At 69.5% G+C, this 53704-nt stretch carries 57 protein-coding genes (2 of these 57 cut by a window edge); 22 read left to right on the top strand and 35 right to left on the bottom strand.

Going from position 1 to position 53704, the window contains the following annotated elements; genetic code table 11:
• The 4 genes from ACZ6WN_RS26850 to gcvT all read right to left on the bottom strand — a co-directional run.
• Positions 1–606, bottom strand: partial view of a PhzF family phenazine biosynthesis protein gene (locus tag ACZ6WN_RS26850; RefSeq protein ID WP_465869125.1) — the 5' portion only. 225 nt of this gene lie to the left of the window's left edge; the window shows 606 of its 831 coding nt (coding positions 1–606); its start codon is at positions 604–606; its stop codon lies off the left edge, out of view.
• Between the two features lie 27 nt (positions 607–633).
• Positions 634–1404, bottom strand: coding sequence for a DUF559 domain-containing protein (locus ACZ6WN_RS26845; RefSeq protein WP_465869124.1), 771 nt, complete (start codon positions 1402–1404; stop codon positions 634–636).
• 165 nt (positions 1405–1569) lie between these two features.
• Complete coding sequence (locus tag ACZ6WN_RS26840; RefSeq protein WP_465869123.1) at positions 1570–1827, bottom strand: hypothetical protein; 258 nt, start codon at positions 1825–1827, stop codon at positions 1570–1572.
• A complete protein-coding gene (gene gcvT / locus ACZ6WN_RS26835; protein WP_465869122.1) occupies positions 1827–2969 on the bottom strand; it encodes a glycine cleavage system aminomethyltransferase GcvT in 1143 nt (380 codons plus the stop codon). The genes ACZ6WN_RS26840 and gcvT overlap by 1 nt, the downstream gene beginning before the upstream one ends.
• Before the next feature lie 77 nt (positions 2970–3046).
• On the opposite strand from gcvT, the gene ACZ6WN_RS26830 reads away from it, so the two are divergent.
• Positions 3047–4573: a leucyl aminopeptidase gene (locus ACZ6WN_RS26830; protein WP_465869121.1), complete on the top strand. Its 1527-nt coding sequence runs from the start codon at positions 3047–3049 to the stop codon at positions 4571–4573.
• A gap of 216 nt (positions 4574–4789) precedes the next feature.
• Complete coding sequence (gene sucB / locus ACZ6WN_RS26825; protein WP_465869120.1) at positions 4790–6598, top strand: 2-oxoglutarate dehydrogenase, E2 component, dihydrolipoamide succinyltransferase; 1809 nt, start codon at positions 4790–4792, stop codon at positions 6596–6598.
• A gap of 65 nt (positions 6599–6663) precedes the next feature.
• Here sucB and ACZ6WN_RS26820 read toward each other — a convergent pair whose 3' ends face one another.
• On the bottom strand, positions 6664–7551 hold the full coding sequence (locus tag ACZ6WN_RS26820; RefSeq protein ID WP_465869119.1) for a LolA-like protein: 888 nt from the start codon (positions 7549–7551) through the stop codon (positions 6664–6666).
• Between the two features lie 48 nt (positions 7552–7599).
• Between ACZ6WN_RS26820 and lipB the strand changes: the two genes are divergently transcribed.
• The 3 genes from lipB to ACZ6WN_RS26805 are packed head-to-tail and all read left to right on the top strand — an operon-like array spanning position 7600 to position 10085.
• Positions 7600–8334 (top strand): lipoyl(octanoyl) transferase LipB, encoded by a 735-nt coding sequence (gene lipB / locus ACZ6WN_RS26815; protein ID WP_465869118.1) that lies wholly within the window; start codon positions 7600–7602, stop codon positions 8332–8334.
• A 57-nt stretch (positions 8335–8391) separates the two neighbouring features.
• Entirely contained in the window at positions 8392–9339 is a 948-nt protein-coding gene (gene lipA, locus ACZ6WN_RS26810) for a lipoyl synthase (RefSeq protein WP_141805173.1), read from the top strand.
• Between the two features lie 35 nt (positions 9340–9374).
• Entirely contained in the window at positions 9375–10085 is a 711-nt protein-coding gene (locus ACZ6WN_RS26805) for a DUF4191 domain-containing protein (protein WP_465869116.1), read from the top strand.
• A 3-nt stretch (positions 10086–10088) separates the two neighbouring features.
• Here ACZ6WN_RS26805 and ACZ6WN_RS26800 read toward each other — a convergent pair whose 3' ends face one another.
• From ACZ6WN_RS26800 to ACZ6WN_RS26790, 3 genes are all read right to left on the bottom strand, one after another.
• A complete protein-coding gene (locus ACZ6WN_RS26800) occupies positions 10089–10928 on the bottom strand; it encodes a class I SAM-dependent methyltransferase (RefSeq protein ID WP_465869114.1) in 840 nt (279 codons plus the stop codon).
• A gap of 74 nt (positions 10929–11002) precedes the next feature.
• Complete coding sequence (locus ACZ6WN_RS26795) at positions 11003–11782, bottom strand: SCO4651 family lipoprotein (RefSeq protein ID WP_465869113.1); 780 nt, start codon at positions 11780–11782, stop codon at positions 11003–11005.
• A 64-nt stretch (positions 11783–11846) separates the two neighbouring features.
• Complete coding sequence (locus tag ACZ6WN_RS26790) at positions 11847–12320, bottom strand: RDD family protein (protein ID WP_465869112.1); 474 nt, start codon at positions 12318–12320, stop codon at positions 11847–11849.
• A 212-nt stretch (positions 12321–12532) separates the two neighbouring features.
• On the opposite strand from ACZ6WN_RS26790, the gene glnA reads away from it, so the two are divergent.
• Positions 12533–13954: a type I glutamate--ammonia ligase gene (gene glnA, locus ACZ6WN_RS26785; protein ID WP_465869111.1), complete on the top strand. Its 1422-nt coding sequence runs from the start codon at positions 12533–12535 to the stop codon at positions 13952–13954.
• A gap of 226 nt (positions 13955–14180) precedes the next feature.
• Here the strand turns inward: glnA and ACZ6WN_RS26780 are convergent, their stop codons facing one another.
• Positions 14181–14885 carry a TetR/AcrR family transcriptional regulator gene (locus ACZ6WN_RS26780; protein ID WP_465869110.1) on the bottom strand — a complete coding sequence of 235 codons (705 nt, stop codon included), beginning with the start codon at positions 14883–14885 and terminating at the stop codon, positions 14181–14183.
• 251 nt (positions 14886–15136) lie between these two features.
• Between ACZ6WN_RS26780 and ACZ6WN_RS26775 the strand changes: the two genes are divergently transcribed.
• Both ACZ6WN_RS26775 and ACZ6WN_RS26770 read left to right on the top strand, forming a co-directional pair.
• Positions 15137–16450, top strand: coding sequence for a helix-turn-helix domain-containing protein (locus ACZ6WN_RS26775; RefSeq protein ID WP_465869109.1), 1314 nt, complete (start codon positions 15137–15139; stop codon positions 16448–16450).
• Between the two features lie 107 nt (positions 16451–16557).
• On the top strand, positions 16558–16830 hold the full coding sequence (locus ACZ6WN_RS26770) for a hypothetical protein (RefSeq protein ID WP_465869107.1): 273 nt from the start codon (positions 16558–16560) through the stop codon (positions 16828–16830).
• A 62-nt stretch (positions 16831–16892) separates the two neighbouring features.
• Here the strand turns inward: ACZ6WN_RS26770 and ACZ6WN_RS26765 are convergent, their stop codons facing one another.
• Positions 16893–17474, bottom strand: a complete 582-nt coding sequence (locus ACZ6WN_RS26765; RefSeq protein ID WP_465869105.1) for a hypothetical protein — start codon at positions 17472–17474, stop codon at positions 16893–16895.
• A gap of 115 nt (positions 17475–17589) precedes the next feature.
• Here ACZ6WN_RS26765 and ACZ6WN_RS26760 point away from each other — a divergent pair, with 115 nt between their 5' ends.
• Positions 17590–18195 (top strand): hypothetical protein, encoded by a 606-nt coding sequence (locus ACZ6WN_RS26760; RefSeq protein ID WP_465869103.1) that lies wholly within the window; start codon positions 17590–17592, stop codon positions 18193–18195.
• Here ACZ6WN_RS26760 and ACZ6WN_RS26755 read toward each other — a convergent pair.
• Positions 18126–18371 carry a hypothetical protein gene (locus tag ACZ6WN_RS26755; protein ID WP_465869101.1) on the bottom strand — a complete coding sequence of 82 codons (246 nt, stop codon included), beginning with the start codon at positions 18369–18371 and terminating at the stop codon, positions 18126–18128. The two genes, ACZ6WN_RS26760 and ACZ6WN_RS26755, sit on opposite strands and share 70 nt — an antisense overlap.
• A gap of 220 nt (positions 18372–18591) precedes the next feature.
• Entirely contained in the window at positions 18592–19041 is a 450-nt protein-coding gene (locus ACZ6WN_RS26750) for a hypothetical protein (RefSeq protein WP_465869100.1), read from the bottom strand.
• Positions 19042–19062: 21 nt separating this feature from the next.
• Between ACZ6WN_RS26750 and ACZ6WN_RS26745 the strand changes: the two genes are divergently transcribed.
• Positions 19063–19395, top strand: coding sequence for a tyrosine-type recombinase/integrase (locus ACZ6WN_RS26745; RefSeq protein ID WP_465869099.1), 333 nt, complete (start codon positions 19063–19065; stop codon positions 19393–19395).
• 165 nt (positions 19396–19560) lie between these two features.
• On the opposite strand, the gene ACZ6WN_RS26740 is transcribed toward ACZ6WN_RS26745, so the two are convergent.
• Entirely contained in the window at positions 19561–19785 is a 225-nt protein-coding gene (locus tag ACZ6WN_RS26740; RefSeq protein ID WP_465869097.1) for a DUF2630 family protein, read from the bottom strand.
• Between the two features lie 115 nt (positions 19786–19900).
• Between ACZ6WN_RS26740 and ACZ6WN_RS26735 the strand changes: the two genes are divergently transcribed.
• On the top strand, positions 19901–20500 hold the full coding sequence (locus ACZ6WN_RS26735; protein WP_465869096.1) for a hypothetical protein: 600 nt from the start codon (positions 19901–19903) through the stop codon (positions 20498–20500).
• A gap of 20 nt (positions 20501–20520) precedes the next feature.
• On the opposite strand, the gene ACZ6WN_RS26730 is transcribed toward ACZ6WN_RS26735, so the two are convergent.
• Entirely contained in the window at positions 20521–23676 is a 3156-nt protein-coding gene (locus ACZ6WN_RS26730) for an ATP-binding protein (protein WP_465869095.1), read from the bottom strand.
• Between the two features lie 237 nt (positions 23677–23913).
• Here ACZ6WN_RS26730 and ACZ6WN_RS26725 point away from each other — a divergent pair, with 237 nt between their 5' ends.
• The 5 genes from ACZ6WN_RS26725 (at position 23914) to ACZ6WN_RS26705 (ending at position 28292) form a co-directional block, all read left to right on the top strand.
• On the top strand, positions 23914–25167 hold the full coding sequence (locus ACZ6WN_RS26725) for an MFS transporter (protein WP_465869093.1): 1254 nt from the start codon (positions 23914–23916) through the stop codon (positions 25165–25167).
• A gap of 12 nt (positions 25168–25179) precedes the next feature.
• On the top strand, positions 25180–25500 hold the full coding sequence (locus tag ACZ6WN_RS26720) for a hypothetical protein (RefSeq protein WP_465869092.1): 321 nt from the start codon (positions 25180–25182) through the stop codon (positions 25498–25500).
• Complete coding sequence (locus ACZ6WN_RS26715) at positions 25497–26192, top strand: alpha/beta fold hydrolase (protein ID WP_465869090.1); 696 nt, start codon at positions 25497–25499, stop codon at positions 26190–26192. The genes ACZ6WN_RS26720 and ACZ6WN_RS26715 overlap by 4 nt, the downstream gene beginning before the upstream one ends.
• A 45-nt stretch (positions 26193–26237) precedes the next feature.
• Positions 26238–27101, top strand: a complete 864-nt coding sequence (locus ACZ6WN_RS26710; RefSeq protein ID WP_465869089.1) for an alpha/beta fold hydrolase — start codon at positions 26238–26240, stop codon at positions 27099–27101.
• Between the two features lie 117 nt (positions 27102–27218).
• The gene (locus tag ACZ6WN_RS26705) at positions 27219–28292 is read left to right on the top strand and encodes a hypothetical protein (RefSeq protein ID WP_465869087.1); all 1074 of its coding nucleotides are present in this window, start codon (positions 27219–27221) and stop codon (positions 28290–28292) included.
• Positions 28293–28302: 10 nt separating this feature from the next.
• Here the strand turns inward: ACZ6WN_RS26705 and ACZ6WN_RS26700 are convergent, their stop codons facing one another.
• From ACZ6WN_RS26700 to ACZ6WN_RS26645, 12 genes are all read right to left on the bottom strand, one after another.
• Positions 28303–28878: an NADPH-dependent FMN reductase gene (locus ACZ6WN_RS26700; RefSeq protein WP_378866207.1), complete on the bottom strand. Its 576-nt coding sequence runs from the start codon at positions 28876–28878 to the stop codon at positions 28303–28305.
• A gap of 42 nt (positions 28879–28920) precedes the next feature.
• Complete coding sequence (locus ACZ6WN_RS26695) at positions 28921–30594, bottom strand: FAD-dependent oxidoreductase (protein ID WP_465869086.1); 1674 nt, start codon at positions 30592–30594, stop codon at positions 28921–28923.
• The gene (locus ACZ6WN_RS26690; RefSeq protein WP_465869085.1) at positions 30572–30829 is read right to left on the bottom strand and encodes a UBP-type zinc finger domain-containing protein; all 258 of its coding nucleotides are present in this window, start codon (positions 30827–30829) and stop codon (positions 30572–30574) included. Before ACZ6WN_RS26690 ends, ACZ6WN_RS26695 begins: the two co-directional genes overlap by 23 nt.
• Positions 30829–31278 (bottom strand): thioredoxin TrxC, encoded by a 450-nt coding sequence (gene trxC, locus ACZ6WN_RS26685; protein ID WP_465869084.1) that lies wholly within the window; start codon positions 31276–31278, stop codon positions 30829–30831. Before trxC ends, ACZ6WN_RS26690 begins: the two co-directional genes overlap by 1 nt.
• A complete protein-coding gene (gene clpB, locus ACZ6WN_RS26680) occupies positions 31275–33911 on the bottom strand; it encodes an ATP-dependent chaperone ClpB (protein WP_465869082.1) in 2637 nt (878 codons plus the stop codon). Before clpB ends, trxC begins: the two co-directional genes overlap by 4 nt.
• On the bottom strand, positions 33902–34222 hold the full coding sequence (locus tag ACZ6WN_RS26675) for a chaperone modulator CbpM (protein WP_378866193.1): 321 nt from the start codon (positions 34220–34222) through the stop codon (positions 33902–33904). The genes clpB and ACZ6WN_RS26675 overlap by 10 nt, the downstream gene beginning before the upstream one ends.
• A complete protein-coding gene (locus tag ACZ6WN_RS26670; protein WP_465869081.1) occupies positions 34219–35196 on the bottom strand; it encodes a DnaJ C-terminal domain-containing protein in 978 nt (325 codons plus the stop codon). The genes ACZ6WN_RS26675 and ACZ6WN_RS26670 overlap by 4 nt, the downstream gene beginning before the upstream one ends.
• A complete protein-coding gene (locus ACZ6WN_RS26665) occupies positions 35196–35708 on the bottom strand; it encodes a nucleotide exchange factor GrpE (RefSeq protein WP_465869080.1) in 513 nt (170 codons plus the stop codon). Before ACZ6WN_RS26665 ends, ACZ6WN_RS26670 begins: the two co-directional genes overlap by 1 nt.
• 5 nt (positions 35709–35713) lie before the next feature.
• Positions 35714–37606 carry a molecular chaperone DnaK gene (gene dnaK / locus ACZ6WN_RS26660; RefSeq protein WP_465869079.1) on the bottom strand — a complete coding sequence of 631 codons (1893 nt, stop codon included), beginning with the start codon at positions 37604–37606 and terminating at the stop codon, positions 35714–35716.
• Between the two features lie 106 nt (positions 37607–37712).
• Positions 37713–38588, bottom strand: a complete 876-nt coding sequence (locus ACZ6WN_RS26655; protein ID WP_465869078.1) for an MEDS domain-containing protein — start codon at positions 38586–38588, stop codon at positions 37713–37715.
• 219 nt (positions 38589–38807) lie between these two features.
• On the bottom strand, positions 38808–39107 hold the full coding sequence (locus tag ACZ6WN_RS26650) for a putative quinol monooxygenase (RefSeq protein ID WP_465869076.1): 300 nt from the start codon (positions 39105–39107) through the stop codon (positions 38808–38810).
• A 194-nt stretch (positions 39108–39301) separates the two neighbouring features.
• Positions 39302–39718, bottom strand: a complete 417-nt coding sequence (locus tag ACZ6WN_RS26645; protein WP_465869075.1) for a winged helix-turn-helix transcriptional regulator — start codon at positions 39716–39718, stop codon at positions 39302–39304.
• Positions 39719–39878: 160 nt separating this feature from the next.
• On the opposite strand from ACZ6WN_RS26645, the gene ACZ6WN_RS26640 reads away from it, so the two are divergent.
• From ACZ6WN_RS26640 to ACZ6WN_RS26625, 4 genes are all read left to right on the top strand, one after another.
• Entirely contained in the window at positions 39879–40778 is a 900-nt protein-coding gene (locus ACZ6WN_RS26640) for an NADP-dependent oxidoreductase (RefSeq protein WP_465869074.1), read from the top strand.
• A 50-nt stretch (positions 40779–40828) separates the two neighbouring features.
• The gene (locus tag ACZ6WN_RS26635) at positions 40829–41884 is read left to right on the top strand and encodes an AraC family transcriptional regulator (protein WP_465869073.1); all 1056 of its coding nucleotides are present in this window, start codon (positions 40829–40831) and stop codon (positions 41882–41884) included.
• 83 nt (positions 41885–41967) lie between these two features.
• Positions 41968–42123, top strand: coding sequence for a hypothetical protein (locus ACZ6WN_RS26630; protein ID WP_465869072.1), 156 nt, complete (start codon positions 41968–41970; stop codon positions 42121–42123).
• The gene (locus tag ACZ6WN_RS26625) at positions 42120–42965 is read left to right on the top strand and encodes an SDR family oxidoreductase (RefSeq protein ID WP_465869071.1); all 846 of its coding nucleotides are present in this window, start codon (positions 42120–42122) and stop codon (positions 42963–42965) included. Before ACZ6WN_RS26630 ends, ACZ6WN_RS26625 begins: the two co-directional genes overlap by 4 nt.
• 3 nt (positions 42966–42968) lie before the next feature.
• On the opposite strand, the gene ACZ6WN_RS26620 is transcribed toward ACZ6WN_RS26625, so the two are convergent.
• Genes ACZ6WN_RS26620 through ACZ6WN_RS26610 form a run of 3 tightly spaced genes read right to left on the bottom strand, consistent with a single transcriptional unit; the run spans position 42969 to position 45110 of the window.
• A complete protein-coding gene (locus ACZ6WN_RS26620) occupies positions 42969–43577 on the bottom strand; it encodes a flavodoxin family protein (protein WP_465869070.1) in 609 nt (202 codons plus the stop codon).
• Positions 43578–43605: 28 nt separating this feature from the next.
• Positions 43606–44088, bottom strand: a complete 483-nt coding sequence (locus ACZ6WN_RS26615; RefSeq protein WP_465869068.1) for a hypothetical protein — start codon at positions 44086–44088, stop codon at positions 43606–43608.
• A gap of 20 nt (positions 44089–44108) precedes the next feature.
• Positions 44109–45110 carry an NAD-dependent epimerase/dehydratase family protein gene (locus ACZ6WN_RS26610; protein WP_465869274.1) on the bottom strand — a complete coding sequence of 334 codons (1002 nt, stop codon included), beginning with the start codon at positions 45108–45110 and terminating at the stop codon, positions 44109–44111.
• Between the two features lie 149 nt (positions 45111–45259).
• Between ACZ6WN_RS26610 and ACZ6WN_RS26605 the strand changes: the two genes are divergently transcribed.
• Positions 45260–46438 (top strand): alcohol dehydrogenase catalytic domain-containing protein, encoded by a 1179-nt coding sequence (locus ACZ6WN_RS26605; protein WP_465869067.1) that lies wholly within the window; start codon positions 45260–45262, stop codon positions 46436–46438.
• Here ACZ6WN_RS26605 and ACZ6WN_RS26600 read toward each other — a convergent pair.
• From ACZ6WN_RS26600 to ACZ6WN_RS26590, 3 genes are read right to left on the bottom strand one after another with little or no spacing between them, the layout of a single operon-like run.
• Positions 46428–47768: an NAD(P)/FAD-dependent oxidoreductase gene (locus ACZ6WN_RS26600; RefSeq protein ID WP_465869065.1), complete on the bottom strand. Its 1341-nt coding sequence runs from the start codon at positions 47766–47768 to the stop codon at positions 46428–46430. The two genes, ACZ6WN_RS26605 and ACZ6WN_RS26600, sit on opposite strands and share 11 nt — an antisense overlap.
• A complete protein-coding gene (locus ACZ6WN_RS26595) occupies positions 47752–48501 on the bottom strand; it encodes a hypothetical protein (protein WP_465869063.1) in 750 nt (249 codons plus the stop codon). Before ACZ6WN_RS26595 ends, ACZ6WN_RS26600 begins: the two co-directional genes overlap by 17 nt.
• Positions 48502–48560: 59 nt before the next feature.
• Positions 48561–50030, bottom strand: coding sequence for an MFS transporter (locus tag ACZ6WN_RS26590; protein ID WP_465869061.1), 1470 nt, complete (start codon positions 50028–50030; stop codon positions 48561–48563).
• 185 nt (positions 50031–50215) lie between these two features.
• Between ACZ6WN_RS26590 and ACZ6WN_RS26585 the strand changes: the two genes are divergently transcribed.
• Positions 50216–50824 carry a TetR/AcrR family transcriptional regulator gene (locus ACZ6WN_RS26585; RefSeq protein ID WP_465869059.1) on the top strand — a complete coding sequence of 203 codons (609 nt, stop codon included), beginning with the start codon at positions 50216–50218 and terminating at the stop codon, positions 50822–50824.
• Positions 50825–50842: 18 nt separating this feature from the next.
• Here ACZ6WN_RS26585 and ACZ6WN_RS26580 read toward each other — a convergent pair whose 3' ends face one another.
• The 3 genes in view from ACZ6WN_RS26580 to ACZ6WN_RS26570 are tightly spaced (at most 25 nt apart) and all read right to left on the bottom strand, a layout consistent with a single transcriptional unit that may run on beyond the window.
• Positions 50843–52306, bottom strand: a complete 1464-nt coding sequence (locus ACZ6WN_RS26580) for an aldehyde dehydrogenase family protein (RefSeq protein ID WP_465869057.1) — start codon at positions 52304–52306, stop codon at positions 50843–50845.
• 25 nt (positions 52307–52331) lie between these two features.
• The gene (locus ACZ6WN_RS26575) at positions 52332–53429 is read right to left on the bottom strand and encodes a Zn-dependent alcohol dehydrogenase (RefSeq protein WP_465869055.1); all 1098 of its coding nucleotides are present in this window, start codon (positions 53427–53429) and stop codon (positions 52332–52334) included.
• A protein-coding gene (locus tag ACZ6WN_RS26570) for an enoyl-CoA hydratase/isomerase family protein (protein ID WP_465869054.1) crosses the window boundary here: on the bottom strand, positions 53426–53704 show its final stretch. Its footprint extends 507 nt past the window's final position; 279 of the gene's 786 nt are visible here — the last part of the coding sequence; the start codon falls outside the window, past its right edge — the gene reads right to left on this strand; it ends in the stop codon at positions 53426–53428. Before ACZ6WN_RS26570 ends, ACZ6WN_RS26575 begins: the two co-directional genes overlap by 4 nt.

The following is a 53704-nucleotide window of genomic DNA, read 5'->3' as shown; positions in this document are numbered from 1 at the left end:
CCGGACCTCGACCGCGCACTCGCTGCCCGCGCGGTGGCGGCCGACCAGACCGACCTTGTGGTCCCCCAGCACGGCGTGGTCGGGCGTGACGGCCAGGACGGCCTCCGCGTCGGCGAGCAGCACCCCGACCCAGCCCGGACCGTTGTCGCACCACCGTGCGTCCAGGATGTCGTCGCGCCCGAGCCGCAGCCCCTTCGCGATGCCTGCCAGGGTCTCCTCGTCGACCTCGCCATCCCGGATCAGCTCGGGCGCGGCGAAGGCGATCCGCTCGTCCCGACGCAGCTCGACCAGCCCCACACCGCACTCCTGCACGAGGCTCTCGCCCTGGGGCGTACCGCCCGCCTCCAGCCAGGCGTGCGCCGACCCGAGCGTCGGGTGACCGGCGAACGGCAGCTCGCCGCTGACCGTGAAGATCCGCAGCCGGTAGTCGGCGGCCGGGTCGGTCGGAGTCAGCAGGAACGTCGTCTCGGACAGGTTGGTCCACCGCGCGAAGGCGGCCATCTGCTCGTCGGTGAGACCGTCGGCACCGTGGACGACCGCGACCGGGTTGCCCAGCAGCGGCTCGTGGGTGAAGACGTCGACCTGGCGGAACTCGTAGGCAGTCACGGCCCGAGGCTACTCGGCCGGATGGAGTCAGCGGCGGCCCGGGAAGTGGAGCTGCCAGTGAGGGGACAGGTGCGTCGGTACGCCGGGGAGTCGCCTCGCCACCAGCTGCCGGTGGATTCGGTCCAGGGTGTTGCCCGGGGTGGTGTAGATGTCTTTGGCGATGAAGACGAGGATGCGCCAGCCATCGTCGTCGATATTCTCGCGGCGGTCGATGTCCGACTCCCACTGGTCCTCGCGTTCGACGTGCTGACGGCCGTCGTACTCGACGATCATCTTGATCGATGGCCAGCACAGGTCGTACCTGCGGAAGTCGACCTCGCTCTCCTCCCCCACCAGCTGATTGACCAGTGGCTCGGGGAGACCCGCGAGGACGATCAGCATGCGCAGGCGGGAGACCCGCACACCGGCAACGGCCCTGACCTCCGCATTCGGCGCGCAGTGACAGATGACGCCGGCGATCCGGTGACGGTCCTTCTGGGCCATCACGGTGACGTGCTCTCCTGGTAGAGGCGGCAGCGGTAGTCCCGAGATCCGAGCCGCGGTCGCGTGGCTGGCGAAGGCCGTGTCGGCGTAGGTGGTCAGCGCTGCCGCGGCGCGAATCAGCGGGGTCAGCTCGACAGCTGCCGCCACGAAGACACCGGTGTGCAGACGTACGAAGCCCGGTCCGCGGAGCCGGTTCGGAGTGATTCCCGCCGCCAGCGCCTGCTTTCGGGTGAACGGACGAGACGGGTCGAACGGCACCTCGTCTGACTCGATGTCGACGTCAGAGACCGGCCCGGAACCAGCTGATGCAGTCACACCGACAGCATCAGACAATCCGGCAAAACCTGCAGAAGTTATCCACAGGCCCCACCGCGACCGTCCGGACGCCAACGACAATGCCCCTCAAGGGTCATGATGGTGGTCACGTCATACGCAAAGACCACCATCTCGACCCTTGAGGGGCGAAGGCGTTGATGTGGGTCAGGCGGTCAGCTTCATCGGGCCGTAGACCTGGCGGTCGTGCTCGAAGAGCACCACCGCGGCCACGCCGGCGTCGAGGAGCTCCTGCCAGACCTCGCCGACCCACGACTCGGCGTCGCTCTGGTTGGCGAAGCGCTGGCCGGCGAGCTCGCCGTCGACCGACACCTCGGCACCCGAGGCGTCGACGAGCTGCCACCACCACGGCCGGTCGGCCGCCGACGGCTGCTTGAACACCGAAGGGACATCAGGGATGCTCATCAGCCCTCCCGCACGTGCGAAGGGACGAACGGCGGCTTGGTGAGCTGGAAGATCTCGCGGCGGCCGCGTACGTCGATGCCGATCTCGGCCTCGGGGTTGACCGTGGTCGAGATGAGCACGAGGCCGACGCCCTTCTTCAGGGTGGGCGAGAAGGTGCCGGAGGTGACCTCGCCGACCGGCACGTCGGCGGTCAGGGTGGCGGTCATGTGTGGGCGTGGGATGCCGCGGCCGACGGCGACGATGCCGCGCAGGGCGCGCTTCGCGCCGGCCTCCTTCTCGGCGACCAGCTTCTCGCGGCCCCAGAAGGCATCCTTCTTCCAGCCCACGGCCCAGCCGAGCCCGGCCTCGTTGGGAGTGACGTCGAGGGCGATGTCCTGGCCGTGGAGCGGGTAGCCCATCTCGGTGCGCAGGGTGTCGCGGGCGCCGAGGCCGCACGGCACCGCGCCGAGCGCCTCGCCTCGGGACAGCAGCGCGTCCCAGAGCGCGCCGGCGGCCTCGTTGGCGACGATCAGCTCGTAGCCGCGCTCACCGGAGTAGCCGGAGCGGCACACGACGACACCGATCTCCTCACCGAGCACGTCGGGAGCGGCGGCCTCCACGAACGACATGTACTCATGACCGGCCGGCAGCCCGACCGCCTCGAGCAGCTCGTCAGACCTGGGCCCCTGGACGGCGAGCACTGCGTAGTCGCGGTGGTGGTCAGCGAGGGTGATCCCCTCGGGCGCGGCCTCCCGGAGCCGGCTCACGACCTCCGGGGTGTTGGCGGCGTTGGGGACGATCAGGACGTGCTCGTCGTCGCGGTAGTAGGCGATCAGGTCGTCGACGATGCCACCGGTCTCCTCGTCGCAGCACAAGGTGTACTGGGCCTTGCCGGGCTTGATCCGGTGGAGGTCGTTGGTGAAGGAGGCGTTGACGAAGTCGGCCGCACCCGGCCCGCTGATCATGACCTTGCCCAGGTGGCTGACGTCGAAGACGCCGACGGCCTCGCGGACCGCGGTGTGCTCCTTGACGACACCGGAATACTCCAGCGGCATCGACCAGCCGCCGAACTCGGCGAACTTCGCGCCGAGCCCGACGTGGTTTTCGTGCAGAGGGGACTGGAGCAGCTCCGACCCGCCCCCCGTGGAGGTCTCTTCAGCCATACTGCGAACTTATCGCACCAGGCCGACACTCCCCGGTCCGCGCCCCCTCCGGGCGCGCCACACCTAGACTGCACGGCGTGACCCTGCCTGACATCACCTACACGCTGCGTACCGCCTCCCCTGCCAAGACCCGTGCCGAGGCGGTCGTCGTCGGCATCGGCCAGGGCGCGAAGGCCGTCGAGGTGACCGCAGGAGCGGAGGAGGTCCAGGCCGCCTACGGGCGCCGGTGGCGCGGGATGCTCGCCACCCTCGGCGTCAGCGGCAAGGCGGGCGAGGTCACCCGGCTGCCCGCCGGGAGCGAGATCGGCGCCCAGCTCCTGGTGCTGGTCGGTCTCGGCAAGCCTGACGCCGACGGCACCTACACCCCCGATGCCGTACGCCGCGCCGCCGGCGCCGCCGCCCGCGCGGTGCCCAACGCGACCTCCGTCGCCGTCGCCCTTCCCGCCGACACCCCCGAGCTGGTGCGGGCGGTCACCGAGGGCTATCTCCTCGGCGGCTACACCTACACCACCTACAAGTCGAGCGCGGCCAAGTCGGGCGGGGAGAGCAACGGGCCGAGCGACGTCGCGATCCTCAGCTCGATCGCGCGGCGTACGGACGCGGTCACCGCCTTCGAGGAGGCGCAGATCCTCGCGCAGGCGGTCGCCGGCACCCGCGAATGGGTCAACATCCCGCCCGCCGACCTGACTCCTCCGGCGTTCGCCGACGCCATCGCGCACGTCGCCGGGCTGGTCGAGGGCGTCGAGACCACCGTCTTCGACGAGGAGCAGCTGGCCGAGCTCGGCTGCGGCGGCATCCTCGCCGTGGGCATGGGCTCGGCGGCCAAGCCGCGCCTGGTCGAGCTCACCTACTCCCCCGACGACGCGCGCGGCCACATCGCGCTGGTCGGCAAGGGCATCACCTTCGACTCCGGCGGGCTCACCATCAAGCCGGGCAGCTCGATGTCCACGATGAAGTCGGACATGGCCGGTGCCGCCGCGGTGGCCCAGGCGACCTTCGCGATCGCCCGCCTCGGGCTGCCGGTGAAGGTCTCCGCATTCGTGCCGATGGCGGAGAACATGGTCTCGGGCTCGTCCTACCGGCCCGGCGACGTGGTCACCCACTACGGCGGCACGACCGTCGAGGTCTCCAACATGGACGCCGAGGGTCGGATGGTGCTGGCCGACGCGCTGGTGCGGGCCACCGAGGCGTCGCCCGACCTGATCATCGACGTCGCCACGCTCACCGGGCACATGGTGATGGCGCTGGGTGACAGGGTCAGCGGCGTACTCGGCTCCGAGGACGTCGTCGACCGCGTCCTCGCCGCCGCCGACGTCGCCGGCGAGCAGATGTGGCCGATGCCCATCCCGGAATGGATGGACGAGCGGATCCGTTCCTCCAAGGTGGCCGACCTCAACCAGCACGACTGGATCCGCTGGGGCGGTGGGCTGTACGCCGCCGCGTTCCTGCGCGAGTTCACCGGCGGTCTCCCCTGGGCCCATCTCGACATCGCCGGGCCCTCCTTCAACAGCGGGGGCGCCTCGGGCCATCTCACTCCCGGAGGCACGGGTGTGGCGGTGGCAACACTGGTGGACTACGTACGCGAGATGGCTACCGATCAGTAGTGGTCCGGTTGACACAGCGCTGCGTGGGTAGTGACAAGATGGGCCACGTGATCGACGCCCTTGGCCGCCCTTCTGGCGGCATCCTGAGTGCGTCGGGCAGGTGTCGGCCCAGACAGACGCGTCTTTCTGCTCCCCGAGCCATCCGGCTCGGGCGTGCTGGCGCGCGTGTCCGGACATACAAGTAGAGCAACGAACAGACGTAGAACGAAGGAACCCATGGCCACCGAAGTAACTCTCCCGGCACTCGGCGAGTCCGTCACCGAGGGCACCGTCACCCGCTGGCTCAAGCAGGTCGGCGACACGGTTGCGGTCGACGAGGCCCTGCTGGAGGTCTCCACCGACAAGGTCGACACCGAGATCCCCTCGCCGGTCGCGGGCACCGTGCTCGAGATCAAGGCTGCCGAGGACGACACCGTCGAGGTCGGTGGCCTGCTCGCCATCATCGGCGCCGACGACGAGGCCAGCGCCGCTCCGGCTGCGCCCGCCGCGCCCGCGGACGAGCCCGCCGAGGCTGCCGCTCCGGCCGCCGAGCCGGAGGCGCCGGCTGCCCCGGCCGAGCCGGAGGCTCCCGCCGAGCCTGCCGCTCCTGCCGCTCCTGCCGCTCCGGCTCCCGCCGCCGGCGGCAACGCCACCGAGGTTGCTCTGCCCGCGCTGGGTGAGTCGGTCACCGAGGGCACCGTCACCCGCTGGCTCAAGCAGGTCGGCGACACGGTCGCCGTCGACGACGCGCTGCTCGAGGTCTCCACCGACAAGGTCGACACCGAGATCCCCTCGCCGGTCGCCGGCACCCTGCTCGAGATCAAGGTCGCCGAGGACGAGACCGTCGAGGTCGGCGCCGTGCTCGCGCTCGTCGGTGACGCCGGCGCCGCTCCGGCCGCCGAGTCCGCGCCCGCCGCCCCGGCCCCGGAGTCCGCGCCCGAGCCCGAGCCGACTCCCGCCGAGCCCACCCCGGAGCCCGCTCCCGAGCCTGCACCGGCCGCTGCCGCACCCGCGCCGGCGCCTGCCGCTCCGGCCGCACCCGCCCCCGCTGCTCCGGCTCCCGCGGCCCCGGCTCACGCCGCGCCGTCCACCGAGAGCTCCCCGGCGATCCAGCCGGGCGGCTACGTCACCCCGCTCGTGCGCAAGCTCGCGGCGCAGCACAACGTCGACCTCGAGACCGTCCAGGGTTCGGGCGTCGGTGGCCGCATCCGCAAGGAGGACATCCTCCAGGCGGCCGCCGCCAAGTCGGCTCCGGCCGCTGCCCCGGCAGCCGCCGCTCCGGCCGCCTCCGCAGCTCCGGCCGCCTCGGCCGCCACCCCCGCGGCCCCCTCGCCGCTGCGTGGCACGACCGAGAAGATCTCGCGTCTGCGCAAGGTGATCGCCGAGCGGATGACCGAGTCGCTGCACACCGCGGCGCAGCTGACCCAGGTCATGGAGGTCGATGTCACCAACATCGCCCGTCTCCGTGAGGCCAACAAGGCCGGGTTCCTGCAGCGCGAGGGCGTCAAGCTGACCTACCTGCCGTTCTTCGCCAAGGCCGCGATCGACGCGCTCAAGGTGCACCCGAAGCTCAACGCCGGGATCGACGTCGAGGCCGGCACGGTGACCTACTACGACCGCGAGAACATCGCCTTCGCCGTCGACACCGAGCGCGGTCTGCTGACCCCGGTCGTCAAGGACGCCGGCGACCTCTCGATCGCGGGCATCGCGAAGAAGATCGCCGACGTGGCCGACCGCACGCGCAACAACAAGATCACCCCGGACGAGCTCTCCGGCGGCACCTTCACGATCACCAACCTGGGTTCGTTCGGTGCGCTCTTCGACACCCCGATCATCAACCAGCCGCAGGTCGCCATCCTCGGCCCGGGTGCGGTCGTAAAGCGCCCGGTCGTCATCGACGACCCCGACCTCGGCGAGACGATCGCGGTGCGCTACATGGTCAACGTCGCGCTGACCTACGACCACCGCCTGGTCGACGGCGCCGACGCCGGCCGCTTCCTCCAGGACGTCAAGAAGCGCCTCGAGGCTGCTCAGTTCGAGCTCTGAGCCTCACCTGAGACGCCCCGGAGCCAACGGCTCCGGGGCGTCTCTCATTTCGACAGGTCGACGCCTCAGGCGTGGTCCATCAGCTCCTCAGCCGCAGGCTCGGTGACGGTGAGCTCCTCACCATGGTTGCTGAAGTCCATCTTGATCTCGTTGTCCTTCCCCATGGCCATGCTCAGGCGGATCGGCTGGCCCTCCGCGTCGAACCAGCCCTCGAGAGTGCCATCACCCTCTCCGGTGACGTCCTCATCGACGGCGAACGAGTAGTGAGCGAGATCTGCGCCGTCGATATCCTCCTGACCGACATAGGTGGTCGAATCGTCAGCTGCTTCTTCGCGCAGGTCCTCGAACAGGCTGTACGGGCTCGGCATCAGCGCGGAGACCAGTCCGCTGAACATGCCGTCGTCCTTCATCCACTCCTTGTCGTTGTCCATCCGCACGTAGGTCGTCTCGCCGATGGCGATGATCTCCATGACGGTCTGGCCGTCGGACTCGTCCACCGTCAGCTTCGTCTGGGAGACCACGGGCTCGCGCTGGTAGTCACCCACGCTGGAGGCGCTGACGCTGGCTCCGTCCTCGACGGCTTCGACGCCCATGTCGACATGAATCGTCGACATCGCGTCGGCCGCAGTGTCGATGAGCTTCTCCGCCTCGGACTTCGAGAGTTTGGCGCCGGCCTCGAACCCCGGCCCCTCGGCGGCAGCCTCGGTGGCCTCCGCAGCCTTGTCGGAGCCCTCGCCGCATGCGACCAGGGCGAAAGTCGCGCTCAGCGCGATCGCGGCCGCGGCAAGTCGGCGACCGTACTTCATGGTGTGCACTGTGTGCCTTTCAAAACTGATCCGATGACTGATCGCTCCCGAGCGCGGACAGTCGAAACACGCGCATTCTGACCACAATCTCTTTACCCCCGAGGGCTTTATCGCCAAACCGTTATCCAACTCCCGGGGGCTGGTCATCGATCGGGCGTTGCCGAGTGGCCTCGGCCCGGGGCGTACGATCTCGGTGTGACTGAGCTGCGCTTCGTTGAGGTCGGGACGATCGACTATCTGGACGCCTGGGAGCTGCAGAAGCAGATCCACCAGCGCGTCGTGGACCGCGAAGAGCCCGACACCGTGCTGCTGCTCGAGCACCCGCCGACCTACACCGCCGGGAAGCGTACGAAGCCGGAGGACCGCCCCGCGGACCCCGGCGGCGCGCCGGTGATCGACGTCGACCGCGGCGGCGAGGTGACCTTCCACGGCCCCGGCCAGATCGTCGCCTACCCGATCGTGCGGCTGCCGGAGAAGGTCAAGGTCGTCGACTTCGTACGCCGCCTGGAGCAGGCCATGATCCGCACCTGCGCCGCGTTCGGCGTCACCGCCTACCGCGTCCCGGGCCGCAGCGGGGTGTGGCTGCCCGCGGGCGAGACCCCGGACGGCGTACGCCGCCTGGAGCGCAAGGTCGGGGCGATCGGGCTGCGGGTCAGCCAGCACGTGACCATGCACGGCATCGCCCTCAACTGCGACGTCGACCTGGGCTGGTACGAGCGCTTCGTGCCGTGCGGGATCTCCGACGCCGGGGTCACCACCCTCTCGATCGAGGCCGGGCGGCAGATCGGCAACGCCGAGGCGATGCCGGTGCTCCACGAGCAGGTCGCCGAGATGCTCTCCTGGCGCGACTACGAGCAGGGCCCGAGCCTGGAGCCGAAGCCCGACCCGGCCAAGACTCCGCGCGTCCCGCTGCTCACCCCGAGTGTGTGACCGACCAGTAACAACCTGGCTTCGGGGTTCCGCCACCACGCGGCGTACCCTGGTGGGGTGACTCAAGCTCCTGCCCCCGAAGGTCGCAAGCTCCTCCGTCTCGAGGTCCGCAACGCGCAGACTCCGATCGAACGCAAACCGGAGTGGATCAAGACCAAAGCGAAGATGGGGCCGGAATACAAGGAGCTCACCGCGCTGGTGAAGTCCGAGGGCCTGCACACGGTGTGCCAGGAGGCCGGCTGCCCCAACATCTTCGAGTGCTGGGAGGACCGCGAGGCCACCTTCCTCATCGGCGGCGACCAGTGCACCCGGCGCTGCGACTTCTGCCAGATCGACACCGGCAAGCCGACCGACCTCGACCGCGACGAGCCGCGCCGCGTTGCCGAGTCGGTGCAGACCATGGGCCTGAAGTACGCCACCATCACCGGTGTCGCCCGCGACGACCTCGCCGACGGCGGTGCCTGGCTCTACGCCGAGACGGTCAAGCAGATCCACGAGCTCAACCCCGAGACCGGCGTCGAGAACCTCATCCCCGACTTCAACGGCATCCCCGAGCTGCTCACCGAGGTCTTCGAGTCCCGTCCCGAGGTGCTCGCGCACAACGTCGAGACCGTCCCGCGGATCTTCAAGCGGATCCGTCCGGCGTTCCGCTACGAGCGCAGCCTCGACGTGATCACCCAGGCCCGGGACTTCGGCCTGGTCACCAAGTCCAACCTGATCCTCGGCATGGGCGAGACCCGTGAAGAGGTCTCCGAGGCGCTGCGCGACCTGCACGCGGCCGGCTGCGAGCTGATCACGATCACGCAGTACCTGCGCCCGAGCGTGCGTCACCACCCGGTCGAGCGCTGGGTCAAGCCCGAGGAGTTCATCGAGCTCCAGGCCGAGGCCGAGGAGATCGGCTTCTCCGGCGTCATGTCCGGACCGCTCGTTCGTTCGTCCTACCGCGCCGGTCGGCTGTACCGTCAGGCGATCGAGGCGCGAGACACCGCTGCCGCCACCGCCTGACGCAGCGTACGAAATCTGAAGACTGAAAGAGGAAGATGTCCCAGACCGACCCGAGCACCATGAGTCGCCGCCAGCAGATGGTGGAGACCTACAAGCTCACCAAGCAGTCAGACCCCAAGATCGGCCTCATCCTCGGCTCGATCTTCGTGGTCGTCGCCGCGGTCGCCGGCGTGATCTTCTGGCTCCTGCCCGGCGAGGGCGTCTTCTCCTGGATCTTCACGATCGTCGGCGCCCTGCTGGCCGGCCTCCTCGCCGCCATGGTGGTCTTCTCGCGGCGCGCGCAGAAGGTGATGTACTCCCGGCTCGAGGGCCAGGTCGGTGGCGGGTACGCCGCCCTGACCATGCTCCGCCGAGGCTGGACCGTCACCCAGGCCGTGGGTGTCGAGCCGCGCAGCCAGACCCTGGTCCACCGTGTGGTCGGCCCTCCGGGAGTCGTCCTCGTCGGCGAGGGCAACAGCCCGAGCAAGGTCCGCTCGCTGCTCGCCAGCACCAAGCGCAGCCACGCCCGCGTCCTGTCCGACGTGCCGATCACGACCGTCGTCGCCGGCAACGGTGAGGACGAGGTGCCGCTGCCGCAGCTGACCAAGCACGTCACCAAGCTGGGCCGCAACGTCGCCGGCCCCGAGATCACCGACATCCTCAACCGCCTCAAGGCCGTCGACGCCACCCGCGGGACGATGCCGATCCCGAAGGGCCCCGTGCCCACCTCGATGAAGGGAATGCGCGGCAACCTCCGCGGCCGCTGACCCCTACAGCCGGCGTGCCCGGATCGCGTAGAGCAACGGGATCCGGGGCGCCTGCTCGGGCAGCCTGAACCAGCCGTCCTCCTCCGCCACCATGGACGGGAAGCGGGGCCACGGCAGCCGTTCGTCCTCGCGGACGACCTCGATCCGCAGGCCCGCGCCCGCGAGCGCGGTGACGACCTCGCCGACCCCGTGCCGCCATTCGTACGCCGTCGTGGCCGTGCTCAGCGCCGGACCGTCGGTGTAGGTGTGGGTCGAGTCCTTCGCGATCGCGCCCCTGCCGGAGAGGTAGTCGTGGCGCAGTTCGAGGGAGTCCTCCCGCCCCGGCTCCGGCACCTCGCCGAGCGCGTCGAGGAGCGGGTGGAACTCGGCGAGGTAGACGAACCCGCCGGGCTTGAGCAGATCGTGCACGACCTGCGCCCACAGGTCGATGTCGGGCAGGTAGCAGACCGCGCCCTTGCCGGTGTAGACGACGTCGAAGCGGCCCGCGCCCAGCACCTCGACGGCGTCGTGGACGTCGGCCTCGCGATAGTCGACGTCCAGTCCGCGCTCGGCCGCGATCCGGCGCGCGGCGGCCACCGCCGCGGCCGAGATGTCCAGTCCGTACGTCATCGCGCCCCGCTGCGCGAAGGCGACCGTCTCGGTGCCGAGATGACACTGCAGATGCACGACCTCGAGGCCGGCGAGGTCGCCGAGGTCGGTCCACTCGTAGTCGGCGAACCACGACTCGGCCGGCCGCGACCCGTCGACGCCGTAGAACGCGCTGGCGACGTGGATCGGTGTCCGGGCGTCCCAGTTGGCCCGATTGGCCTCGATCTGGCGAGTGCTGTCGGCGTCGAGCGTCATGCGACCACGGTGCCACGAAACGACACCGGGCCGGTCCCCTTTCGGAGACCGGCCCGGTGCGTACGAACTGGTGGTCAGCCGGCCATGCTCGGCATGTCGGTGACCTGGTCGGCGGGAGGCGCCTCGATGGACACGTCCTCACCGTGCTTGGAGAGCACCATCTCGACGGTGCCCGTGTCGCCCATGCCGACCTCGGCCTTGCGGAGCAGGCCGTCGCCATCGACCCAGATCTCCTGGTCGATCGTCTTGGGCAGGCCGCTGGTGCTGTCGGAGCCGAGGCTCTTGGCGAGCCCCGCGGAGTCGACGGTGAAGCTGTAGTGCTTGGTGTCGACGCCGTCGACCTTCTCCTCACCCACGAACTTGGAGGACTTGATCGACTCCTCCATCCCTTCGAAGAAGGCGAGCGGGTTGCTCATCGACTCCAGGCTGGTGCCGCCCATCTTGGCGAGATCCTCGGCGCTCGCGGTCATCCACGAGTCGCCCATCATGCCCTTGATGTAGATCTTCTCGTCGACAAGGATCGTCTCCAGATCCATGTCCATCGAGCCACCGCTCATCTTCATGGTGGAGTGCTGCGCCGGCGGCTCCTTCTGGATGTCGCCCTCGCCGGTCATCGAGACCGTCTGCCCCGAGGCCTTCGCGTCGATCTTCGTGGTGAAGTGGGCGGTGTCGATGTCGGTCGCCTTCTTCATCACCTCGGTCATGTCCTCGGCCGAGACCGAGTCACCCTCGCTGGCGCTGCCGGCCCCACCACCGCCGCAGGCCACCAGGCCCGAGAGCGATACGGCCAGCACGCCCGCCACAGCGGCGCGGCGCCAGAGGCCACGTGGCCCGAGAGTACGGTTGAGCGTCATTGAGCTTCCCTTCGTGTTTGCCGCTGCTTGCGGCTGACCGGTCCAACCTACCCTCGGAAGCCTCTCAACTCACCCGGCGAAACACGTGTCGATAGGTCTCGAGCGTGACGGTTGCGGTGCCGGCCGCCAGATCGTGCAGCCCACGCCGGTCAGGACGGAAGACCAGCGGCGGTACGACGAGGACGACCAGGATCTGACGAGCGATGCTCCGCAGCGGATCGAGCGGGCGCACGTCCGGCTCGCCCGCCGTCACCCGCACCGTACGCAGCCGGGTGACGAGCTTGCCGAAGGAGCCGCCGCCGAGGGTGGTGAAGACCGCCGTCTGCACGACGAAGACGACCAGGATCCACAGGTTGTCGGTCGGCCGCGGGTCGACACCGGCGAGCAGCGAGCCGAACGGCAGCGCCCGGACGCCGAGGAAGACCGAGGCGACCAGGGACGACGCGAGCCAGTCGACGAAGAGTGCCAGGACGCGCCTGCCCCAGCTCGCGGTGTCATAAGGCAGAGTGGGCGTCGCAGGAGTGGCGGAACTGGTCACGTCGTAAGGGTAGGCGGCAACGTCTTGAGGGGTGAGATCCGGGATGGTTGCCGATCAAATCACACAACCTGTTACACGCCTGAAACATTTGCGACACTCCTGTGCAACCGTCCCTTCGTAATTTGCGTGGCACGGTCGGATCCATGAGGGTCCGGCCTCGATCGCGAGAGACCTATCTGGCTCTTCCCGCCCGGGTGAGCCAAGGAGGATTGATGTTCAGCACTGACGACGAGCTCTTGAAGTTCATCTCTGACGAGGGGGTCGAGTTCGTCGACATCCGTTTCGTCGACCTGCCTGGCGTCCAGCAGCACTTCACGGTGCCGGTGTCGTCGTTCAACCTGGAGCCGATGGCCTTCGACGGTTCGTCGATCCGTGGTTTCCAGACGATCAACGAGTCCGACATGGCGCTCTACCCGGACGTCACGACTGCGTACATCGACCCGTTCCGCGCCGCGAAGACCCTCGCGCTGATGTACTTCGTGCACGACCCGATCACCGGGGAGGCCTACTCTCGCGACCCGCGCAACATCGCGCGCAAGGCCCTGGCGTACCTCGCCTCGACCGGCATCGGTGACACCGCCTTCTTCGCCCCCGAGGCGGAGTTCTTCATCTTCGACAAGGTCGCCTACAACACCTCCGAGGGCGAGTCGTTCTACAAGATCGACTCCGTCGAGGCCTGGTGGAACTCGGGTGCCGACAAGAACCCCGACGGCTCGGACAACCTGGGCTACAAGACGCGCTACAAGGGCGGCTACTTCCCGGTCTCCCCCACCGACCACTTCGCCGACCTGCGCGACACGATGGTCAAGAACCTCGAGGCCTCCGGCCTGCTCGTCGAGCGCGCCCACCACGAGGTCGGCACCGCCGGCCAGGCCGAGATCAACTACAAGTTCGACACGCTGCTCAAGGCTGCCGACGATGTCATGAAGTTCAAGTACATCGTCAAGAACACCGCCTGGGAGGCCGGCAAGACGGTCACCTTCATGCCGAAGCCGGTCTTCGGTGACAACGGCTCGGGCATGCACGTCCACCAGTCGATCTGGAACGCCGGCGAGCCGCTGTTCTACGACGAGACCGGCTACGGCGGCCTCTCCGACATGGCCCGCTGGTACATCGGCGGCATCCTGAAGCACGCCCCGTCGGTGCTGGCGTTCACCAACCCGACCGTGAACTCCTTCCACCGCCTGGTGCCGGGCTTCGAGGCTCCGATCTCGCTGGTCTACTCCTCGCGCAACCGCTCCGCCGCGGTCCGCATCCCGATCACGGGCACGAACCCGAAGGCCAAGCGCGTCGAGACCCGGTTCCCGGACCCGTCCTCGAACCCGTACCTCGCCTTCTCGGCCCTGCTCCTGGCCGGCATCGACGGTATCCAGAACAAGATCGAGCCGCCCGCTCCGATCGACAAGGACATCTACGAGCTGCCGCCGGACGAGATGGCCGAGATCAACCAGGTGCCGACCTCCCTCGGTGCCGTCCTGTCGGCCCTGGAGAACGACCACGACTTCCTCACCGTGGGCGACGTCTTCACCCCCGACCTGATCGAGACCTGGATCGACTACAAGACCAACGACGAGATCCTCCCGATCCAGCTCCGCCCGCACCCGCACGAGTTCGAGCTCTACTACGACATCTAGGCCGTAGAGCGTTGACTCGCGTTGGCAATCGTTGAAAGCGCGACTTGACCTGCTTCTTCAACCGTTGAGTTGAGTTGGTTGGCAATGGTCGCAGACGGTTGCAATGTGTACTCAATGTGTACTGAGCCCCTCCCGGTCTGATTCCGGAGAGGGGCTCAGTCTTTGCTCCAACCGGACATGCCTGCTCCCTCCCCGCTGCCCCTGGAGTGCCTCTGAGAGGCAAACGTCAGCCTTCGTACTCCGGAGTGTCCACCCGGTCCAGGAGGGTCTCGGCGGTCTTCTTGGCCAGCTCGATGCGAGCCTGCTCCGCGCCGCACAGACGCAGGCATGACGAGGCGATCCAGACGGCCTCGTCTAGGCCGATCCGGCGGCCGGCGTTGCGAAGGACGATGGCCTCCTCGACCGTGTGGACCAGCTGCTCGCCGAGCCGTGCGGCGCCCAGCCTGCCCAGGGCGTCAGGTGAGGTGATCGGCTCCGCCAGCCGAGCGTAGGTGGCAGCCAGATCGTCGCGGGCGGCGGTGAAGTCCTCGAAGCCCTCGACCTGGGTGACGTCGGGGGCGAGGTAGCCGATGTTGTGCGGAGCCCGGGCCAAGGTGCGTACGTCGGTCAGCGCGAGGAGGTAGAGAGCCGTGTCGGGGTCGTCGGTGAGGGACTCGATCCTGGCGACGCCGTCCACGGTGGGCCGGATGGTCTGGCTGAGCAGCTCGGAGAGGATCTCGTCCTTGCCTGCGAAGTGGTAGTAGAGCGAGGCCTGACGTATCCCGACCGCCTCGGCGATCTCGCGCGTCGAGGTGGCGGCGAATCCCTTGGTGGTGAACAGGCGGGCTGCCGCGTCGAGGATCTGCTCACGCGGGGTGCCTGAGTGGTGTTGGGGCAGGAGGCGAGGCCGTCCGGGCCCTCCTCGTCGTCTTCCGCTGGCTGATGAACTCACGCCGGTGCTCCGTGCTGTCAGGGTGGGGACGGCTGTTGAATTGCTGACCCCCGGCACCGGTGACTCGTCAGGACCCGTTGGGGAGGATCTCGCGGGAGACTCGATCGCCTGCCTCGGGGTTCGTCGTTCGGTCGGTGCCGGGTGTCATTCTCAACCCTGCTCAGATCGCGGGGGCGTCGGAACGTTCGAATGCTGCCCTTCCGCTGCCCTTGCCCTGCCCTTCGCTGCTCAAACCTGATTCAATGCCGGAGGTGGAGACGTGGACGGGGGCAGAGGCGCGGCTGCTGCGCAAGGTGGCGCTGCGGCTGAGCCTGCGTGACTTCGCCGACCTCCTAGGCATCCCGGCGCGCACGATCTCGAAGTGGGAGGCGGCCGGTTCGGCCCGGGTGCCGCGGCCACACATGCAGGCCATGCTCGACACCGTTCTAGACCGCGCCGACTCCGCCGCCCGCCTCCGGTTCGAGGCAGCCCTAACTGAGCGTCAGGTCGCGCTCGTGCCACCTGCAGCGGCGGTGGAGAAAATCGTCTCGGATCAGGGGCACGCTCCGGAGTTCGACGATCTGAGCCGCCGTGAGCTGCTGCGGCTGATGACGATGGCCGGAACCCTGATCGCGATGGCCGGGCTCGAGGACGGCATCGACTGGGAACGTATCGAGCACGTCGGCCGGGTCGATCCGGAGACCCTCGACGAGTACGCCGCCCTCAACGGCCACCTGTGGCGCGTCTTCGCTCTGGCGAAGACCAAGCGGCATACCTACCCGCTCGTACGCGAGCATCTCGGCGTGCTGGTCTCGGCCCTGCAGCGCACGCATAGCGAGGCGGTTCACCGGGCGCTCTGCTCCCTGATCGCCGACCTCTTCCAGCTCGCCGGGGAGATCTTCTTCGACAGCAACCGCTACACCGACGCGGCGCACTGCTACACCCTGGCCGCCTCGGCCGGAAAGGAAGCCGGCGCGCACGACCTGTGGGCGACCGCGTTGACCAGGCATGCCTTCATCGGGGTCTACGAGCACCAGCACGCCGACGCCCGGCCCATGCTCGACCTGGCCGCAGGAGTCGCGTCCAAAGGTGACACGGGTCTGTCGACTCGGTTCTGGGTGAGCACCGTCCAGGCTCAAGTTCATGCCGGGCTCGGCGATCTCGCCGCCTGCCAGCGCGCCCTCGATCACGCCGACGACGTCCACCACCTGACCGGCCAGATTCACACGAACGGCTGGCTTCGCTTCGACGGCTCACGCCTCCCCGAGGAGCGCGGCGCCTGCTACGTCACGCTGCAGCGGGCCGACCTCGCCGAGCAGGCGCTCGACACCGCGCTGAGCATGGACATCTCCGCCCGTCGACGCGGCGGCGTCTTGACCGACCTCGCGTCTCTCGGGCTGCAGCAGGGCGACCTCGACAAGCTCGTCGTCCATGCCGACGCCGCGGTCGAGGTCGCCCAGACCACCGGCTCGGGTTGGGTGGAACGCAAGCTCACCGGCCTGAACAAGCAGCTCACGCCGCTGATGGGCGAGCCGCGGGTGAACCATCTCAGCCAGAAGTTGGCGTCGTTCTCGACGACGTCATGACAACGATGAAGGAGAAGATTTTGTCGGTCGACCAGGGACGTGTCTTTCGTGAGGCATGGATTGCCGGAGTCCGGAAGCACTACCCAGGAGAGCCCAAAGCGGGCTACGTGGCCCCGTGGGAGGAAACGCCGGACTGGGAGCGCGCGAGCGCGGCGGCGGTCCATGAGCAGGTCCGGGCCTTCGTCGAGACCTCAGGCGGCGCGACGGCCAAGCTCACCCGTGAGCAGAAGAGCCGGTTCGTAGCGATCTGCTGGACCGGGCAGATCTTCAAGCACTTCCCCGACCCGAAGCCCTCCTATGTCGCCGACTGGGCGGACATGCCGGAGTGGCAGCGCGAGACCGACGCCGACATCTTCGAGACGATCGAGCAGGCGAGGTAGCCGGGACCTCCGCCTCGCTAGTGCCGCGAGAATCGATCTCTGATGTCGTCGTCGCGATTCATCTAGTCGAGGCGGTCGCATTCTTCCGGGGCGTATGCGAGATCTACACACATCTGCTGATGGAAGCCGACGATCGCGGTCTGAAAGCTGTCTTCGTCCACCTCGCCGACCACCGCACTGTCCGCTGACCCTTCGGTGAGGGTCGGTGGCAAGGTGGACGCGACGACGATCGCGGAGACCACGCCTTCGGCGCTGCCGTATATATGCATGTCATTTATGGCTCCCTGAAGGCGGTATCGAGAATCATCGAGATCGGACTGGTCATATCGACATGCCTTTAGGTTGGCGCACTTCGCCACTGTTGCCTGCCGTGACGCCCACTCGTTGGCGGCATCACTAAACTCGACGTAGACCGGTCGGCGTTGATCCCGCACCTTGGCATCGAGCTCGCGATCGGCTTCAATCGCCTGCGTCTCGCGCTGTGCATCTAGGTTCTGATCGTTCACCCAGGCCGTTCCCCCGGCCCCGATGAGAGCTCCAATCAGGGCCGACGCTGCAGCGAGCCGCGCCGACTGCCAAGCGATCTTGCTCTCCTCTTTCACAACGTGCCTCCAGCTATCAAGCCCGGTTCCATAGCGGGTCACGCTCGCAAAGCGAGTCGGCGACGCGGAAGGACGTCGGGCAGGACGTACCAGATTCTGAGGAAGCGGGCGTCCGGCTCGCTCCGGCCGGCATGCGGCGCGCGGCATCGTTCGCCACATGCCGACCGCCGCCTTCGTTCTGAGTCTGCTGAGCCTGGTCGTTGCCTGCTTGGCCCTGGGCTGGAACATCTCTTCTTGGCTGCTGTCCAAGGGGCGGGCGAAGTGCATATTGACGGTCGCCCTCAGCATCGACGAGGAGGGGGCAGAGCGGATGATCCGTGTTCCTACGCAGGGGCATAAGGCGTTCATCGGGATCGACGTCTGGAACATCGGCCGTGCTCCGCTAGTGGTGAGGTACTACGACGTCGTCCCCGACCTTCCGCCAAGCCGGGGGCTGTTGTCGCGGTTCAGTTTCAAGATGGGCTGGGGAGGCTGGCACTTCGGGCCCGACCTTCCACACACAATCAGCCCCGGCGACTTCGCAACCTGGTGGGTGCCGATCTCTCAGATTCGTGATGAGGCGTCAAATTTCCCGGGAGTGACTAGCGTCCGAATGAGGGTCATTACCGCCCACGAACGGTCGGTCCTTACGAAGAACTCCTACGAGCTGTTCGACGAGCCCGGCTCGGCCCCAGAGACGGACGACGGGAATCCTCAGGCCCTCCCGTCCCAGGGCTCATCCGCCGAGGCCGAGACGACCGATCCGGGACCGTCTGCCGCATAAGCCTCGATCTGCTCGCCGACCTCTAGTAGGCGCTTGGCCAGCGGCGGCAACGCATGTGCCGCGGTCTTCGGGTCGTCCAGGGCACGCGCGAGGCGCTCCTGCAGCGCTCGCAGGACCTCGCCGCGGTCACCGCTGGCTGAGGCCTGCAGGACGCTCGCCGATCGGCTCGTGGTCATAGATATTTCCTTCCGCTGGATTCATCGGGGAGAGAAGCCCGCCTATGCCGAGAGAGGCGGGCGGGGGCACGGGGAGGGGGACCCGCCCAGGGGCGCGGGGCAGGTGGGTCACTGCGGTCTGAGTCCGCTGTCCACCTTCGATCCGGGGTGCGCGTCGAGGCCATGCCCATGCCTCGCCCGGTGACGTTGACCCCGCGCCCGTGGTCGAGCCTGGCTCCTCCTAGGAGGGCAGCGCCATCACGCCGCCCTGGCGGACCTCCTGACGGAACCGCTCCCGTGCCGCGTCGCGCTGACGCTCGGCCTCCTCGGCTACCCGGTCGAGACGCTCACGGAAGCCGGTGAAGTCGGCCAGGTCGACGGCGTGCCCCGCCTCGACCACAGTTCGCGCGTCGAAGTTCTCACGGCTCGCGCCGACGCCCCCTCGGGTGCGGGCGAGGCGGACGCGCTGGGCGATCTCGGCGAGGCTGTCGAGGTCGAGGTCAGCGATGATGAGCAGCTCCTCGGCGTGGCCGCCGCGCCAGTTCGCGCGGCCGAGCTGGCGGGCCAGGGTCACCCAGCAGCGCCGGGCGAGGTCGACCCGTGCGAAGGCCTCCTGTGCGCGGGCGTGCTGCCAGTGGCCGTCCGGGTTGAGGCCGGAGGCGCTGGCCTCGGTGATCCGGTTGCCGATCACCGCGCGGGCCTCCGCGATGTCGTGCTGTGCCTGCTTGACGACGTCCTGCAGGGTCTCGACGATGCCGTCGGCGGCTGCGGCGAGGGCGTCGGCCTTGGCCGTCTCGGCGATCTTCTCGAGTCCAGCGGATCAGAGGAGCGCCGCAACGGAATGCACGCGCTACGCCACTGGTACGCGTCCGTGCTTCTCGACGCGGGCGAGAACCTCAAGGCACTGTCCACTTACCTCGGGCACTCCGACCCAGGCTTCACCTTGCGGACGTACACACATCTCATGCCGTCGTCCTTTGACCGCACCAAGAAGGCCGTTGACGCTGCCTTCGGGTACACCGCCAAGGAAGCGAAGTCAGCGTGATGTGTACTGAATGTGTACCGAGAAGCCCTCAAGTCGCTCTGACCTGCGGAGACATCAGAACTACGACATCTGAGCACGAACCGCCTGCTGACTGCCGGTTACTTCCGCAGTCGGCACGCGGCCCGCACGAGCCGTCATCGCCCAGTCGATGGCGGCTCGTGTGCGTCAGGAGAGGTACTTCTCCACAGTCTCCGGAGGACGTACGTGCGCCTCGGACTCGGGCTCGCCGAACTCCCGCTTGGCGCGCCTCTGGCGGAGCAGGTCCCAGCACTGGTCGAGCTGGGTCTCGAGCTCGCCGAGCCGCTGAGTGTCGGCGCCCGACCCGGTCCGGAGCTGGTGCTCCTCATCCACGAGCGCGCTGATCCTGTTGATGATGTCTTCGTCGGCCATGGGTCCACCATGGCACTTCCACGAAGGTTCGTCACCAGCATGGGCGAGCCAGTGCAACACATGTTCTCGTTGGCGCGTCATGAAGACACACATCGCCCGGACTCGGAGGGTTCACATGAAGCAGCTCGTCGTCTTCCTTCTCATCGGCGCGCTCGCCCCCATGTTGGGGCCGGTCCTCAGCGCCCAGGCGCTGCCGCCCGACCTCGTCTGCGACGGCAGCTACCACCACCGGACGTTCCGCCACGTCGTCATCCCTGACGGCGCCCGCTGCGTGATCACCAGCTCCAGGATCACCGGCAACGTCCGCACCACCGGTGCACCGAGGGCGGTCAGCATCACCGACACGAACGTCGGCCGGAACATCCACGTCCGCAACGTCGTCGAGCGCGTCACCATCGGGGCCGCCGGATGCCGCGTGGACCCGGTCGCCGGACGAAATCTCATGGTCCGCAACTCCCGCAACGTGGCGATCTGCGAGATGTCGATCGCCAACAATCTCGTCGTACGCGACAACCGCGGGACCTTGATGGTCAGGGACAACAAGACGTGCAACAACCTCCGCGTCGTCGGCAATCACGTGCGGTCCCTGCGCGTGCTCAGAAACTCCTACGCCGGCAACTTCTCGGTGGCCCGCAACAGCTGGGTCGACCGCGGGATCGTGAGGGACAACGTGGAGCTGCGCCGGACCCCCGCGGCATGCCGTCGGGCTGGATGAGCACCCGGCCGCAAGATGGCTCACGAGCTGCGAGCGAGCCCGAGGAAGTCGTCCGAGCGATGCACGAACAGGTACGCCTGCTGGGTGATCGCCGTCGCTCGGGCCCGTCCCACGGCCTCGTGCACGGCTTCCAGCGGGTCCCCGAGCGCGCGCCTCAGCTTCGCGTGCATCAGTTGGACGAAGGCGGCCGCGTAGCGTTGTCCGTGAGCCTCGATGGACGCGTCAGCGCGTCGGAGGGCGTCCGCAGCCTCCTGAACCCGCCCGCTTGCCAGATACATCTCGCTGAGCAGTGCCAACCACGTGGTCAGGCCGGATCGTGGTGGGTCGGCCAGGTTCGACTCGATCAGCGCCTCTGCCTCGGCCAGGGACCGATCGGCGTCCCGCCCGGTGACGACGTACGCCCAGCACCGCCCCAGCCGCTGGTAGGCGCCGAGAAAGCGGAACGCATACTCCGGATCCGCTGCGATCCCTCGTTCGGCTGCGCGAAGGGCCCAGGACGGATCCGCCATCAGCGCGGCGGCCGTGACCGCGAACGCGGACCACACGGTGACATCGTAGGAGTGGTTGCCGGCGTCGCTCTCGATTCGGTCGAACATGCCGCGGGCCTCACCGACCTTGCCGTGCAGCGCGGTGTTGAGCGCTAGCATCGCCGGCGACAGCAGCTGCAGATCGTGCCGCAACTGGTCCTGCTCGATCGACTTCGCCCGCTCGGCGACGACGGCGTTCGACTCGCTGAGGTGCCGATACGCCTCGCCGATGTTTCCGACGTCCCACTGATGAATCCCCCACGCGTGCCGGCCGTACGCCTGCACGACCGTGTCCTCGGACCGCTCGCTCTCAGCGAGGAGCCGGTGAGCCAGCTGACCGCTGCGGTCGAGCTGGATGGCTTGCGAGTGGGCGGCCCAGTGGGAGAAGAGGAAGTCCGCCGCCTCTCGCTCTCGACCGAGGCCTCGAGCGGCCCGTTCGGCTCGCTCGAGCAGGTCGAAGGTCGCATCTGCGCTGCCCATGTAGCCCGTCTGCATCCCGATCACCGCGACGAGCTGTGAGAGCGCGGACAGCTCCAGCTCGAGCAGACCGGCAGAGTGGGCGATGCCGGCGGCGGCCTCGAGATGCGGAACCGCCGCGTCGAAGGCGGACTGCGCAACGGCTCGTCGCCCGCCGCGGACCAGGGCGGTCGTGGTGCGTGTCGGGTCCGCGTACGGCCCGGCCAGCCACAGGTGGTGGGCGAGTCGCTCGGTGACCGCCTCGTCGTCTCCGTGGATCCCCTCCAACGCATCGGCGATCTGCAGGTGCAGCCGACCGGTCGAGAGCAGCCGCGAGGTCGTCTGGTGCACCGACTCACGCACCAGGTCGTGCACGAACCGCACGGAGAGCGGTCGGTCCTCGGCCGGCTCCAGCAAGCCCTGCGAGTCGGCGGTGGCAAGCAGCGCCGAGCAGGCCGCCATCCCCACTCCGGCGGCACGAGCGAGCAGACGGACGTCCACCTCCCGCCCGATGAGCGCCGCGATCTCCACGAGCCGCCTCGCCTCGTGGTCGAGGCCGGCGAGACGGTCTCGCACGATGTCGCGCACCGTGGACGGGACACCGGTGCGGGCCAGGGCGTCCGCACCGGCCGCGGCATCAAGATCGCTGTCGGCGAGGAGACGGGCGAGCTCACGTACGAAGAACGGGTTGCCCTCGGTGCGCGCCTGGATGGAGCGAGCCACAGAGGGGCTCGGAGCCAGCCCGGTCTCGCGTCGGACGAGCTCGCCCACCTCGGTCGGCTGGAGCGGGCCGATCCGGATGCGCTGGTGATGAGGCAGACGCCCGACCGCCGCGAGCATTCCGCTCAGCCCGTCGCCCGGGGCGGGAGCCCGATCGCGTAGGAGACCGGCGAGGACGACGCCATCCGGCTGCTGGGTCGCAACGTGCAGGAACAGCTGCAGCGACGCGACGTCGGCCCATTGCAGGTCATCGATGACCAGCACGACCGGACGCTCGGCGGCAGCTCTCCTGATGAGGTCGACGGCCTGCTCGAAGAGACGGAACTGAGCACCGCTGTCGGGGAGCACCGCGCCACCGAGGAGGTTGTCCGGGCGCGGGTCGATGAGGCGTCGGATCTCGCCGCTGGCCAGGCCTGCGCGGACGGGCTCCGGCTGGCTCGCCAACAGGTCGGAGATGAGACGGGTCCATGGCCACAGTGCCGGCGTACCCTCGTGGTCCAGGGAACGTCCCCACACGACGAGCGCGCCCCGGCGCTCTGCGTCCTGGCCGAACTCGGCGAAGAGAGACGTCTTGCCCGCCCCTGGTTCGCCTTCGGCCATGATCAGGGCCGCGTTCCCCGCTACCGCCGACTCGAGCGACCGGGCCAGCAGCGCGCGTTCCTCGCCACGGCCGACGAGTGGTGCACTCCTGCCCTGCTCGCTCTGCTGGTCGCTGCGGGCGCGGGCGTGCTGCACGACGCGCGTCCGGGCGGCCTGCAGCGCCTCGCCGGGGATCACCCCGAGGTCGTCGGCCAGCCGTGCCCTGACGGTCTCGAAGACGGAGAGTGCTTCGGCCTGCTTGTCGGCGATGGCGAGGGCCGTCATCAGGCCGGCCTGTACGGGCTCGTTCAGCGGTGCCATCCATGCGGCCAGGCGCAGCGGCTGAAGGATCCGGGTCGCGAGCCGCTGGGTCCGGGCCAGCTCCCCCACCGCGACGCAGGCGTCGAAGAACTCCTCGTTGATGCTCGCGAACAGTGGTGAGGCGCTCACGCTCGGGCCGAGACCGTCGCCGGCCGGACCGTGCCAGAGACCGAGTGCGTGGGCGTACTCGTCGACGGCCTCGTCGTGACGGCCCGAGGCGAGGTGGGTCTTGGCGCTGTCTACGTGCGACCTGAACTCGATCAGGTCCACCGTGGCGGTCGGTCCGACGAAGGCGTACCCGCCACCTCTGCGGGCGATGAAGCTCCCTGCCTCGCGTGCCGGAAGATCGGGTTCGAGCATGCGGCGGATGGTCCCGACGTACTTCTGGACGGTGTTGACCGCCGACATCGGGACGTTCTCCTCCCAGAGGAGATCGACGAGCTCGGACATGCTCGTCGGTCGGCCCGCCCTCGCCAGGAGCAGGGCCAGCAGGTATCCCTGCTGCGGCGGGCCGGTCTCCAGCTCGACGTCGTCGCGGTAGGCACGCAACGGGCCGAGGAGCTGCAGGCGCACGGAACTCCGCGGATCCGATCTCTCGGCGATCGAGGAGTCTTCCATCGTGGGGTCCTAAGGGCGCAGGAGGTTGGCCCGCACCCCGACACGTATCGGGCCCTCGGCATCAGCCTAGGCGTACGTCGAGCCCACCGCACCCGTCTGCGAAGAGCCGTGCTCCACAAAATCTCCACGGACCGTCCAGTGGGACTTCGTAGGTTCCGTTCGACCGGACCTACGCGTAGAAGAGGACAGACGATGCACGAACAGGCCTATCACGCGCAATGCCGAGCCGCGGAGAGCCGACATCCGGCGCAGGGCCCGAAACAGCGCGACGCGCTCATCCTCTTCTCGCTGGCGCTCGGCACCTTCGCGATCGGGTCCGGCGAGTTCGGGAGCAACGGCATCGTCCAGCTCTTCGCCGCCGATCTCGGTGTCTCGGTACCGACCGCGACGAACGCGATCACCGCCTACGCCCTCGGCGTGGTCATCGGATCGCCTGTGCTCACCATCGCGGCGGCCAGACTCAACCGGCGCTCGCTCCTCCTCGGCCTGGTCGTGCTCTTCATCGTCGGCAACCTGCTCTCGGCCGCGGCCTCCGGCCTCGGTGTCCTCATCGTGGCCCGCTTCATCACCGGCACCGTCCAGGGCGCGTTCTTCGGCGCCGGAGCGGTGGTGGCCGCGTACGCCTACGGCCCGGGCAAGAGCGGCAAGGCGTTCGCGACGGTGATGGCGGGCCTGACGGTCGCGACGATCTTCGGCTCTCCCCTGGGCACCTTCCTCGGGCAACAGGTCGGATGGCAGGCGCTGTACGTCGTCGTCTCGGTGATCGGCCTGCTGGCCGGAGTCGCCATCTGGGTCTTCGTTCCCCGGACCAGCGCACTCGCCGGCGGCTCGGTCAGGCAGGAGCTCGGTGCCTTGCGACGGCCCATGGTGTGGGCGACGATGGCCGTCGCCGCACTGGGTATCTCCAGCATCTTCGCCGTCTACACCTTCATCGGTCCGTACATCACCGACGCTGTCGCGGCCGACGAGTCCTGGATCCCGGTGGCGTTGGCGGTCTTCGGGGTCGGCATGGCCCTGGGAAACTGGATCGGTGGCCGTCTCGCCGACCAGTACGAATTTCGAGGCCTGATCCTGGGCTATGCCGTCGTGATGGTCTTCCTGGCCGTCATCGCCCTCGGAGGCGAGAACCTTGCCGTCCTGCTGCCGTGCCTGCTCGGAGTCGGTGCCTCGACGATGATGGCGATACCGACGATCCAGGTCCTCCTGACCCGGTACGCACCCGAGGCGCCGACCCTGATGGGGGCGGTGAACCTCGCCGCGCTCAACCTCGCCAACGCGCTCGGCGCGGTCGCCGGTGCCCTCGTCCTCGACGCCGGATGGGGTGCTCTCTCGACCGCCTGGGCCGGTCTGGCGCTCACCGCCGCCGGCCTCCTCCTCTTCGCGGTCACCGTGACTCGGGTGGCTCCACCGCAGCCATTGACCGCCTCCCTGTCCGCGACGGCCTGAGAGTCCACCGACATGTTGTCCTACCGCTCCGAGAACTCGTTCCTCTCGATCTGCTCGCAGGGCTCCATCCTGTCGGTCGGCAGCATCGGCTCAATCGCCTCGGTGGGATCCATCGGCGCCGTACTCTCCGTCGGCTCGATCGGGTCCTGGATGTCGGCGATGTCGATGCTGAGCTCGCAGAGCAACTGCTCCGTCCTCAGCCACCAGAGCAACTGCTCGATCCTCAGCCGACTCTCCAACTGCTCCATCCTCAGCCGTCGCGCCACCCGGGCCATCCTCGGCCGCGCCGTCCGACGACCTCTCACCCATTCCGACATCAAGGAGAACAGATGAGCAACGACAACCCGACCGTCGTCCTGGTCCACGGAGCGTTCGTGGACGGATCCGGATGGCAGCCGATCCACGACATCCTCACCCGTGACGGTCTCGACGTCGCGGTCACCCAGCACCCGACGCGGTCCCTCGCCGAGGACGTGATCGAGGTGCATCAGGTCATCGAGGCCCAGGACGGACTCGTGCTGCTCGTGGGGCACTCGTACGGCGGTGTCGTGATCACCGAGGCGGGCACGCACCCGCAGGTGGCCGGCCTCGTCTACGTCGCGGCGTTCGCGCCCGACGCCGGAGAGTCCGTCGCCTCCATGCTCGGCGAGCCCGACCCGGATACGCCGGCCCCGCCGATCGTCCCCCGCAAGGACGGCTCGCTCGTGCTCGACCGTGACCGCTTCCACGAGGCCTTCGCCGCGGACCTCCCGGCCGACCAGGCCCGGTTCCTGGCCGACTCCCAGACCCCTTGGGGTGGAGCGGCGCTGAGCACCGCCGTCACCGAACCGGCGTGGCAGTCCAAGCCCAGCTGGTACGTCATCGCCACCGCTGACCGGATGATCCCGCCCGCCGCCCAGGAAGGCATGGCCACCCGGGCCGGCGCAGCCGTCGAGACGGTCGCCGCCAGCCACTCCGTCTACGTCTCGCAGCCCGAAGCGGTCGCCGACCTGATCAAGCGCGCCGCCAAGGCGATCGACCTGTAGGCATCGCGCCGCACCCACCACCCACGTACGGAAAGGACACCCGAGATGAAGTTCACCCTCCACCGCGGTCGCGCCCTCGTGGCGACGCTCGTGGCCATCATCGTCACGGGCTCGATGCTCGCGACGACGGGCAGCGGCGCCTCGGCGACCGGGCACGCGCCCGACAGGACGGGCCAGCACGGTTCGGCCACGGGCACCAGGCCCACGATCGTCATGGTCCACGGTGCCTGGGCCGACGCCTCGGGCTGGCAGGCCGAGGTCGCGGACCTCACCCAGAAGGGCTACCCCGTCATCGCGCCGGCGAACCCGCTGCGTGGACTCGCCTCCGACGCGGCGTACCTGCGCAGCATCCTCGAGACGATCCCGGGTCCCGTCGTCCTCGTCGGCCACTCCTACGGCGGCGCCGTCATCAGCAATGCGGCGACCGGTCTGCCGAACGTCAAGGCCCTGGTCTACATCGCCGCCTTCGCTCCCGACGCCCACGAGCCGGTCGCCCAGCTCGCCCAGCAGTTCCCCGGCACTCTGATCACCGAGGACGCCCTGGACACCCGCCCCTACCCGCTGCCCGGCGGCGAGGTCGGTGTCGATCTCTACCTGAAGGCAGACATCTTCCACGACGCCTTCGCCGGTGACCTCCCCCGCAGCACGACGCGGGTGATGCAGGCCTCCCAGCGTCCGTTCTCGCTGGCCGCGTTCACCGAACCCTCCGGCGAGCCGGCGTGGAAGACCATTCCGTCCTGGTACCTGGTGGCAACGGCGGACAAGGCCATCCCGCCGGCCGCGCAGGAGTTCATGGCGCAGCGGGCCGGGGCCAAGACCGTGAGGGTGAGGTCGTCGCACGTCGCGCTCCAGTCGCATCCGCGCGAGACCCTCGCCCTCATCGAGAACGCGATCCGCTCGGTCCGCTGAGCGGCTCGTCCGAGTCGGCTTCTCCGAGGAGGGTCCCTTGCTTCCCGCCGCGTGCTGACCGGAGACTTGCACCATGACGCACGAAGGTGGAGACCAAGGGCGCAACCAGGCTTCCCCATGAGCGCCGAGGAGGTGGTGATCGGAATCATCTCGGCTCCGGGGTCGGCCACCGAGCTCTCCTCGGTGCTCGCCGAGGACCTGCACGCCGAGCTGAGCCTTCACCTGCCGACCGTCCGGTGGCGGGAGTTCATCGTGGTCGACGCCCTCGTGCATCCACCTTCCGACGACGCAGCCATCGTCGCGGCGGCGAGGGACCGGCTCCTGAAGGAGGACTGGGACCTGGTCGTCTGTCTCACCGATCTGCCGCTGCAGGCCCAACGGCGACCGGTGGTGGCTCACGCGAGTCCCCTGCACGGCGTGGCTGTGGTGTGCCTGCCGGCGCTCGGCGCCGTCGGACTGCGCCGACGCACCCGTGACACGGTCGTCGGGCTCGTGCGGACCTTGCTCGGGGACACGGCGGATCGCGACATCTCGGGCCGTGTCACCGGGCTCGGACGCCGCGCCAGCCAGCTCGGCAGGAGCCAGGAGCCGGACGAGGACGGCGGCGTGATGTTCACCGCGAGAGTCCTCAGCGGCAACCTGCGGCTCCTGACCGGGATGATCCGGGCCAACCAGCCGTGGAGACTCGCGATCGGACTGTCGAGAGCGCTGACCGCGGCCCTGGCGACGGCGGTGCTGGCCCTCGTCACCCCCGACATCTGGCAGCTGAGCGCCGCGCTCGGCTGGGTCCGGCTCTCGGCGATCGGGGTCGGTTCGCTCGCCGGGATCTCGATCGCGCTGATCGCGGGGGCCGGGCTGTGGGAGCGTACGTCGCATCCGGCCGGTCGCAAGCAGGTGACCCTCTTCAACCTGGCCACCACGGCGACGGTCGTTCTGGGTGTGCTCTTCCTCTACGTCGCGCTGCTCCTGCTCGCGCTCGCGACCTCACCGGTCCTGGTGCCTGCCCAGCTGCTCGAGGAGGGCATCGGGCATGCCGTAGGAGCCGGCGACTACCTGAAGCTGGCGTGGCTAACCAGCTCTCTCGCCACCCTGGGCGGCGCTCTCGGGGCGGGTCTGGAGAGCGACGAGGTGGTCCGGGCCGCCGCCTACACGTACCGCCAGGAGTCGCCTCAGCGCGCACGGCAGGGGTGACCGGCGCCCGTCAACCTCGTCGGCGTGGCAGGACGGTGAGGACCATGTCGATGTAGGTGCGGAACTCGGCCATGTAGCCGCGGAGGAACTCTTCGGTGGAGTCGACGGTGATCTCGCCGTCATCCCGGAAGACGTCGGGAGAGTACTGGATGTACGCCTCGGGCGAGGTCATCTGGCGAGCGTTGCAGAAGCTGAGCACGCCGCGCAGGGTCTGCTGACCCATGGCGGTGCCGATCTGGCCGATGGAGGCTCCGATCACCGCGGCCGGGATGTGGTCGAAGGAGTTCTGTCCCCAGGGTCGGGACGCCCAGTCGATCGCGTTCTTCAACGCCCCGGGGATGGAGCGGTTGTACTCGGGGGTGACGAAGAGGACCGCGTCGACGGCAGCGATCGACTCCTTGAGCGATCGGGCCGCCGGCGGGTAGTCGTCGTCGAAGTCCGGGCTGTACAGCGGCAGGTTGCCGATCGGGATCTCGCTGAACTCCAGGTCGTCCGGGGCCACCCGGATGAGGGCCCTGGACAGGATGCGGTTGATCGACGTCGACGACAGGCTTCCGACGAAGTAGCCGACCTTGTAGGTGGTCATCTGTTCCTCCTGATCTGGTGTCTTCTCGGCGGGCGGCATGCCTCACCGACGTCCCTCGGCTTCCAGGAACTCATGGACGTGGCGGATCGAGACCGAGCCCTCGCCGACGGCAGAGGCGACGCGCTTGACCGAGCCGCTGCGTACGTCGCCCACGGCGAACACGCCCGGGCGGCGGGTCTCGAACATGCCGTCGCAGCCGTCGGCCCCGGACTCGGACCCGGTGAGGATGAAACCCTTCGCGTCCAGCGGGATCGCTCCCTGGAGCCACCCGGTGTGCGGGGCCGCTCCGATCATCACGAACAGGGCTGTCGTCGCGACGCGGTGCTCCTGCCCCGAGTGGAGGTGGCGGACCAGCACCTGTTCGAGCGCGTTCTCCCCGATGAGCTCGCGCACCTCGCTGTTGCGCCAGACCTTGATGCGGGGCGACTGCTCGACGCGGTCGGCCAGATAGCGGGACATGTCCCTGCCCAGGTCGTCGTGGCGGATGACCAGGTTGACCACCGGAGACTGACGGGCCAGGAAGCAGGCCGCCTGGCCGGCCGAGTTCCCGCCGCCCACGACGGTGACCGGGTCCTGCCGGCACAGCCGCGCCTCGAACTCGGTGGCCGCGTAGTAGACGCTGCCGCCCTCGAGGCGGTCGGCACCCGGGACGTCGAGACGCCGGTAGCGCACACCCGTGGCGACGAGCACGGCGTGTGCGATGAGAGGGTCCCCCTCCGCCAGGCCGACCAGGTGATAGCCGTCGGCCCGGGTGAGCGAGGTCGCCTCGCCGGGGATGCTGAAGACGGCGCCGAACTTTCGTGCTTGCACCACGGCGCGGTCGGCCAGCTCGGCTCCGCTGATCCCGGCCGGGAAACCGAGGTAGTTCTCTATCTGGGACGACGTGGCCGCCTGCCCGCCGGTGGCGAGCGCGTCCAGGACGACCGTCGAGAGTCCTTCGGAGGCGGCGTAGACCGCCGCGGCCAGGCCGCCCGGGCCGGCACCGACCACGACGAGGTCGTACGCCGCCCGGTGCGGCGCCGCTCGTAGCCCGATGAGGTCGGCCAGCTCGGTGGTGCTGGGGTTGCGCAGCACCGTGTGTCCCTTCCAGATCACGACGGGGGTCTGGTCGGGTGGGATGCCGAACGCCCGCAGGGTCTCCTCTGCCTCGGGGTCCTCCTCCACGTCCTCCCAGCGGCACGGGATGCGGTTGCGGCTCGCGAAGTCCCGTAGCAGACGGGTGTTGGCCGAGTAGCGGGAGCCGATGATCCGGAGGCCGGCGCCGAGGTCGGCATGGATGGTACGTCGCAGGATGAACGCCCGCAGGATCAGATCTCCGAGCGCCTGATCCTGGGTGACCGCCTCCTTGAGCCGGTCGTAGGGCACCTCGAGGACCTCCACGTCGGTCTGGGCGACGGCGGTGACGTAGACCGCCTGCCCAGTCAGGATCGACAGGTCACCCACGAAGCGACCCCCGCCATGGACGGCGATCACCCGCGGCTCTCCCTCGGGGCCGTCCTCCTGGACGACTCGGACCCTGCCGTCCAGCACGACGAACAGGCCGCAGTCGCGGTCCCCCGCACAGAACAGCATCGTGCCCTCGGTCAGCGCCCTCCGCTCTCCGAACTGCGAGAGCAGCATGATCTGTTCGTCGCTGAGCCGGGGGTAGGCACCGGTGGTGTCGGGGGTCTCGGGAAGGTCCGCGAGCTCGCTCTCAGACGAACTGCTCGTCGACATAGCACCATCTCCAGTTCTCCCCGGGCTCGATCGAGCGCACGATGACGTGGCCCGTCCCGGCCGCGTGAGCGCGCGCGTGTCGCATGGGTGAGGAGTCGCAGCAGCCGACCTGGCCACAGGTCAGGCACTGCCGCAGGTGCACCCATGGGGTGCCGAGCCGCACACACTCGGCACAGACGTGCTGGGCGGGTGGCGGGACGGGCTGGATGATCCCCAGGTGCGGGTCGGCGGTCATCACGGCCTCCCCGGGAGCTTGGACTCCAGCCAGGAACGCAGCTGGTGCACCGGGAGGGCGCCGATCTGTGTGTCGACGACCTCGCCGTGGTCGAGGAGGACCAGCGTCGGGATCGACCGGACCTCGAACCTCTGGCTCACGGCAGGGTTGTCATCGGCGTTGACCTTGACCAGCTTGAGCTTGCCGGCCAGCTCCGCGGCCAGCTTCTCCAGGGCCGGGCTCACCATCCGGCAGGGGCCGCACCACGGGGCCCACACGTCGACCAGCACGGGCAGGCTCGACTCCTCGACGACGGCGTGGAACTCCTCGTCGCCGGCATCGACCACCCAGGGCAGCGGCGTACCGCACCTCCCGCAGCGCGGCGTACCCTCGGCGACCGCGGGAACCCGGTTCTTGGCCCCGCAGCTGACGCACTCGACCTTCGTCGACTTCTCGGTGGGCGCGCTCATGCCACGGCCCGCTCTTCTGCGGCGGTGCCGGCCGCGGTCACCGCGATCTTCCCGTCGACGACGTCGACCGAGATCACGCCGCCGTCAGCCGCGTCGCCGCGCAGCAACGCCCGGCCGACCTGCGTCTCCACCTCACGGGAGATGAGCCGTCGCAGCGGGCGCGCGCCGTACGCCGGGTCGAATCCCTGGTCGGCGATGAAGCGCCGTGCCGCCGCCGTGACCTCGAGCGTGATCCGCATGTCGGCCAGCCGCTCGCGCAGCTCCTCGAGCTGGAGGTCGACGATGCGCTCGATCTCGGCGAGCGTCAGCGGCTTGAACATCACGATCTCGTCGACGCGGTTGAGGAACTCCGGGCGGAAGTGTGACTGCAACGTGCGCATCACCATCGAGCGCGATTCGTCCTTGATCTCGCCGTCGGCGGTGACCCCCTCGAGCAGGTGCTCCGACCCGATGTTGGAGGTCATGATCAGGACGGTGTTGCGGAAGTCGACGGTCCGGCCCTGGGAGTCGGTCAGCCGGCCGTCGTCGAGCACCTGGAGCAGCGTGTTGAAGACGTCGACGTGGGCCTTCTCGATCTCGTCGAGCAGCACCACCGAGTAGGGCTTGCGACGTACGGCCTCGGTGAGCTGGCCACCCTCCTCGTAGCCGACGTAGCCAGGAGGCGCTCCGACCAGCCGGCTGACGGTGTGCCGCTCCTGATACTCGCTCATGTCGATCCGGACCATGTTCTCCTCGGTGTCGAACAACGCGGCCGCCAGCGTCTTGGCCAGCTCCGTCTTGCCGACCCCGGTAGGGCCCAGGAAGATGAACGACCCGATGGGCCGCTGGGGGTTCTTGATGCCCGAGCGAGCCCGGACGACGGCGTCGGCGACCACCTGGACGGCCTCGTCCTGGCCGATGACACGTTCGTGGAGCACCTCGTCGAGGCGGAGCAGCTTGTCGCGCTCCCCTTCCTGCAGACGCGAGACCGGGATGCCGGTCCAGCGCGAGACGATGTCGGCGACCTCGTCGGCGGTCACGACCTCGCGCAGCAGCCGGCGGCCGCCCTGCTTGCCGGCGAGCCGGGACTCGGCCGCCTCCAGCCGCCGCTGGATCTCCGGCAGCCGGCCGTGCCGCAGGGACGCCGCCCGGTTGAGGTCGTACTCCCGCTCGGCCCGCTCGCTCTCCAGCCGCACCTGCTCCAGCTCCTGGCGGAGCGACTGCACCTCACGAAGGGCCGAGCGTTCGGCCTCCCACTGTGCGCGCAGGGCATCGGCTTCGGCCCGCGCGTCGGCCAGCTCCTTGCGCAGCTCCTCGAGGCGGGCCCTGCTCGCGGCGTCCTCCTCCTGCGAGAGCGCGGCCTCCTCGATCTCCATCCGGGTCACCCGCCTGGTGAGCTCGTCGAGCTCGGCAGGCATCGAGTCGATCTCGGTGCGCAGCATCGCGCAGGCCTCGTCGACGAGGTCGATGGCCTTGTCAGGCAGGAAGCGGTCGGAGATGTAGCGGTGGCTCAGGGTCACCGCTGCCACCAGGGCACCGTCGTGGATCTTCACGCCGTGGAAGACCTCGAGGCGCTCGCGGAGCCCGCGCAGGATCGAGATGGCGTCCTCCTCGTCGGGCTCGTCGACGATGACCGGCTGGAACCGGCGCTCGAGGGCGGCGTCCTTCTCGATATGGGTGCGGTACTCGTCGAGGGTGGTCGCGCCGATCATGTGCAGCTCGCCGCGGGCGAGCAGCGGCTTGAGCATGTTGCCGGCGTCCATCGCCCCCTCACCGGCGCCGGCACCGACGACGGTGTGCAGCTCGTCGACGAAGAGCAGGATGTGGCCCTCGGCGCTCTGCACCTCGTTGAGGACGGCCTTCAGCCGCTCCTCGAACTCGCCGCGATACTTCGCCCCCGCGATGAGAGCCCCCATGTCCAGGGCGAACACGGTCTTGTCCCGCAGGCCCTCGGGCACGTCGCCGTCGGCGATCCGCTGTGCCAGCCCCTCGACGATCGCCGTCTTGCCGACGCCGGGCTCACCGATGAGCACGGGGTTGTTCTTGGTCTTGCGCGACAGGATCTGCACGGTCCGGCGGATCTCGGAGTCGCGGCCGATCACCGGCTCGAGCTTGCCCGACTCCGCCGCGGCGACGAGGTCGCGGCCGTACTTCTCCAGCGCCTCGTACGTCCCCTCGGGAGTCGCCGACGTCACCCGCTGGTGACCGCGTACCTCGGTCAGTGCGGCCAGGAACCCGTCCCGGGTCAGTCCCTGAGCGTGGAGAAGCCGCCCGGCGGCTGATCCCGAGCCCTCCTCGACCAGAGCGATCACGAGGTGCTCGACCGAGACGTACTCGTCCTTGAGCCGGCGGGCCTCGCGGTCAGCGGTGTCGAGCAGCCGCGAGAGCCGCTGGGTGATGTGCACCTGCCCCGGAGTCACGCCCGGCCCGCTGACCCGCGGGCGACGGCCGAGCTCGGCCTCGAGCTCCCCGCGCAGCCGGTCCGGATCGGCCCCTGCCCGGGCGAGCAGCGGCGCGACCAGGCCCTCGGCCTGATCGAGCAGCGCGAGCAGCAGGTGCTCCCCGTCCACCTCGACGTGGCCGAAGCGCAGCGCCTTGGTCTGGGCGTCGTGCAGAGCCTCCTGCGACTTCTGGGTCAGTCTGTTCATGTCCATGGAGCGTCTCCTCGTCGTGCCGTGCGTTGTTGTGCCTTCTCGAGCTCGGCGATCCTGTCGAGCAGCTCGACGACCAGCCCGATGGCGCAGTAGCTGAGGTTCAGGCTCATCCGCAGCCGCTGGATCCTGGCCATCTCCCTCACCTGGGAGGGGTGGAACCACAAGCGGCCCTGCGCGTCCCGGGTGACCTCCAGCAGCCCGAGGGCGACCAGGCGCCGGACGAGCTCCGGATGCACGCCGGTCACCTGTGCATAGCTCTCGAGGCTGAGCCGGTAGGGCCGGGCGAGAGCGAAGTGCGTGATCGCTGTCATCGTCTGCTCCTCGCGTCGAAACGGGACACCTTCGCGAGCTCCTCGAAGAGGCGTTGCTCCTCGTCGGAGAGGGTCTTGGGCAGGCGGACCTGGAGCTCGGCGTAGAAGTTGCCCGGCTCGCCTCGGCGGTGGGGAAGGCCGCGGCCCTTGAGCCGTAACCGCCGGTGGCTGGACGAGCCCGCCGGGACCTTCACCGTGGCGGTTCCTCCGGGAGTGTCGATGGACACCGACGCCCCCAGCGCGGCCTCCCAGGGAGCGATCGGCAGGAGTGCGTGCAGGTCGCGACCCTCGACCCGGTAGCGCGGGTGGTCGGCGATCCGGACCACCAGATAGAGGTCTCCGGCCGCCGCCGAGCCGCTGCCGGGGCCGCCCTGGCCGCGCAGCCGGATCCGCTGACCGTCGACCACGCCCGCCGGGATCGTGACGTCGAGCGTGCGGGGCCCGTCGGGACCGGTGATCGTGAGGCTGCGCTCGGTGCCGTGGTAGGCCTCCTCGACCGAGACCTCCACCTCGGCTTCGTGGTCGGAGCCCGGGACCGGGCCCGGCCCCCAGCCGCCGCGGACCCGACCGCCGCCACCTCGCCCGCCGAAGATCCCCCCGAGCAGGTCCTCGATGTCGATCTCGTCACCGAAGTCGCCGGCTCCGAAACCTCCCGACGGGCCGGTCGTGGACGACCAGCGGCCGCGCGCCCCCGCCCCGGCGTCGGCGTAGGTCCGGGCCTGACGCCAGGCGGCCGGATCCGTGTCGGGCGGGACCCGCCGGAAGTCCTCACCGAAGGCGTCGTAGCGCCGGCGCTGCTCGGGATCCGACAGTACGTCGTAGGCCTCGGCGATGTCCTTGAACCGCTCCTCGGCCTCGGCGCTCTTGTTGACGTCCGGGTGGTTCTGGCGCGCCAGCCTGCGATAGGCGCGTTGGATGTCGGCCGGGTCGGCGTCGCGGGAGACCCCGAGGACCTCGTAGAAGTCCTTGGCCATCAGGATGTCCTGGTGGCCACCACGACCGCGGCCGGACGCAGGAGCCTGTCATCGGGGCCGTAGCCCGGGCGTACGACCTGCGCCACGGTCCCGGGCACCAGCCCTTCACCGGACACGGTGCTGACCGCCTCGTGCACGGCGGGGTCGAAGGCCCGGCCGTTGTCGTCGCGACGTGGGTAGCCGAGGTCGGCCAGGACGGCGAGCGCCTGCGCGAGCACGGCCCGGACGCCCTCGACCACCGAGTCGGGGTCGGACGATGCGTGCTCGAGCGCCCGCTCCAGGTTGTCCAGGACGGGCAACCAGCTGGTGGCCACGGCCGCCCGTTCCTGCTCGCGGGCACGGGCCACGTCGCGCGCGCAGCGCTTGCGGAAGTTGTCGAGCTCGGCAGCCGTACGCCGCCAGGAATCCTCCAGCTCGGCGATCTGGCGCGCCTGGTCGCCGGGCTCGGGCGCGTCGTCCGCCGCGACCTCGGCGCCCAGGGCCTCGGTCGTCGGTGCCTCGTGATCAGACATGGCGGTCAGTTCGAGGTGAACTCGGCGTCGATGACGTCGTCGTCATCGCTGTCGGCCGCCGCCCCAGAGGCGCTCGCCGGCCCGGTCGACGGTCCGCCGCCACCGCGGGCCGCGGAGCTCAGCACCTGACCCAGCTGGTGGAGCTCGCCCGTCAGGGCACGGAGGCGGTCCACGGGCTCGTCGCCCTCGACCGCCTGCCTGGCCTCCTCGACGAGCAGCTCGGCACGAGCGCGGTCGTGCTCGGCCACCGCCGCGCCGGCCTCCTCGAGGGACCTGCGCACCTGGTAGGCCACGGAGTCGAGCTCGTTGCGGGCATCGACCCGCTCGCGCAGAGCGGCATCCTCGCCACGGTGGGTCTCGGCGTCCTTGATCATCCGGTCGACCTCCTCCTGGCTGAGGGTGGAGGTCTCGCTGATGGTCACCTGCTGCTCGGCACCGGTGTCCTTGTCACGCGCCGAGACGTGCAGGATGCCGTTGGCGTCGATGTCGAAGGTCACCTCGATCTGGGGCACCCCACGCGGCGCGGGACGGATGTCCTCGAGCCGGAACCTGGCCAGCACGCGGTTGTCGGCCGCTCTCTCCCGCTCGCCCTGGAGCACGACGACGTCGACGGCGGACTGGTTGTCCTCCGCGGTGCTGAAGACCTCGGTCCGCCGAGCCGGGATGGTGGTGTTGCGGTCGATGACCCTGGTCATCACCCCACCCATCGTCTCCAGACCCAGCGACAGCGGCGTGACGTCGAGCAGCAGCACGTCCTTGACGTCGCCCTTGATGATCGCCGCCTGGACCGCCGCGCCGATGGCCACGACCTCGTCCGGGTTGACGGTCATGTTGGGATCCTTGCCGCCGGTCAGCCGGCGTACCAGCGCCTGCACGGCTGGGATCCTGGTGGACCCGCCCACGAGGATGACCTCGTCGATGTCGTCGGAGGTGACCTTGGCGTCCTCCATGGCCTGCTTGACCGGGCCGAGGCAGCGCTCGACGAGGTCGGCGGTGAGCTGCTCGAAGGTCGACCTCATCAGGTTGACGTTGAGGTGCTTGGGCCCGGAGGCGTCGGCGGTCACGAAGGGCAGGTTGACGGCGGTCTGGGTGACCGCCGACAGCTCCACCTTGGCCTTCTCGGCCGCCTCGAAGAGACGCTGGAGAGCCTGGGAGTCGTCGCGGAGGTCGATGCCGTTGGACTTCTTGAACTCGTCGGCCAGGTAGTCGACGATGCGTCGGTCGAAGTCGTCACCGCCGAGGTGGGTGTCTCCGGCCGTGGACCGGACCTCGACCACGCCGTCCCCGACGGTCAGGATGCTCACGTCGAACGTGCCACCACCGAGGTCGAAGACCAGCACGGTCTCGTTCTCGAGCTTGTCCATCCCGTACGCGAGGGCGGCGGCCGTGGGCTCGTTGATGATCCTGAGGACCTCGAGCCCGGCGATCCTGCCGGCGTCCTTGGTGGCCTGACGCTGCGCGTCGTTGAAGTGGGCGGGGACGGTGATGACCGCCTCGGTGACCCGCTCCCCGAGGAACTTCCCGGCGTCGTCGACCAGCTTGCGAAGCACCTGCGCCGAGATCTCCTCGGGTGCGTAGAGCTTGCCGTCGACCTGGAACCGGGCCGTGCCCTCGGGTCCTTCGACGACGTCGAAGGAGACCGTGTTCATCTCGCTGCTGACCTCGTCGTACTTGTGGCCGATGAAGCGCTTCGCGGAATAGATCGTTCCCTTCGGGTTCAGGATCGCCTGTCGCCGGGCCATCTGGCCGACCAGGCGCTCTCCGTTCTCCAAGAAGGCGACCACGGACGGCGTCGTCCGGTTGCCCTCCGCGTTGGGGATGACCTGCGGCTGCCCGTTTTCGGTCGCCGCGATCACCGAGTTCGTCGTTCCCAGGTCGATGCCGACTGCCCTGCCCATGACCACTCCATTCGCCGGAAGCATGTGTGTCGGCCATGCTTCTCGCGCGCCGGGATCGTCTGCATCCCGTGAACGGGTGTTTCTTGGCGGACCGGGCCGCCGCCGGCTAGCCGCCGGGGTGGTGGTGCTGCAGCGCCAGCACGGTCAGCTCGACCCGGGAGTGGACGTCGAGCTTGAGGTAGATGTGCTTGAGGTGGGCGTCCACGGTGTGGCGGGAGACGCAGAGCTCCTCCGCGACCGCACGGTTCGACTTCCCCTGGGAGACCTGGGAGACGATCCGCATCTCGGCGCCGGTGAGCGACGCCCACCCGTGGTCGGTCCCGTCCTCGTCGCCGGCGTCTACCTTGACCAAGGGATACCGGGGCGTCTCGGCGGCTCTGGCAGCCGCCTGATACTCGGTCGGATCGACGTAGTGCGGGTTGTCGATCACCGTGCCGTCCAGCAGGACCGTGGGGTGGGTATGGAGGACCTCGACGAGCATCTCGGCCCCGAACTTCTTCAGGTCGTAGAGACACATGAGGATGGCGGGCACCTCCTCGACGACGTGGTTCAGGGACGACTCGTAGACGAACAGGTCGTCCCACCCCGGGGCGCCGGAGAGCACCCACGACATCTCGCCGGCGGCCCGGAGAAGGTCGAAGTCGTCCGCGACCGCCGCGTCCACGCTCTCGGAGAGGAAGCTCACCATGCCCTCGACGCTGAACTCTCCCGCCCTGAGGTAGACGTCCGAGGATCGTTCGACGTCGAGCTGAGCCGATCGTCGTGAGTAGTTCGGGCCGGGCTGTCCCACCGCCAGGTCCCTGACCAGCGCGGGCTCGACATCGTCGATCAGGCACAGACACTTGTCGCCCTGCCGCAGCCCCTCCTCGAGGAAGGGGTACAACAATCGGTCGCGCTCGGCCGGACCCGAGTAGAGCGCACAGAAGTGGGTTCCGGGACTAACAACGCCGACCCCGGGGATCCCCAGGCTCAGACCGCTCATCATGGCCACCGTTCATCGGATCCGAGGGAGAGCCTTCACACTACGCCCGCGTGCCACGGGTCGCCACCACACTTCGCCGGGCGATTCCCAGGACGGATCTGATTCGCGCAACTGCATCGGGCACACGGAAACGGCCCCTGACCCGCGGCGACATCTTTTCGATGCCGCCCATCGTCAGGGGCCGTCGTCCGGTCGCCCGCGGAACTGCCGTCGCGGAGACTACTCCGGGACCTTGTCGGCGAGGATGTCGATCTTCTCGATCTGCGGCTCCGAGAAGAGGACACCGGTGTTCGGCCCGAGCGCCTGACCTACACCGCCGGCGAGGTGCGCGTCTCTGGCTTCGTCGTCGGGGAACACGTCGTACACCCCGAAGGTCGAGGGGCCGAACTGGATGGCGAACCAGGCGACGGTGCCGGGCTCAGCCATCACGATCGAGCGCGCTTTCGTGAGGAAATCTGCGAGGTCTGCTTCCTTGCCCGGTAGCGCCTCGAGACGCACCAGGAGAGCTTTGGTCAACACCGGTCGGACTCCTTCGCTGGGACGGTGCACCACTGCGGCACGGTCGGCCGCGAACGGCGCCACACCCGGGATGCTTGTCACCGGTCATGATCCTCAGGAGCGGAGCTGACCAGCATCCCGTGAACGGGTGCATTTCCCTGCGGTCGTCGAGCGACGCCGGCTCTTGGGCCGTGCCGACCTCGCCCGGCACTCGGTCATCCGCGCGCGCCGCCAGCCTCATCGAAGCGGGCGCGATGGTGCTGGATCTCATCGTGGTGGGTGCCTGCCCAGTCGACCAGACCGGTGACGGCGTCGAGGAGCGTGGCGCCCAGATCGGTCAGCGCGTACTCGACGCGCGGAGGCACCTCGGGATAGGCGGTCCTGGTCACCAGGCCGTCGCGCTGCAGCTGGCGCAGCGTGTGCGTCAGCATGCGCTGGGAGATCCCCGTGATGGAGCGCTGCAGGTCGGTGTAGCGCAGGGGTCCCTCGGCCAGGGTGCCGATCACGAAGACGGTCCACTTGTCCCCGGCCCGATCGACGATCTGCCGGATGGTCTCGCCCTGCTCCGCGGGCCAGCGGGCGCACGGACCCGCCACCGCGCCGGTCCGCCCGTCTCTCGCGTCGGCGTGCATGACGCACCTTCCCATCCTGTTCCGCACACGCGTGTGCCTTTTGTAAGGCCTTCCATTCTCACTCACCATGAGGTTACGCACCAATAGTAAGAAATGGCGTCGTACGAGACGTCGCCCGACAAGCACCGGACGTCTCGACGTCCACCCCTGGAGGAAGACCATGACCATGTGCGCCGCGACCGTTTCCCGCTTCGGCGGCCCCGAGGCGGTCGAGATCACCGAGCATCCGGTGCCTGATCCGGGTGCCGGACAGGTACGCATCACCATGAAGGCAGCCGCGCTCAACCCGATGGACGCCGCCACCCGCGCCGGCGTCTTCGGAGGCCAGCAGAGGCTGGGTCTGGGCTGGGACGTCGCCGGCGTCATCGATGCCGTCGGCCCCGGCGTCACCTGGTCGACCGGTGAGCGCGTCATCGCACTGGCCACCGGACACCACAAGGAGCTGGGTACCCACGCCGAGTACGTCGTGCTGGAGGCCGACACGCTCGCACCCGCCCCTGCCACCCTCGACGACATCCATGCCGCGACCCTGCCGCTGAATGCGACGACCGCTTACCAGGTGCTGCACCTGCTCGGGCTGACCCCGGGGCAGCGCCTGCTGGTCACCGGCGCGAGCGGCGGCGTCGGCGCGCACGTGGTCGAGCTGGCCCATCAGCAGGGCCTGCAGGTCACTGGGACCGGTTCGACCGCCTTCGAGGAGTTCATCCGCGCCCGCGGAGCCGACCACTTCCTGGCACGCGGACAGACCCCTGAAGCAGGTGGCTTCGACGGCGTCCTGGATGCCGCCGGGCTGGGGGCGTCCGTGCTCGCGGCGGTCCGCGACGCAGGTGCCTACGCCGGTCTGTGGCCCGGGAGCGAGCCGGCCTCGGAGCGCGGCATCCGCGTCGAGGCCCTCAGCGTGCGGTCCGACGGCGCCCAGCTGACCGAGCTGTCCAGGCTGGCCGACCGAGGAGTGCTGGTCCCCCGGGTCGCGCAGACCTTTCCGCTGCACGAGGCCGCGAAGGCTCACGCTCGCCTGGCCGACGGCGGTCTGTCGGGACGGATCGTGCTCGTCCCCTGAGACCTTGTCGGCGAGGTGTTAGCCTCCGACCGCCGACGAGGAGGGGCATGATGTCTGGATCTGCGGCCGCGGCCCGCGGTGGGCGACCGATGATCCGCACGGCCAGCCTTCGCGGATTCACGTCGTTGGTCGAGGAGCTCGGCGGCGAGGCCGATCCGATGCTGCGCCGCTTCGGGATCTCGCCCCGCATCCTCGCCTCCGACGACGGCCTGATCCCGATCACCGCCCACGACCTGATGCTCGACGCGGCCGCGGCCGCGCTCGACTGCCCGGACCTCGGTCTGCGCCTGGCCGAGCGACAGGACCTGAGCATCCTGGGCCCGCTGGCGATCGCCGTCGAGTCCTCCGCGACCGTCGCGGACGCGCTGGAGTGCGCGTCGAGGTTCCTGTTCGTGCACAGCCCGGCGCTCCGGATCGGCGTCGAGCCGGATCCGCGCGGAGTGCGCGGCGTCGTGGCTGCCACCTATCGCAAGGACCTGCGCGAGTCGCCGTACTCTCCGCAGGCGATCGAGCTCGGTCTCGGTCTGTTCCACCACGTGGCCGACCTCCTCCTCGGCGGCGTGACCGGTCTTCGCTCCGTCGAGATCCCCCACGCTCCGCTCTCGCCGGTCCAGCGCTACCTCGACTTCTTCCGGGTCGACGTGAAGTTCGGGGCGCCGTCCGGAGCGCTGCGCCTCGACCGGTCCGCGCTCGACCGGGGCTTCCGCAGCGCCGACGAGACGATCCGGCGGGTCGCGCTCGAGCACCTCGCCACCCACTACCCGGACCCGGGATCGGCGACCGCCCCACGCGTACGCGGTGCGATCGCGGAGCTGCTGGCATACGGAGCGCCCGGGACCGCACAGGTCGCGCGGCTCCTCGGGCTGCACCCACGCACTCTTCAGCGGCGCCTCGCCCACGAGGACACGACCTTCGAGGCGCTGCTGGACCTGGTTCGGCGTGAAGCCGCACACCGCTACATCACCACCACGGAGATGTCGCTGACCCAGGTGGCGGCGCTGTCGGGATTCAGCGAGCAGTCCTCGCTCAGCCGCGCGGTGCGGCGCTGGTACGGCACCAGCCCCCGTGACCTGCGCCGCCGCGCGGCGACGGTGGCGGGCGGCTGATCTCCACCGCTGTCGCGCTGGGACAAGTTCTTGCCTCGTGTGCGCGTCACACTCGTCGGGTCAGCGACGAGAAGGAGAGCATCATGACCGGCACGGAGACGCGACCCGACAGCGGTGGCCTCGCCACCATCGGAGCCCGCACGATCCCCGAGCTCGAGGAGAAGCGGTTCTGGCCCGTCGTACCGACCCACGTCCACGGCGGGATCGAGTACGGCACGCTGCCGGGCGGCCGGTCGTGAACCGCCCCGCGTCCGGCGCCGTCGTCACCGGAGCAGGCCGAGGGCTGGGGCGGCAGATCGCCGCGCTGCTCATCGAGCGCGGCCACACCGTGCTGGTCACCGACCTCGACGAGGCGGCCGCGCAGACCGCCGCCGAGGAGCTGGGGGCGAACGCGATCCCCCGGGGCCTCGACGTACGCGACGCCGCCGCGGTCGATGCCGCCCGCGACGCGCTGCTCACCCATGCCGACCGCCTCGACGTGTGGGTCAACAACGCCGGAGTGCTGGTCAGCGGGCCGGCCTGGACCCAGGCTCCCGACACGCGCCGGCTGATGCTCGAGGTCAACGCGCTCGGCACGATCAACGGCACCGTCAGCGCCATCGAGGCCATGCGTGCCGGGTCCGGCGGCCACATCGTCAACATCGTCTCCCTGGCCGGCATCACCGCCGTTCCGGGCGAAGCCGTCTACGCCGCCTCCAAGCACGCGGCCATCGGCTTCAGCCTCAGCACCCTCGCGGACCTGCGGCTCGCCGGCGTCGAGGACATCGACATCTCGTGCGTCTGCCCGGACGGCATCTGGACCCCGATGCTCTACGACAAGCTCGAGGACCCCGCCGCCGCCCTGTCGTTCTCCGGCAAGCTGCTCCAGCCCGAGGAGGTCGTGGCGGCGGTCGGCACGGTGCTCGACAGGCCACGGCCGGTCAAGACGGTGCCCGGCTGGCGCGGGATCCAGGCGCGGGTCGCCGACGCGATCCCCCGGCTCGGGCTCAGCGCGGCACCTGTGGTCGTGGCGCAGGGGCGCCGCGCCCAGAGACGGCTCCTCGCCCGGACGCAGCGCGACCAGGACGTGAGCCGAGGCTAGGTCCTACTCCGCGGGATAGGGCGACTCGGCGAGCAGCCCGGCGAGATGGGCCAGGTGACGCGCCATCGTCCTGGTCGTTCCCGCGGTCGTCTCCGGGGTCGGCACCTTGTCCTTGTAGTCGACGCCCTGCATGGCCTCGCCGACCCAGTACGTCGACCCGCCGGCGGGGATGGTGAAGCCGACGTCGCTGAGCGCCTGGCAGAGCTCGGCGGTGACATGGTGGGCGCCGTCCTCGTTGCCGACGACGCCGATGCCGGCGACCTTGTCGTAGGTCAGCATCCGGCCGTCGTCGTCGGTCTCGCTGAGCTCGGCGTCGAGTCGCTCGAGCACCATCTTGCACACCGAGGACGGCTGGCCCAGCCAGATCGGGGTGACCAGCACGAGCACGTCCGCGGCGAGCATCCGCTCGCGGAGCTGCGGCCATCCGTCGCCGTCACCCTCGTCGGTGCTCACCCCGAAACGGACGTCGTGGTCGACGACCCGGACCATCTCGCCCTTCACCCCGTGGTCCAGGAGCGCCGAGAGGATCTGGGACCCGAGCAGCTCCGAGCTGGACTCGCCGGGTGAGCGTTTGAGCGTGCAGTTCAGGATCAGGCAGGTCGGTGACGTCATGCCATCAGGTAACCCGTGGCCACCACCGTCATGCGCTGATCACGGTACGGCCCACCCGCAGGTGCATGTCCTCGAGCTGGGCGAGCTGGTCGTCGGCGCGGCGGATGAGCTCGTCCAGCTGCAGCGCGTCGACACGGGCGTCGCCCTCGGTTGCCGTACGCAGCAGCTGCCACCCGGCCCGTTTGCCGGCCACCGCGTCCCGCAGCGCCTCCAGCTCGAACAGGTCCGAGAGCGGTGAGCGTCGCACCAGCCGGCCGTTCGGCTTGAACCGGCCCGCGAACTCCAGCGCCCGCCCCGTCGCCGCGGCGATGCGCGAGGGATCCGCTCCGGTCGCCACGATGATCTGCCGCAGCTGCTCGCGTTCCTCGTTCACCTCGGCCGCCAGCTGTCGCACCCGGGCGGCCACGTCGGGATCGGAGTGCGTACGGCCGACGCGCTCGAACATCGCGGTGCCGGCGCTGGACCCGGCCCAGTGGTGCTGCAGGTAGGCGTGCAACATGTCGTCGTTCATGGCTGCTCCTTCTTCAGAGGTCAGGGTCGTAACGGCGGGAGCCCGCTGCCCGCCTTCTCCGGGATCCCGGAGAGGACGGCCTCGAGCGCGTCCATGGCCGAGTGACGCGGCTGCCAGCCGAGCGTCTGCTCGGCGCGGGCCGTCGACATCAGCGGCAGCTGCATGACCGCGTCCAGCAGGTTGCCGGGGACGGGCACCAGCCGTGCGTGCCAGGCGCCGTCCAGGCCGTGACGGGCGAGACGCGGCGAGACCTCGACCGTTCGAGCGCCCATCAGCTCGCCGAGCTCGTCACGGCCGATCACCCCGGCACCGGCCAGGTTGAAAGCGCCCTCCACCTCCGTGGTCGCCGCAGCGGCCAGGGCCCGGCCGACGTCTCCGGCGTGCACTGCCTGGAATCTCAGGCCGGCCGGCACCGGGACCACCGGGATGCGCCGGCGGTCGAAGAGCGCGGGCCGGGCGAGGGCACCCCCGAAGATGCGCCGTTGCTCGCTGGCCGCCGAGCGCTGGAAGACGAACGCGGGCCGAGCTCTGACCAGACGGACCTCGGGGTGCTGGCAGGCGAAGGCGTCCAGGGCCCGTTCGACGTACGCCTTCTCCCGGCAGTACGCGGCGGCCGACGCCCCGTCGGTCTCCCAGCTCTCGTCGACGGGGTCGTTGTGACCCACCGGAGAGTAGGCCGCCACCGACGAGGCGCACACGAGCGCCGGGACGCCTGCGCGGGCCACGGCCTCGAGGACCCGGCGCGTGCCGACGGCGTTGGTGGCCCAGGTCTCCTCCGGGCGGTGCGTGGGCTGGAACTTCCAGGCGAGGTGCACGACCGCGTCGGCACCTTCCACCACCGGCTCCAGGTTGGCCGTCGACACGTCGGCCACCCGCCACTCGACGGAGGCATGGTCAAAGGCCCGTGGGCCCTCCGGAGCGCGGCGCGCGACGGCGACGACCTCGGCGGCACCGTCGGCGGTGAGTGCCCGGACGGTGGCGCTGCCGAGGTTTCCCGACGCACCGATGACGACCACCTTCATGTTGTCCACGCCCTCCCTGCGGCCGGTTCTGATCTGCGCTGTGAGCCTCACCGGTACCCACCACGACCGGGTTCAGCACTGCCGCGCGCCGGGCTCGAATCGCCGGATCGGGGTACCGCAGAAGTGACTCGATCCAAGGAGGAGCACCCATGAAGGCAGTCACCTGGCAAGGAAGACGCGACATCCGGGTGGACGACGTCCCTGATCCGCGCATCCTCGACGACGACGACATCATCGTCGAGATCACCTCGACCGGACTGTGTGGTTCCGACCTGCATCTCTACGAGGTGCTCACCGGTTTCATGACACCGGGCGACGTCGTCGGGCACGAGCCGATGGGGATCGTGGCCGAGGTCGGCCCCGGCGTTCGCGAGGTGAGCGTCGGCGACCGCGTGGTGGTGCCGTTCAACGTCAGCTGCGGCACCTGCTGGATGTGCCGGCACAGCCTGCACTCGCAGTGCGAGACCACCCAGAACCGCGACCAGGGCACCGGCGCCAGCCTCTTCGGCTACAGCTCCCTCTACGGCCAGGTCCCGGGCGGCCAGGCCGAGTACCTGCGCGTCCCCTTCGGCAACGAGCTGCCGATCAAGGTCCCGCACGGCCCGCCCGACGACCGCTTCCTCTTCCTCTCCGACGTCCTGCCGACCGCCTGGCAGGCCCTGCAGTACGCCGACCCCGACCCGGAGAGCACCCTGCTGGTCCTCGGCGCGGGCCCCATCGGCGACATGGTGAGCCGCTTCGCGCTGAACGCCGGCCACCGGGTCATCAGCGTGGACCGGGAGCGCGAGCGGCTCGCCCGGGTCCGGCAGCGTGGAGCCGAGACGATCGGCCTCGACTCCGGCGACATCGCCGAGCAGGTACGCGAACGGACCGAGGGACGCGGCGCGGACGCCGTGGTCGACGCCGTGGGAATGGAGGCCCACGGCTCGCCGATCGCGGAGGGGATGACCAAGCTGGTCTCCCGGATGCCACGAGCTGCCAGCCGCCCGGCGATGCAGGCGGCCGGCATCGACCGGATGGCCGCGCTCCACACCGCCTTCGATGCCGTACGCCGCGGCGGCACCGTCTCGATCGCCGGCGTCTACGGCGGCGCGCTCGACCCGTTCCCGATGATGCAGCTCTTCGACAAGCAGGTCAGCATCCGCATGGGCCAGGCCAACGTACGCGCCTGGACGGATGACCTGATGCCGTTCCTCGAGGGCGACGACGACCCGCTCGGCGTCGACACCTTCGCCACCCACCACCTCCCCCTGAGCGAGGCTCCCGAGGCCTACAAGTCCTTCCAGGAGAAGTCCGAGGAGATGGTGAAGGTCGTCTTCAAGCCCTGAGCCGGGCACGGCGCCGGCTGCCGTTGACCAGGTCGTTGAAGCGGTCGACGGCCCAGATCGTCCTGAGGCCGGCCCGACTCATCATCATCGGTCGCGGGAACTTCGGCCGGTCCTGCCACAGGGTCCGCAGGTCCTCGTGCAGCTCGCCGTCGACGATCGCATCGGCGATGAGCGTCCCGACGTACGGCGCCTGGGCGAGGCCGTGGCCGTTGCAGGCGATCGAGTAGTAGATGTCCTCGCCGATCTGCCCGGCGATGGGGAGCCAGGACGAGGTGATCGCGATCCACCCGCCCCAGGCTCGCTCGATCGCCACGTCGGCCAGTGACGGGAAGCGCGTGGCGAACGCGCCGGCCAGCTCCTCGACCAGCCCGGGATCCGGCGCCTTCTCCGGGAGCGGGTAGCTCGTGCCACGCTCGAGGCGGCGTACGCCGAACACGATGGTGTTGCGCGGGGTCAGGCGATAGTTCTCCATGATCGCGTGCTGGGTGACGAGGCCCATGCGGCTGGTCCAGCCCAGCGCGGCTAAGCGCTCGGGGGCGATCGGCTCGGTCTCCACCTCGATGACGTAGATGGGCACGGAGAGGTGCTTCGGAGTGATGTCCCACTCCCCCGCGAAGGCGTTGGTGGCCAGCACCACCCGGTCCGCCCGGAGCCTGCCCTGCGGGGTCGTCAGGACGACCCGGCCGTCCTCGCGCCTGACGTCGGTGACCTTGGTCTGCTCGAAGACCCGAGCGGAGGATTCGAGCAGGACCTGGCGCATGCCGAGGCTGAACTCGCCCGGGTTCATCCTCCCGCCGACGACCTCGCGCATGCCGCCGACGAACCCGCGCGGGATCCCCAGCTCCGCAGCCGTGCCGACTTCCACGTGGCCACCTGCGCGGGTCACGATCTTGGCGACCCGTCGCACGCGGCCCATCTGACCGCGCGAGACCGCCGCGAAGGCGTTGCCCGTCGCCTCGTACTCGCAGTCGATGTCGTGCTTGGCGATGAAGTCCTCGACGTGGTGGGCAGCGCGCTCGGCCAGCCGCATCATGCCCGGCATCTTCCTGCGCGAGAGCAGGTCGAGCAGCTGGATGTCGCCGCCAGGGGCGCCCGCCAGCTGGCCGGCGTTGCGCGAGCTGGAGCCGTGCCCGCAGAACTCTGCTTCCAGCAGCACGACATCCTGACCGCGTTCGGCGAGCCGCAGCGCGGTCGACATCCCGTTGATGCCACCGCCGATGACGGCTACCCGGCACCCGAGGTCGCCCGCCAGGGCAGGGCGCACGTCGGTGGGCGGGTCGACCCAGCCGCTGAAGTTGAGGTACTCGACGTCGTCAGTGGGCGTGGGCATGGGTCAGCTCCCGCGGGTCGGTGCGCTCGTTGTGCTCGTGCAGCGCGCGGTAGGCGAACAGGTAGGTGAACAGCTGCAGGCCCCACACCGTGAGGGCCAGCGCGTAGAACAGCGGACGGTCCTCGAGCGGGTCGACGGAGGCGGGAAACGGGAAGAAGTCGTAGCCCAGGGCGATGCCTGTCCCTGCCAGGCTGACCAGCAGGGTGGCGATGGCGACCTTCGTCGCGCCGATGTCCCACAGCCGCTTGGTGAGGTACACCAGGAAGACCAGCGTCAGCAGGTTCACGACGAGATAGATCGTCGCCGGACCCGGATAGAGAATGTGGTGGCCGGCGTCATCGACATGGTCCTGGAACTTCGACTGCCCCAGGTAGAGGCCCGCGCCGATGCCCACGGCGAAGATCGTCACGTCGACCACCTTGCTCGACCTGTGGCGGTGGGTCACCGCCAAGAACCCGACGACCAGCAACAGGGTGATGCCGATCGAGCGTGAGAAGGCATCGAGAAAGAAGGCGACCGAGTACTGCAGGCTGGCCGCGCCGGCCTCCTTGTCGTCGGGGAACCGGAGGGCCCAGATCAGGAAGTTCACGCCCGACGTGGCGATGATGAACCACTCGATGCCGAGCAGGTAGTTGCGGTACTTCGTGATGAACTTCCAGCCGGCCCAGTAGCCGCCGGCGATCATGATCACGTCCCCGATCAGGAACGCCAGGGCGTAGATGTCGTCTCTCATGTCTCTCTTCTCTCCTTCATATGGCCTGTGTTGTCCGGTCCGACTCCTGCCGGTCCCGGCTAGGAGCCGATGGCTCCGTGACGCCGGCGCGAGCGGGCGCTCGAGACCAGCACGGTCACGACGACGAGCAGTGCGAGGACGCCGGAGATCCAGTAGCCGGTGCCGTAGAGACCCTCGGCGGCGACCTCGAGCGACGAGCCGGAGACCGGGACCAGGGAAGCACTGAGGTCGGCGCTGACGAGCGCCGTGCCGAACGCGAAGCCGACCGCCATGAAGGTGCCGGCGACGCCCGCGGCCATCCCGGCCTCCTCCTCGGGGACGGCCGCCTGCACCAGCGTGAAGCCGGCGGCGTAGCCGATGCTGCAGCCCAGCCCCATGACCGCGGCGCCGACCAGGTAGTGCCACTGCTGGTCGTGCATCACCGCCAGCCAGGCCAGGCCGGCCGCGCTGATGAGGGCGCCCAGCACGAACACGGGTACGCCACGGCCGTTGGCGACGGGACGATCGACCACAGCACCGCCGACCAGGAACGTCACTGCGAAGGGCACCATCAGCCAGCCGGTCTGCAGAGCGGAGAGCCCGAGCCCGTACGCGTCGACCGGACGGAGCGCTTCGGGAATGACCTGTGCGTAGGTGCTGAGCAGGAGCAGGAACGCCGAGTTCACCGCCGCGAACAGCGCGATGCACAGGCAGGAGGCGGTGACCAGCGGCGTACGCATCAACGCCATGTCGAAGACCGCCGACGACGAGCGGCGCTGGGAGCGCGCCCAGGCGATGCCGCCGACGATGCCGACCACCAACGGGATCAGAGCCGCGTTGCCCCAGACCAGCCCCTGGGTCAGGGTCAACAGGATCGCGGCGACCCAGGCGACCATCCACACCGTGCCGACCACGCCGATCCGTCCGGCACGCTCGGCCGGCGGGGCGTGCGGGACCAGCACGTACGTCGCGAGGGTGGTCGCCGCGCAGGCTGCGGTGAGGATGACGAAGAAGCTGCGCAGGGACAGGTTCTCGACGATGAAGCCGCCGCCGATCATGCCGACGACGATGCCGGCGCCGGTGGCGATCACCAGGACGGCGACGCCCACGGTGATGCCGGACTCACCGAGGTTGCGCCGCAGGAAGCCCAGCGGCAGCAGCTGCGCCGCGCCCCCGAAGCCCATCAGCGTGCACCCGACGAGGAGCGTCGGGTAGGAGTCGCCCACCGCCGGGACCGCGGCGCCGGCCGTGAGGAAGACGCACGCGGCGACGGACGCGTTCCGGTCGCCGTACAGGTCGGCGAGGCGCGGCAGGAGGATGAACCCCGCTCCGCCGCCGAGGGTCAGCGCGGTGTAGAGCCAGGTCGACTCGGCGACCGTGGCCAGGCCGTACTGCGCCTGGATCACCGGCAGGAGCGGCGGCAGGATGAAGATGACGGCGTTGGTCAGCACGACCATCAGCGCGCCGATGCCGATGAGCCTGCCTCTGCCCGGCCGGTCACCCGCCGACGGCCGGCGGGCTCCTTCCGTCTGCTGGTTGATCTGCGCCATGGGTCGTCTCCGATCGAGGGGATGTGTGATCCGGCTCATACGCTAAGCCTGAGTTAGTCATTCGATCAAGACCTACGACTAAGTTGTTTGACCAAGTTTTACCTACCCATAGAGGCGCTGATAGAGTCGGCGTGACTAAATCAAGCGCCCAACTCCTGGGACGCACGGACACCACGGAGGGCCAGATGGCACGGATCCCCGTCGCCCAGCGACGTCGCGACTTCATCGAGGCCGCCGTCGAGGTGATCGCGGCCCACGGGATCGACGGCGCGACCACGCGCCGGATCGCCGAGCAGGCCAAGGCCAACGTGGCGATGCTGCACTACTGCTACGACTCGAAGGAGGACCTCTTCGCCGACGTCTACACCTTCGTCGCCGGCAAGTACCGCGAGGTCATCGAGGGCAGCGACCCACACACCACGCTGCCCGAGGCGGCCCAGCAGATCCTGCGCGGCGTGATGGAGTGCTACCTCGAGTCGCCGAGCTTCACCGCCGCGACCTTCGAGCTCGTCAACTGGGCGCGACGCCAGCACGGCGACCGCGGCATCGCCGTCTACGACCAGGCCTTCGACACCGTGCGCAAGGCACTTCAGGAGGCGTCCGCCGGCGACCCGGTCACGCCCGAGCTCATCGACGAGGTCGCCTACGTCCTGGCCACTCTCGCCGACGGGTTCGGCGTCAACTGGTTGACGTACGGCGACGCCACCGTCGCCCGGGCGCAGATGGACATCAACTGCGCCGTGCTCGACACCTGGCTCACGACCCGGCTCGCGGCGGCGCCGGCCGAGGCCTGAGCGCCGCCGCGGCGGCTGTCACAGCGGCAGGTCCGGGGAGTCCACACCGACGACCCGGTCGCCGCAGAAGACGCGTACGGACTCGGCCGGCCCGTGGCCGCCGATGCCCGCCGGGCCCCAGAAGCTCTGGGCCGAGTCGTCGCCGAGGTCGGCGACCTTGGCGCCGTTGACCCGCACCTCGCCGGCCACGATGCGCGAGCCCACCTCGATGGCGCGGTCGGTGTCGGTGCCGAACACGTACGCGTCGAGACCCGACGGATGGGCGTTCGCGATCCGCAGCGCCTCCTCCGCGGAGTCCACGGCGTGCAGCGAGACGAGCGGACCGAACAGCTCGGCCGTCGCCCGGTCCGGATCCGCACCCGAAGCGACGGTGGGTGAGATGAAGTAGCCGCCGAGCTCGGGAAGCGCAGCCGGCCCGTGGATCGATGCACCGAGCTCGCGCAGCCCCTCGACGCGGCTCCGGAGCGTCTGGAAGTGCGGCCCGTTGGAGATGGGGCCGACCTCGGTGTCAGCGTCCAGGGAGTGACCGACGGTGAGCTTGGAGATCCGCTCGGTCAGCGCGTCGAGCAGGGGGTCGACCAGGCTGCGGTCGGCGAGGATCTTTCCGGGCCCCTCGCACCACTGACCGTTCAGCTTGGTCATGCCGTCGAGAATGCCGTCGGCGGCGACGTCGAGGTCGGCGTCGTCGAGCACGATCACCGGGTTGTTGCCGCCGAGCTCGAGCTGCAGCACCTTGAAGTCTTCAGCGCCCGCGCGGGCGATCGCGCGCCCCGCCCCGGGCCCGCCGGTGAACGAGACCACCTTGACCCTCGGGTCGGCCGTCAGACGCGCACCGACCTCACCGCTGCCGTGGACCAGCTGCAGCGCACCCGCCGGGAGGCCGGCCTCCACGAAGCACTCGGCGACGATCTGGGCGCTGCCCGGCGCATGCTCCGACGGCTTGAGGATCACCGGGCACCCGGCCGCGACGGCGCTGACGACCTTGGCCGCCGGGATGAAGCTGGGGCCGTTCCAGGGCGTGAGGATCGCGGCCGGGCCCCACGGCACCTTGTAGAGGCGTACGTCGCGGCCACCGGCTTCCAGCGCGGTGACCCGCGGGATCTCCCGCAGATCGGCGGCGGTCGCGCGGATGCGGAAGGGCAGGAAGGACGCCACCGTGCGGGTGGCGCCGATGGGCGTGCCGCTGGTGAGCGCGTCCGTGCGCGCGATGTCCTCCGTCCTGCTCTCGAGGAGCGCGGCGACGCGCTCGAGCATCTCGGCCCGTTCGTGTCGGGCCTCCTCGTCCCAGCGGCCGACGTCGTAGGTCTCTTCCGCATGCCGCAGGGCGCGCTCGACGTCGTCGGGCGCCGTCGTGACGGTGCGGTGGACGGGCTCGAGCGTGTTCGGGTCGAGGTTCCACGCGTCATCGACGGTGGCGCACTCGCTCCACTCGTCGGCGATGTAGTTGACCGGCTGGGCGATCGTGATCTCGTTGCTGGACATCAGGCTTCCTCTGCGGGTTCGGGGGTCAGGACTGGAGGTCGACGACGATGCGCGTGACGTCACCGGACTTCATCGCCTCGAAGCCCTCGTTGATCTCGGCGAAGGGGACGACCCGCGTCACCATCTCGTCGAGCAGGAGGCGTCCCTGCTGGTAGAGCCGGGCGAACTGGGCGATGTCCTCGCGGGCCTGGCCCGAGCCCATGTAGGAACCGATGAGGCGCTTCTCCTCGAAGAAGAAGTCCATCGCGGGCACCTTCAGCTCGGTGCCCATCGGCGCGATCCCGACGAGGCAGGCCGTGCCGGTCGGACGGAGCAGGGCGAGCGCGGTCTCAGCGGTGCGGGCCGAGCCGACCGCCTCGAAGGCGTAGTCGACGCCGTCGCCGAGCTGGCGGCGCAGCTCGTCCACCGTGTCGCCGTCGCCCCCGTTGATGGTGTGCGTGGCGCCGTAGGTGCGGGCAGCCTTGAGCCGGTCGTCGTCGAGGTCGATCGCGACGATCGCCGAGGCACCGGCGAGCCGCGCTCCCTGGATGATCGCCGAGCCGACACCGCCGCAGCCGATGACCGCAACCGTGCTGCCCGGCCGCACCTGGGCACCGCGGAAGACCGCACCCACGCCGGTGATGACGCAGCACGACAGCAGGCACCCCACATGCAGGGGTACGTCATCGGGCAGCCGCACGAGCGCGTTCTCCCGCAGCAGGATGTGCTGCGAGAACGCACCGATGGCGGCGAGCCGCTCGATCGGCCGGCCGTCCACCGTCTCGAAGGCGGGCCGCTGCCGCAGGCGTACCTCGTCGAGGCGCGTGCACTGGGTCGCGTGCCCGGCCTCGCAGTTGACGCACCGGCCGCACGAGGGCGTGAGCGCACCCGTGACGCGGTCGCCGGGCTGCAGGGAGGTCACGGCCGAACCGACCGACTCCACGATGCCCGCGACCTCGTGGCCGACGACGACCGGGAGCTCCGTCGGCACGGTGCCGGTCATGTAGTGCAGGTCGCTGTGGCACAGGCCCACGTTGGTCACGGCGACGCGGACCTCGTGGGGCTCGGGGTCGTCCACGCGGATGTCGGTCAGCTCCAACGGCGCGCCGATCTCGTTCAGGACGGCGGCTCGGGTGGTGATCATGTGGTGGTCTCCTTCGTGTTCCAGAAGCCGGCGACGCCGGCGGTGAGCAGGCCGCTCGTCCACGCTTCGTGGGCGGCGGCGTCCTCGCGCTCGAAGGCCGCCTCGACCTCGGTGGCGAGCGGCCGCAGCAGGGCGAGGTGGAGCGCGGTGGTGTTGCCCTCGGGGGTCCACGCGTGCACGGTGTCGACGGCGCGCTCGACGAGCTGGTCGGGCTCGACCACCTCGTCGAGCAGGCCGATCCGTAGCGCCTCCGCCGACAGGACCCGGGGCGACCC

The organism is Nocardioides sp. NPDC054178 (assembly GCF_055585005.1).
This window is presented reverse-complemented; position numbering and strand designations above follow the sequence as displayed.

What these genes read in the sequence shown, in the direction of transcription:
- glnA (WP_465869111.1), top strand. Translation starts at nt 12,533, where the DNA reads ATGTTCAGCACTGACGACGAGCTCTTGAAGTTCATCTCTGACGAGGGG.
- ACZ6WN_RS26670 (WP_465869081.1), bottom strand. Translation starts at nt 35,196, where the DNA reads ATGGCCAAGGACTTCTACGAGGTCCTCGGGGTCTCCCGCGACGCCGAC.
- ACZ6WN_RS26735 (WP_465869096.1), top strand. Translation starts at nt 19,901, where the DNA reads ATGAAGCAGCTCGTCGTCTTCCTTCTCATCGGCGCGCTCGCCCCCATG.
- ACZ6WN_RS26630 (WP_465869072.1), top strand. Translation starts at nt 41,968, where the DNA reads ATGACCGGCACGGAGACGCGACCCGACAGCGGTGGCCTCGCCACCATC.
- ACZ6WN_RS26795 (WP_465869113.1), bottom strand. Translation starts at nt 11,782, where the DNA reads ATGACGCTCAACCGTACTCTCGGGCCACGTGGCCTCTGGCGCCGCGCC.
- ACZ6WN_RS26760 (WP_465869103.1), top strand. Translation starts at nt 17,590, where the DNA reads ATGCCGACCGCCGCCTTCGTTCTGAGTCTGCTGAGCCTGGTCGTTGCC.
- ACZ6WN_RS26610 (WP_465869274.1), bottom strand. Translation starts at nt 45,110, where the DNA reads ATGAAGGTGGTCGTCATCGGTGCGTCGGGAAACCTCGGCAGCGCCACC.
- ACZ6WN_RS26635 (WP_465869073.1), top strand. Translation starts at nt 40,829, where the DNA reads ATGTCTGGATCTGCGGCCGCGGCCCGCGGTGGGCGACCGATGATCCGC.
- clpB (WP_465869082.1), bottom strand. Translation starts at nt 33,911, where the DNA reads ATGGACATGAACAGACTGACCCAGAAGTCGCAGGAGGCTCTGCACGAC.
- ACZ6WN_RS26715 (WP_465869090.1), top strand. Translation starts at nt 25,497, where the DNA reads ATGAGCAACGACAACCCGACCGTCGTCCTGGTCCACGGAGCGTTCGTG.
- ACZ6WN_RS26705 (WP_465869087.1), top strand. Translation starts at nt 27,219, where the DNA reads ATGAGCGCCGAGGAGGTGGTGATCGGAATCATCTCGGCTCCGGGGTCG.
- ACZ6WN_RS26580 (WP_465869057.1), bottom strand. Translation starts at nt 52,306, where the DNA reads ATGTCCAGCAACGAGATCACGATCGCCCAGCCGGTCAACTACATCGCC.
- gcvT (WP_465869122.1), bottom strand. Translation starts at nt 2,969, where the DNA reads ATGGCTGAAGAGACCTCCACGGGGGGCGGGTCGGAGCTGCTCCAGTCC.
- ACZ6WN_RS26675 (WP_378866193.1), bottom strand. Translation starts at nt 34,222, where the DNA reads ATGACAGCGATCACGCACTTCGCTCTCGCCCGGCCCTACCGGCTCAGC.
- ACZ6WN_RS26615 (WP_465869068.1), bottom strand. Translation starts at nt 44,088, where the DNA reads ATGAACGACGACATGTTGCACGCCTACCTGCAGCACCACTGGGCCGGG.
- ACZ6WN_RS26740 (WP_465869097.1), bottom strand. Translation starts at nt 19,785, where the DNA reads ATGGCCGACGAAGACATCATCAACAGGATCAGCGCGCTCGTGGATGAG.
- trxC (WP_465869084.1), bottom strand. Translation starts at nt 31,278, where the DNA reads ATGAGCGCGCCCACCGAGAAGTCGACGAAGGTCGAGTGCGTCAGCTGC.
- dnaK (WP_465869079.1), bottom strand. Translation starts at nt 37,606, where the DNA reads ATGGGCAGGGCAGTCGGCATCGACCTGGGAACGACGAACTCGGTGATC.
- ACZ6WN_RS26720 (WP_465869092.1), top strand. Translation starts at nt 25,180, where the DNA reads ATGTTGTCCTACCGCTCCGAGAACTCGTTCCTCTCGATCTGCTCGCAG.
- ACZ6WN_RS26755 (WP_465869101.1), bottom strand. Translation starts at nt 18,371, where the DNA reads ATGACCACGAGCCGATCGGCGAGCGTCCTGCAGGCCTCAGCCAGCGGT.
- ACZ6WN_RS26690 (WP_465869085.1), bottom strand. Translation starts at nt 30,829, where the DNA reads ATGACCGCCGACCCGCACCTGGGGATCATCCAGCCCGTCCCGCCACCC.
- ACZ6WN_RS26640 (WP_465869074.1), top strand. Translation starts at nt 39,879, where the DNA reads ATGACCATGTGCGCCGCGACCGTTTCCCGCTTCGGCGGCCCCGAGGCG.
- ACZ6WN_RS26665 (WP_465869080.1), bottom strand. Translation starts at nt 35,708, where the DNA reads ATGTCTGATCACGAGGCACCGACGACCGAGGCCCTGGGCGCCGAGGTC.
- ACZ6WN_RS26725 (WP_465869093.1), top strand. Translation starts at nt 23,914, where the DNA reads ATGCACGAACAGGCCTATCACGCGCAATGCCGAGCCGCGGAGAGCCGA.
- ACZ6WN_RS26655 (WP_465869078.1), bottom strand. Translation starts at nt 38,588, where the DNA reads ATGAGCGGTCTGAGCCTGGGGATCCCCGGGGTCGGCGTTGTTAGTCCC.
- ACZ6WN_RS26605 (WP_465869067.1), top strand. Translation starts at nt 45,260, where the DNA reads ATGAAGGCAGTCACCTGGCAAGGAAGACGCGACATCCGGGTGGACGAC.
- ACZ6WN_RS26585 (WP_465869059.1), top strand. Translation starts at nt 50,216, where the DNA reads ATGGCACGGATCCCCGTCGCCCAGCGACGTCGCGACTTCATCGAGGCC.
- ACZ6WN_RS26595 (WP_465869063.1), bottom strand. Translation starts at nt 48,501, where the DNA reads ATGAGAGACGACATCTACGCCCTGGCGTTCCTGATCGGGGACGTGATC.
- ACZ6WN_RS26840 (WP_465869123.1), bottom strand. Translation starts at nt 1,827, where the DNA reads ATGAGCATCCCTGATGTCCCTTCGGTGTTCAAGCAGCCGTCGGCGGCC.
- ACZ6WN_RS26575 (WP_465869055.1), bottom strand. Translation starts at nt 53,429, where the DNA reads ATGATCACCACCCGAGCCGCCGTCCTGAACGAGATCGGCGCGCCGTTG.
- ACZ6WN_RS26590 (WP_465869061.1), bottom strand. Translation starts at nt 50,030, where the DNA reads ATGGCGCAGATCAACCAGCAGACGGAAGGAGCCCGCCGGCCGTCGGCG.
- ACZ6WN_RS26710 (WP_465869089.1), top strand. Translation starts at nt 26,238, where the DNA reads ATGAAGTTCACCCTCCACCGCGGTCGCGCCCTCGTGGCGACGCTCGTG.
- ACZ6WN_RS26620 (WP_465869070.1), bottom strand. Translation starts at nt 43,577, where the DNA reads ATGACGTCACCGACCTGCCTGATCCTGAACTGCACGCTCAAACGCTCA.
- ACZ6WN_RS26820 (WP_465869119.1), bottom strand. Translation starts at nt 7,551, where the DNA reads ATGACCAGCCCCCGGGAGTTGGATAACGGTTTGGCGATAAAGCCCTCG.
- ACZ6WN_RS26645 (WP_465869075.1), bottom strand. Translation starts at nt 39,718, where the DNA reads ATGCACGCCGACGCGAGAGACGGGCGGACCGGCGCGGTGGCGGGTCCG.
- ACZ6WN_RS26600 (WP_465869065.1), bottom strand. Translation starts at nt 47,768, where the DNA reads ATGCCCACGCCCACTGACGACGTCGAGTACCTCAACTTCAGCGGCTGG.
- ACZ6WN_RS26800 (WP_465869114.1), bottom strand. Translation starts at nt 10,928, where the DNA reads ATGACGCTCGACGCCGACAGCACTCGCCAGATCGAGGCCAATCGGGCC.
- sucB (WP_465869120.1), top strand. Translation starts at nt 4,790, where the DNA reads ATGGCCACCGAAGTAACTCTCCCGGCACTCGGCGAGTCCGTCACCGAG.
- ACZ6WN_RS26700 (WP_378866207.1), bottom strand. Translation starts at nt 28,878, where the DNA reads ATGACCACCTACAAGGTCGGCTACTTCGTCGGAAGCCTGTCGTCGACG.
- ACZ6WN_RS26805 (WP_465869116.1), top strand. Translation starts at nt 9,375, where the DNA reads ATGTCCCAGACCGACCCGAGCACCATGAGTCGCCGCCAGCAGATGGTG.
- ACZ6WN_RS26695 (WP_465869086.1), bottom strand. Translation starts at nt 30,594, where the DNA reads ATGTCGACGAGCAGTTCGTCTGAGAGCGAGCTCGCGGACCTTCCCGAG.